Below are 42,218 nucleotides of genomic sequence, written 5' to 3' on the forward strand. Positions count from 1 at the left end.
AGCGCCGGGTGGCATGTGCGCAGTCGCAGCGCCGGTCGCCCAAGTGACCAAGGTGCTGGCCCACCACGCCGATGTGGTGATTGCCAACCTGAACGCGCCGGATCAGACGGTGATTTCTGGCGCCAAGGCCGCTGTGGAGGCGGCGGCCAAAGGGCTGGAACATGCCGGTTGTGCCGCGCGGATGCTGCCGGTCGGGGGGGCGTTTCATTCACCCTTGATGGTCGATGCAGCGGCCAGGTTTGCCGGAGCTTTTGACGCAGTTGCACTGAACGAGCCAAACTGCCCAGTGATATCGGCCCGTGGCGGCAAGCCATTTCCCCAAACGCCCGATGGCATCGCCCAGCAGTTCATCGCCCAAATTTGTGAACCAGTGGATTGGATCGCCCAAGTTGAGGCGCTGTACGATGCCGGTGCGCGCACTTTCGTCGAGGTTGGGCCAACGGGTGTGCTGAGCCATCTGACCGCCAAGCTTTTGAAAGGGCGCGGCGGGACACAAGAAGGCGCGCTAAGCAACGTTGAAATTGTCTCAATGGATGACGGGCGGGGTTTGCGCGGAATGCTGGTCGCTTTGGCGCGGCTTTGGGCAAAGGGATACGATATTGATGTCGCCGAACTTGCGCCGCGTTTGGGTGTGTCGCTTGCGGTGCTGACACAAGCGGCGGCGACCGCCGTGCCGAAATCGGCTTGGCTGGTGGATGGAATGCACATTCGGCCCGCCCACTCCGAGGTTGCCGCGCGTCCCGGGGGTTACGAGCTTCGGACGATCGACACTGTGCCGGTGCCGCGCCAAGAGCCTGCCACGCCCAGGTCAGAAACCACGCCCTCCGATACAAAAGGAGCTTTGATGAACTCAGCCAACGAAGACGGTCTGCTTACGGCTTACAGCGAGTATCAGGCCACGATGCGCCAATTCCTGCAAACGCAGGAGCAGGTGATGAATTTGCTGTTGACCGGTGCGCCGGGCGAAACGGTGGTGAATGCGCCCGTGTCCGCCCTGCCGGTCGCCGCCCCGCCGTTGCCAGAACCGGTGCCGGTCCCTGCCGCTGCCAGGGTAGAAACGGCACCAGTACCCCCGCCTGCCACAGCGGCCCCTTCGGAAGTTGCGTCCGCGCCCTTGGACCGCGCCGGTGTTGCCGCCTCTTTGTTGAAAATTGTTGCGGATCACACCGGATACCCCGATGACATGATTGCCTTTGACCTTGATGTAGAGGCAGAATTCGGGATTGAATCCATCAAACGGCTAGAGATCCTCGAACGGTTTATCGGGACATTGCCGCCCCATGCGGTCGATGCGTTTCGGTCAGATGCTGAAAGGGTGGCACGAGAACGCGTTCTGGACATTTGGGTTGATGCGGCAATGTCTGCCATCAGCACCGGGGAGGGCGCGCGCCCTTTTGACCAAGGGGCGTCGGCGGCGGAGGCGGATAACACCGCAACCACCACGGCGCCCCACAACGCAGATTGCCCACTTTATGTCATGGCCCCACGCGCGTGCACTTTACCAGAGGCGGTTGGGAAGACTGATCTCGGGCCATTGATTGTCTTGCGCGGACCGGAGGAGTTGACCGCCGCGGTCGTTGAGAAATTGACATCGACGGGCACTGAGCACCGCGTGTTGGATCCCGTCCCGGATGCGTTGCCGGAAGCCATTGCAGACGCCCGTGATGCACTTGGGCCTATCCGTGGTCTGATCCATCTGGCGGGCTGTGTGCAATCGGCCGACTGGTCCACGGCGACGGCTGAGGGGACCACAGCGCTGTACCGGGCGATTTCCGCCGCACTGCCTGATCTGACGAGCACAGCGGAAACACCAGCCCGGATATTTGCTCTGACGCGGCTGGGCGGACTGGGGGGCCGTACTGCGATGGAAGGGCTTCCGCCAGGCAACCTTGCGTGTTGCGCGGCTGGCGGTGTTCAGGGGCTGCTGAATTCTGTCACGCTAGAGCATCCGCAGATCGCCGTTCGCGCGATTGATCTTGCTGCGAGCATCCCTGACGTTGAGGCCGCAGGGATTTTGCTTCGCGAAATGAGTTTCCTGACGGGCCGCGTGGAGGTTGGGTATACAAGCGCGGGACGCGTCGTTCTGGATGTGGTCGAGTGCGAGCGTCAAACAGATCCCGAGCACGAACCGGCGCTTGGCAAAGATGCGGTCGTTGTGGCGACAGGCGGCGTGCGGGGTGTTACCGTTGCGGCGCTCAAGGCCATAGCGGCGCCCGGCGCCCGGATTATTGCGCTATCCCGGCGCGCCGAACCCGAGGCAGAGGACCCAGCATATGCAGATGCAAGCGACGCCAACGCACTGCGCCGCGTTCTGATCGAAGCGGCCCGTGCGCGGGGTGAAATGCCGCGTCCTCCCGAAGTGGAAACCCGGATCGAACGGATTTTGCGCGATCGGGCGGCGCGCGCCGGTTTGAATGATCTCAGGGCGCATGGCTTCACGGTCGATGTGCGTGCCGTCGATCTGGGAAACCGCGCCGCTGTGACCGAAGCAATGGACCAGATCCACACCGTGCACGCGCGCATCGACGGACTGGTGCATGGCGCTGGCATCATAGAGGACAAGCTGATCGCACAGAAGGCACCGGCCTCGTTTGACCGGGTTTTGGGCACTAAAACGGCTGCGCTTGATATCCTTTTGGCCCACCCGGCAGCGGCTGGATACAGTCATGTATTGTTCTTCAGTTCCATTGCCGGGCGCTTGGGCAATCGAGGGCAATCTGATTATGGCGCGGCAAACGAGGTGCTGAACCGTGCCGCACTTTGGCTCAAATCAACACGCCCGGATGTAACAGTCGCGTCCATTAACTGGGGCCCTTGGGCCGGGGCCGGTATGGCTTCGGAGGCTGTGAACGCGCAGTTTCGGGCCCGTGGCATCGAAGCAATTCCGCTGCAAGCGGGCGCTGCGACCGCCAATTGGGCACTGACGACGGAAAGCGCGCCGGTAGAGCTTATCGCAGGGCGGGGAAATTGGATGGAAAACTTGGGGGCCGAGTGCCCCGTCGACCGAACGTGACACCAAGAGGAAACGAAACCATGCACGCTGACACGTTGGAACAGGATTTCTCATCGGCCCCGATCGATACGGGGATCGGGGCGATTATAGAGGCACGCGGCCGTGCGCTTAACGACATCACACCAGAGCACGTGAGCGCGTTGCTACAGCACTATGGCGTGTTGCTTTTTCGGGGGTTTACCCATGACACTGATGGTTTTGTTGCGTTTTCAGATCAACTGACCGACGATTTTTCGAACTATCGTGGCGGCGGTTTGCGGTTTGCCATGCTGGACCGGGAAAAGGTTGGGGGCCACAACACGGTTTTGACGACCACAGGCCACAAAGCGAACTTCGGCATCCCCTTGCATGGTGAGATGTATTACATGAAAGAGCCGCCGCAATTGTTGTGGTTCTATGCCGATGTACCGCCTTTGGAAGGCGGGCAGACAACATTATGCGATGGCGCGGCGCTGTATCAGGCGCTGAAACCAGAGACGCAGGCATGGTTCCGCGACCATCAGATCAAGTATGTGCGGAACCTTGTCGAGGGCGACTGGCAAGCGACCTTCATGACCGACAATCTTGACGAAGCGCGGGCGTTTTGTGCCAGCAACGATCTGACCATGACGTATGACCCCGAGACTGGCACCGTCAGCGCAGAATTTACTTGCTCGGCGTTGCGCACCTATGAGCAGGAGACGCTTTTCATCAACAATGCGCTTTTTATTTACATGGGCGAAATGGCGTTCCGCTCGGGGTGGGCGGCCAAGAACCTGCCCGGATTGCGCAGCGCGGAATGCCCGATCGTGGTTCGTGCAGGCGATGGGAGCGAGTTGCCCAAATCTGTTATCGAAGATGTGCAGCAGACCTCTGCAAAGTTGACGCGCAAAATATACTGGCAACAAGGCGATATCGTCTTGATCAACAATCATCGCGTTCTCCATGGCCGAGCAGAGACGGACAGCGGCGAGCGTTCTATCCTGGTGCGTCTTGGCGGGCCGGCGTTTGCTCTTCCGAGGGCAGCATGAGCGTCGCCGCCCCCGTAAGAAGCAGGTTTTACAACACGCTGACAGGAACGGAGCCTTTGCTGTTCCATGCGCAAGGGTATCACGATTTCAAACCCGTTTGGCCTCGAATTCGCGCACATGTGTTTGGCGCAGCGCCAAGGCAAATCGGCCAGAGTGACAGGGTAACTGTTCTGACCTGCAACAACGGCCACGACGCCATGGGGCTGTTCGAGGACAGTTGTGCACACTTGGGTGTGCCGGTCGTTGTCGCCGGCCGTGAGTTCACTGAATGGTCGAACGCAGTCCATAAACCGCAGGCGATCCTGAATGCACTGGCCGACATCCGGACCCCGTGGGTGCTGCATGCGGACAGTCGCGATGCGATCCTTGCAGGCGACCCAGATCGGCTTGTGGATGACATGGCACGGGATTTTGCGGGGGCGGACATGGTGTTTGGCGGGTGTCAATTGAGCTGGCCAAACGCCGAAGACCTTTCCAGTTTTGAACTTGGTTTGCCGGGGTCCGAAAGCTCTGACTACAAACACCTGAACGGTGGGCTTTGGATCGCGAGAACGGATTTTGCCCGTGAGCTTTTCTCGGCCGTATTGGCGACAGAACCGCATCCTGCTGCGCCCGAGTCCGAGCAGGGCAAGCTCCGAAAACTTTTCCCCAACTACTACCCTCGCATCGTCATCGACTATGGCCTCAGGATGTTTCACAACGTCGGGTTTACCTTCGTTGACACCTACGATGAGCGTTCCAGTTGAAGGGCGTAGAGGCGGATACAAAGACGCTGCTGTATCGGGGTACTGATATTGATGGCGTTTCGATTGACCCCGACCGGCTTGAGGTTCGTGGCCGGTCGATCACCGATCTGATCGGGAACGTTCGTTTTTCGGAAATGACGCTTCTGGTATTGGGCGACACCAAAACTGATCCCGTTGCGCTGGATCATGCTCTGCTGGACAGAATGGAAGCCGTTGGTCCGGAGCATCCGGCGGCTTTGACTGCTCACGCAATATCTGCGGGCGGCGCAGGTATGCCCATTGCAGCCATGGCTGGCCTGTGTGCCACCACAGACGCAGATGCCGCCCCTTTGCGAACTGCGCTGCCCTCGTTGCCGAAAGATGCAGAATTCGGCTTGGCGGTTACCGCTGCCGTGCCCGGGGTGATTGCGGCGTGGCGCGCGGCCCGAGGCAAGACACGCCCATCAGTGGCCGGGGCCGGGTTTATACAACGGTCGTGCGGATTGAATGCAGAGACTGCGGATGTTGCGGCCTGCGATCTGAAAGTGATCGAAGATGTGATGGTTGGTTGGACGGGTGGATTTGGGCCGCTCCCGCCTTCAGTCATGATACCGCGCATTGCCATTGGCACCGGTGTTTCGGTTCAGCATGCCGTGGCGGCGGGGTTTGCCGCTGCTGGGCCGCTACATATCGGGGCGACAATGCAGGCGGTTGGCGTCCTTGCTGCGGCGCAGTCCGGTGATGGATCATCGACCGACAAGGACATCGCCTCCTTACTTGATCACATGCTGGCATCGGGTCAGATGGTTGGGGGCTTTGGCCATCCGTTGCTGAATACAGACCCGCGTCCGCCGCGCATTCGGTCCCGTGCCGAAGAGCTTGGGTCGGTGCATCCGATCTGGGGTGTCTATGACAAGGCGTGCGCGCATATGCAGGCAAAAGCGAACCTCAGGCCCAATGTCGATTTTGCTTGTGGTGCCGCGATGATCGCCGCTGGCATTCGCGATCCCGGTACCGCCGCCGGATTGGCGATGATGGCGCGCTCGGTCGGCATGACCGCGCATGTCCTTGAACGTAAGAACCGTCCTGCTTTTGGCGTCCGTCGCCAGACCGCGCGGGATCACCTAAACTCCTTTCCCACAGGGTGGCTATGATGTCAGAAAAGTTGCTCGCCAAGGGTTTGCGAAACCGCCAGAACGCAGCAGACTATGATCGATTTTCCGAGGCGGTTCTCGGGCCATGGGATGAACTGTTCCTTGACCGCTGCGAGGCGCTTCGCCCGGTTCAGACAGGCACTTTTGTCGATGTCGGCGCGGGCACCGGTGTGGTCCTTGATCGCCTGTCAAAGCGTGCGGCCTTTGCCGGGTGGACGATGATCGGGCTCGAATTGTACGACGACATGGTTATGGCCGGCAATGCCCGTTTTGCTGCGCAGTCCGTGCGGGCTGAAATGCGCCAAGGCGATGCGCAGGAGTTACCGCTGGCCGATGCAAGTGTTGATATGGTGGTCAGCCGTGCAACGATCCACCATATTCCCGACAAACGCACTGCATTGAAAGAGATGGCGCGCGTTTTGCGACCCGCCGGAATTGGTCTGATCCATGATGCACGTCGTGATATGCCCAAGGACCTGATGGATCGATTTAATGCGATGCGCGCAGAGGTTGGGTATTTGCCCACAACCCTGGAGGAAAAGCTCATCCCGCAAGAGATGGAAACGCTTTTGCATGAGGCAGGCTTAGCGTCGTGTTCGACGCTGGCATTTGGCAATGACGGCCTTGCTGCACTGGGGTTTGAGGTCGTGATCCGGGCCGCTTCGTGACAGTGTGGATCAAGCCGTCTTTGTCCTTGGGGCGCAATGCTCTGGTAAATACGTCTAAGGACGCGCTGTCGCAGCGCATTGCCGCTGCTTTACAAACAGGAAGCTTGCACTGCGAAAAGGGCGCGCTTGTATTCTTGCCCGCCCGTGAACCCGGTGCGCAACTGCTGGTGTTGCCGGATAGTGCGCCGGATCGTTTGCCCGAAGTCACTATCGCGATGGGGGACATTGAGCTTCCGCCTGTCGACACGCGGTCACCGCCCTTATGGCTGGAACGCCGCGCTGAAGGGGCCGACACAGGCGAAGCCCTTTGGGATCTATCTATCGCATTACACGACAGGCGCATCGGTCCCAATGTAATGTCCTGGGAGAACGCTCGCCCTTGGATCAGCGGGGCAGATAAGCGTGAAGCTGGATTGGTTTTGCCCGATGGCCGTTGGATCATCCTGCGAGATGATGCTGCGCGCGACCCGCAGCGACTGATCGACCCTCCGGTTGAGGTGATCACCCTTGCCGCGCAGGATCGGTCGGGGTTGCTTGATGCATTACTGGCTTGGCAACCGGGCGCACGCGGGATTGCGGCGACGTCGGAGCAACGGGTAAGGCTGGCGTTCTTGTATCGCAACGGCGATGACGCGGAGCGCACCAAGGCGCTTGCCCGTAAGGTGATTGTTACGGCAAAGGGACGTGTCACACACCCGGCGGGCCTGTTCTTCGACCCGGACGCTCGAAAAGACCCTGTTGCCTTTCTTTTTCCAGGTCAGGGATCGCAGTATCGCGGCATGCTGCGTGCGACACTGGCTGTTCATCCCGGCCTGCGCGACTGGTTTGATGCGCTGGATCGCTATAACCCGGCCAACTTATCGCCCCTTCCCAGCCGTCTCTTGCTGGAGGATTGGCCCGATGACAGTCCGGCTGCGCGATCATTTCACGGTTTGGCGGGCGGTGGCTATGCGGGTCTTGCGTCGGCCTTGGCGCATACGGATTTGCTGACAAGCATGGGTTTGCGACCCGATGCCATGTTGGGCCATTCGAACGGAGAGAATGCCGCGATGTTGGCCGCTGGGGTGATCCGAACGACCACGCGGCGCGGACAATTCTCGGTGCTGTCGCACATGTGCGGCCTCTTCTCGGAAGCGGATGACAGTTTTGGCGATGGTGCCGATTTGTCTGAACCGGGCGGGGGGGCGGGGTGCTTTGCCCTGGCCGTGCCATCGTCAATGGACCCGTCTGTGGTGGACACGTTGCTCGATGATACGGTTTTGATGATGATGGACAATTGCCCGAGCCAAAAAGTGGTCTGGGGCCCTGTCAAGGTGCTGGAACAGCGCCTGAAGACATTGCGAAAAGACGGGATTCTGGTTGTACGCTTGCCGCTGAGCGCGCCTTATCACACGCCTCATTTCCGCCCTATCGTGGACCGCTTCATCAAGGATTACGGGATGCTTGATCTCGGGGCAGGGCAGGTTCGATTGTACAGCGGGTTCACCGGCGCGCCTTTTCCGGAAACGCGCGATGAGATCATCGAAACTGCGACCCGGCAATGGAGCGAGCCTGTCCTGTTCCGAAAAGCGCTGAAACAAATGTATGCCGATGGCATCAGGGTTTTCGTTGATGTCGGTCCGGGGGGGCATCTTGCTGGGTTCGTGCGCGATACGATTGGGGATGCGCCGCATAATGCCTTGGCCATGGATACAGAGACCCGGTTGGATGGCACCACGATCTTGCGGACATTGGCCCAGATGTTCACGCTTGGCCAGTTGGACCGGATAGATTTTGGCCACCCGAACAAAGCGGCACCTGCGCGACGCGACCCGGCTCGTGTGACTGCTCCAGTTGCCGGTCTGACCTGTGAGAAATCGCCGAAGACGACTCCAGCCTTGGTGCAACCGATCGTTTCCGCGCTGCCAGACGATCCGCCTTTGCCTGCGGCGCAGTCACCAAAATCGGCCATGCTGTCTGCCATCGCAGCCGCGCATTTTGATCTTATGCGCGCCCAGCTCGCGCAAGAAACGCGGATCTTTTCGTCGCTCACGCAACAGTTAAGAGCGTCGGACGCTATGACCGATGCTGAACCGGCTCGTCCCGCGCCGACGGTGGAAATGACCCCTGCTGCGCTGCCGCACGAACCGCTGGCTCAATTCGGAGTGACGGATCTTGAAATTGACGGCGGCACGCTGTCGGCCTCCCTGTGTATGGACCCGACGCGCCAGAGCTTTTTGGCCGATCACGCCTTTTGCAAAGCTCGCTCGGTTGACCCGGTGCGCCACGGATTGCCGGTACTGCCCCTTATGATGTCCGCTGAAATTGCGGCGGCGGCGTCTTCACAGCTTGCTGGTTCCGGGTGGGTTGTCACCCAGATCGAAAATTTGCGCGGTTATCGCTGGATCGCGGCAGATAGCGGGCAGATTGACCTTCGCCTTGTGGTGCAATCACAAGCTGGTGCGGATGCAAATGCGCGCCGGTTCTCGGTCAAAATGGATCATTCCAATGCGCAAGATGACAGTGGTGGCGGTTTGGCCGTTACCTGCGAGGTTGTGTTGCAGCGCGCCTACCCTGCGCCGCCCGTGCCGCTTCCTGACGACATGGGCTCGCCGCCACGAAACCATCGCGACGGTAGTCCGGTGTGCACGGGCGAAGAGTTTGCCGACCGGCTGTTCCACGGCCCCAGTTTCACAAGCATTGGGGCCGTGTCGGGCTGGTCTGAAACAGGGATCGCCTTGTGTGTGACTGCGCCAACCGAGGACCGCTTCGTCATCCCGGGTTTGCGCGGACCGCGCGAGGTGCCGGGGCCGCTTCTCGATAGTGCAGGTCAAATCCTTGCTCTGCATCAAAAACACAAAACAACCAGCAGCTTCGGCGTTTTTCCCGTCTTTGTGCAGTCAATCAATTTCTACGGTCCCCGCCCGGTGGCGGGAACGCCTTTGCACGTCGTCACCCAACAATCGACCGTTGACGGAACGCTCATCGGAACACTGGACTACCGTTCGCAAGGGGGGCAGGTTCTGGTTCGCATGGACGGTCTGAAGATGGTGTTCATCCACTGGCCGCGCCGCTTCGAAACAAGCTTTTTCCGCGGTCGGCAAGAAGCCTCGTTGGTCGAGCAGCTTGCCGCGCCGGGCGGTGTCACTGTCAGAATGATCCGGGGGTTTGATCGCGGCTTTTTGACAACCAGCAATCGTATCTGGCTTCGCTCCTTGGCGATTGCCTGCCTTTCAGAAGGCGAACGCGACACGTTTCGCGCTCTTCCTCCACGTGGTCCGCGACAAGAAGAGTGGCTGATGGGCAGGATCGCGGTGAAAGAAGCCGGGTTGTGCACGCTCCCCGATCCGATGGCGGCCGATCTGATGGAACTGAGCGTTGCGCAAGATGCCTCGGGTCGGCCTTCACTTGTTCAGCCGGATGGAACGCGCGTTCACTGCTCGATCTCTCATTGCGCCGGAGCGGCCGTTGGCGCTGTCGCGCCGCCGGGTACGGCGGTGGGAATCGACGTTGAGCCTGTCGCAGCGCCAGATGACCCATTTCAAGGCAATACACTTGCGTTTCATCCCTCGGAGGGTGCGGTAATCGACCGGTTCGGGGCCAAAGCGGTGTGGTGCGCAAAGGAAGCTGCGGCCAAAGCCATTGGCACAGGATTGATGGGGGCGCCAACCCGTTTCAGGGCCCGGCTGCGCGGCGACCAGATTCAAATTGTGGTTGCGTCGGAGTCAATTTCAATTACACTTCTTGAGGTCGATACCTATCATGTTGCCCTGTGCAATATCCCTGAGGTGGAGGCTGTTCGCCTCGCTCAGAGGTTGACGCTTCTAAGTAAAACATCAGACGGAAGGGTCAGTGCACATGTCGAGCATTGCGACAATCACAACCAGTATCGCCAAGGTTCGGTCTGATCTCGATCCTGAGTGGCTTGAGCCCGATACACGGATGCGGGCCGACCTTGGGCTGACGTCGATCGACCTTTTGAATGTTCTGGCGCTGGTGACCCAATCAATTGGGAAAAAGATCATGTACGAGCCGCTTTTGTTGCCGGAAGGCAAGCCGAGGGCGGAACTGACCATTGGTGAACTTGCAGCCTTTGTCGATGACAACCTGGACGCCGCTGAACCCGACGTCGTAGCGATGTAGGAACCAGCCCAATGGCACTCTTTCGTCCTCGGTCCGCTCCCACGCGCTTACCGCTTTCACTGCGGATCGCAAAGGTGATCCAGCGGCCCTTGTCAAAGATTTCAAGGCATCCTGTGTTGAACGTCTTAGTCGGCTTTGTCTTGATGTTCATGGGAATTGATGAGTTCCTTCAAGAAACCCTTCCTGACTACAAAGGTTTTTTTGAGGTTCATCATGCGGTTATCCTGATCGGACTAACGATGGCACTAAAGGGCCTTATAGAAATGGGTGAGCGTTTGGAATTCGCGTTGGCTGAATATGAGGCGAAGACCGCGGCGCAAAACGACCAGAACAAAGCCTGAGGACCAAGATACACCCATGGAGTTTGTGACCGTCGTTCATCGTGCCATCCTGTCCAGCGGACGCTGGGTATATGTCTATGTGGCTTTGTCCAGTCTTGGAACACTCGGGGTGGCGATCTTGGTCAACACGGTGACGGATTATGATCCAGTCGCCGGGCCTGATTACGAATTGTTCGCCGCGTTCATTCTTGTGTGCGCGATAACTGTGGTGTCACGAGGTGAAACCACGCGGATCATGAACGCAGTTGGCGAAGGTATCGCCCACCATATGCGGATTCAATATGCGCGACTGCTCAAGGAAGCCGATCTCGTTCAGGTTGAAATGATTGGCCAAGAGAAGATTAAATCCACGCTCGCACGGAATGCGCAAATCCTTGCAGAAAGTCCCGCTGTTCTGACGCAAGGCGTGGCCTCAGCCGTGACATTCGTCCTTGCGACCATATACGTCGCAACCTTGTCGTTAATGGCGGCAGTTCTAGTGGTCGCCTTGACTGCGATTGTTGTGTTGGCAAGCCGGTTTCGAACGCAGAAGGCGCGCGAGGCCATGGCGGTTGGACAAGCGGCGGAGCGAAGGTTCTTTGACAGCTTTAACTCGCTTCTGGATGGTCTGCCAGAAGCACGCATGGACCGAAATCGCAGCGAGGATTTGTTCAAGAACTTCCTGACGGTCCGGGCGGTGTCTGCCCGTTCGGCGCGATTGCAGGCGTTGGATTCGATGATAGCTTTTGGCGTGCTTGTGTTTGCCAGTTTCTATCTTCTGCTTGGTTCGGTCACCTTCATAACGCCCCAATATGTCGATAGCGCCGCGACGGCGATGAAAATCGTTTACGTTTCCTCAGTGATCTGGCTGTTGATCGAAGGGCTTTTGCGGATCATGCCGACGATCCTGAGAGGTGACGCTGCCTTTACGGAGTTGCGCAAACTGGAAAGACAACTGAAAGACATCCAGCACACTGAAATCGTGCCAAGCCTGAGCTTGCCACCGTTTGAATCTTTGGCACTTAACCAACTGTCCTATACATACCCGACAGCAGAAGGCGGCTCTGACAGTTTCAGCATTGGACCTTGTGACCTGACACTATCGCGTGGCGAGATCGTTTTCATCGTGGGCGGAAATGGATCTGGTAAAACGACTTTGCTGCGCAATCTTTGTCGACTTTACGAACCGACATCCGGCGCTGTTTTTTGGAACGGCATGAAAATCACTGCGGCCAATGCTATCAGTTACCGCCAGCACATCTCGGCAATATTCGCGAGCTTTCATCTGTTCGATCGGCTTTACGGGCATCGCGACATCCCGAAAGAGGCGGTCGATAGCGCGCTGGACTATGTGGGACTGGGCGGCAAAACATCGTATGTTGATGGTAAATTCACGACGCTGAACCTGTCCACGGGCCAACGCAAACGTCTGGCGCTGGCGATAGCGATTTTAGAAGACCGTGATATCATGGTGTTTGATGAAATTGCGGCTGAACAGGACCCAGAGTTCCGTCGCCGCATTTATGAAGAGATCCTGCCAGATCTGAAGGCGAAAGGACATGCAGTGCTCGTGATATCTCATGACGAACGCTATTTCAGCCAAGCTGACAGGCTCTATTTCATGGAAGAAGGGCAGCTTTCGCTGAGGTCCGCATGAAAAGGAGACCCGAAGCTGACATCCTTGACCCCGACGACGATCGCCCAATTGATGAGGACATTCGAATTCCCTTCGTGCGGCGCGGTTTCTTCGTCTATCCAGTGGCAGTTATCGTCGTGGTTGGATTTCTTATCATGGCGCTGTCGCGGTCGATCTTCGTCTACGTCCTTCCCGGCGAAATCGGGGTGCGCTATGATCCGTTTCTTGGCGGCACACAGACGGACGTTTATGGCGAAGGTTTGGTGGTCAAGTTGCCTTGGGACCGCTTTTACACCTATGAAATTCGACTGCAGAACAGCCGCCACAACATGCGGGCGCTGTCGTCTGAAGGCATGTCCTTTGACATCGAAATTTCCGTGCTTTACCGCCCCAAAGCCGATGTGCTTGGTGAGCTACATCAAGAGTTGGGCCCCAATTACCGCGAGCGTGTGATTGAACCCATCGTGGTTTCGACGGTCCGCGAAGTTTTTTCGCGCCACACGTCTCATGCAGTGTATTCCACAGATTTCAGTATTTTTCAGGGCGAAATAGCGGCAAAACTCGATGATACTGCTGTTCGTGACTTGGTCGAGTTCACGTCTGTGCTGATCATGCGTTTGGAAATGCCCGACATCGTTCGACTTGCGATCAATCGCAAGCTTGAGCAGGAGCAGATCGCAGAATCCTACGACTTCATTCTGGCATCCCAACGGGCGGAAGCGGAAAGGAAGCGGATAGAGGCGATCGGCGTTCAGAATTTCTATTCCATTGTGGCGTCCTCGTTGAGCGAAGATGTCCTGACGTGGCAGGGTATCGAAGCGACTGTGAAATTGGCGAGTTCAGACAATGCCAAGATGGTGGTTATCGGATCGGGTGAGGGGCAATTGCCGATTATTCTGGGTGGAGAAATCGGTGCCTTGCCGCCCGGCCCGCCGCCACAGATCGTTCCTGTGCCTGAAGACACCGGGAACCTCGACTTTGACAGGCTTGCGCCATTGTTTCCTGATGCGAATCATACCTTGCGCGAATTGGCCCCGACCGGATTGGACATAACGGCCCCCACGGGGACCATATTTACTCCAGATCGCCCAAGCGACGGTGAAGTCAGAATGCCCGAAGATGGAAACTTGATTCCGCCATGGGCACTTGTGCCCAACGAAGCCGGTCTGCCGCGCCCGACGGAAGTAGAAAGGAATTGATCGAATGTGCCATTTCTATTCAATCCATGGTATAGTGAAATGAGTATCCGGGCCGCTGGACGTCCCAAAAAAAGAATCAGGATTGGGCGCAGGCTTCTTCTTGCCCCGCTTATTGCCGTTAATGCGCCATTTGCTTTGAGTCGTCTCATTGTGAAAGGCGGTTTCAGACTAGGTGAGAAGACAATCATGGCAGCCAGACCAAAAACCTCTACGACACCGGCGGACTCAGACGAGACCAAGGGAAATAAAGCGAACAGCGCGAGTGCTTCGCCAGCAGCCGACATGAAGGCGGCTCATCACGACGATGGAACAGTTATGATCACCGAAGAGACACGGCAGTTTCGGGCCGAAAGAATGGTCAAGGAACACATCGTCGCGTCGTTGGGATTGGGCCTGATACCCGTCCCGCTGGTGGATATCGCAACTGGCCTTGCGTCCAATGTGATGTTGGTAAAGCGACTTTGCACGCTTTACGATCAGCCCTTCAAGGCAGCGATTGCCAGAACAGCGGTCCTGTCGATAATGGGTGTTCTTGGCTCTGTTGGAGCGGCGGTTACAGTCGGGTTCAGTCTTGCAAAACTGATCCCCGGGATTGGCACAGCAGCGGGTACAGTCACACTGCCGATTGCGAATGGTGCAACGGCTTATGTTATTGGCAAGATGTTTATTGGACACTTCGAGATGGGCGGTACGCTGTTCGATTTCGATCCTCGGTCCAATGTGCCGCAAGTCCGCAGCGCATATGAAGAGGGGCGTGAACTGGCCGCTGAATTACTTGCGTCTCGCAGGAAGACGTCTGACGATACTGCGGCAGCTTCGGCCGATGCGGCAGCTTCGACTGCGTAGAGGTGCATAAACAAGCTAGGGTGACACAGTGATCTACATTCTTGCGGCGATTTACGTGTTGCTTTGCATCCCGGTAGCGGTCGTCGGTACCGGGTCGAGGCTTGGTTTTTTGGGAACCTTCTTGTTTTCACTATTGCTGACGCCGCTTTTGATGATCTTCTTCCTCATCATGCTCACACCGCGCAGGCGGCCAAGACGCAACTGAGGCTTTGTTCACGTTTCTTTTGGGTTGCACGTTGAAGATCGAAAAGTGGCCTCGAACCGCCCCGGGGGTTGCCGGAGGCTGATTGCAGTTAGTCACGCGGCTCGTTCCTCAGTTTCCATGGCCGCATAGAAATTGGCCGCCGCTTCTTTCGGCGGAATGTTCCCAATAAGCTCAAGCAGACGGCGGTTGTTGAGCCAGTCCACCTATTCGAGTGTTGCGTATTCCACTGCCTCGAAGTTGCGCCATAGTCCGCGGCGTTGAATGACCTCGGCTTTGAACAAACCGTTGATCGTCTCGACCAGGGCATTGTCATAACTGTATCCGACGCTGCCGACAGAGGGCTCGATACCAACTTCTCCCAACCGATCTGTGTATTTGATCGACAGGTATTGGCTGCCGCGGTCGGAGCGGTGAGCAAGCCCCATCGCCTTCATCTTGTCGGCGACATCTGTCGGGACGCCCGCCCGTTTGCCGCCGTCGACTTCTGCCTACTTGCCCCGCTCATTTAACGTATGCGCCGAACAGCCGATCTTTGCGGTGATCGACATGATCGCCTGTCAGCGGGAACTGTGCTGGCCCCGGTTGTCCAGCACCAATCGCACCGCACGCTCGCGGACCTCAGGAGGATATTTGTGTGTTGTCTTGCTCGTTGTGGCTTCATCCTATTCAGGAGTTGAAGCCTCCGGCAAACCCGGGGCGGTTCATGATGCTGACCGCGCAGGACGCAGGGAAGGTAGAATTAGGCACAGAAATGCGCGACGTGAGCCGCGCATTTCGTGAGGTTTGGCCGACAAAAGAGTCAGACTTTAGCGACGTTGCACATCAGTTCAGAAGAAACGACGGTAGCCAAAGCGACACTGCAGGAACATAGGTGACCAGCATCAGCGCCACGAAAATGGCAATGTAGAATGGCCAGATTGACTTCATGGCTTCTTCGATGCGTATCCGCCCCACGGCGCATCCGACGAAAAGACAGGTTCCGACAGGGGGTGTGCACAGGCCGATGCCGAGGTTGATCAGCAACATGATGCCGAACTGTGTGGGGTCCATTCCAAGACCTTTGGCGATGGGCAGAAAGATTGGTGTGCAGATCAGGATCAGCGCGGCCATGTCCATGATCATACCCAAAAGAAGCAGGATCACGTTGATCATCAAAAGAATGATGATCGGGTTGTCCGAAATCGAGACGAGCAGCCCCGACAGTTTTGCAGGCACTTGATACAGGGCCAACAGGTAGGCAAACGAACTGGCGAATGCGATCAGGATCATTACCATCGACGTCGTGCGAACCGCGCCGGTGACTGAGGTCTTGAAGGCTTCCCACGTCAGTGTCTTGTAATAGAACGTCGTGAGCAAAAGAGCATAGATTGCGCCAAAGGCACCAGATTCCGTCACGGTGAAGACGCCCGATAGCGTCCCGCCAACGATGATGACCGCAGTCATGAAACCCGGAATGGCATCGCGCGCAGTCTCTGCAACAACGCGCCAACCCGGGAACGGCTCGGACGGATAGTTGTGCTTGACTGACAAGATGTAGGCCGCAACAGCCAGACTGACGCACATCAATATGCCGGGCAGAACACCGGCAAGGAACAGACCAGAGACGGAAATACCACCACCAGCCGCAACAGCGAAGATGATCATGTTGTGGCTTGGTGGAATGACGATCCCGGCGATGGATGAGGTCACTGTGACGTTGACGGCAAAATCAGGGCGATAGCCACGCTCTTTCATCACGGGTACCAGCAGTGACCCAAGGGCTGAAATATCAGCGACCGCAGACCCTGAGATGCCGCCGAAAAGCATCGACGAGAAGATGTTGACCATCGCAAGGCCGCCCTTGAGGTGACCCACCAGTGCGGATGCAAGCTTCACTAGGCGCTTGGCGATCCCGCCATGCAGCATGATTTCGCCGGCGAAAATGAAGAACGGAATGGCCAGAAGCGAAAACACCGATACGCCGGATGTGGCGCGCTGGAATGTGATCAGCGCCGGAAAACCTTCGTACCAGAAGGCCGCGGCGGCGGCGATACCCATTGCAAAAGCTACAGGAGCGCCAATTACGACACCCGCTGCGAAAACGCCAAGAAGTAGAAGAAGTCCCAAGGTCAATTATCCTCGAACAGGGTATCGGGCGACCACGCGTCGAACCGGATGATGCGGGCGACGCCGCGTGTGCCAGAAAAAAGAACCATCAACGCGCCTAGGGAGGTGATTGCCGCCGTGCGCAGGGATTCTGGCACCTGCAGCATGGGCAGCATCGTATCCCAGCCAAAGCGCATTAAAGCGATACCAGCGACGAGCATTGCGATACCAAAGGCGGCCAGAGCAAAATCTGTAAAAATCATCAGGCATTTGCGTGTCGTGACAGGAAGCATGTCGCGAAAAAGAGTCACGCCAATATGCGTGTTTTCGTGCACGCCAACAGCGGCCCCAAGGAACGCGATATAGCAAATCAGAAGAAGTGCTAATTGTTCGACCCAAGTGGGGGTGGCGTTCAGGACGTAGCGGCCAAACACCAGCCATCCGAATGTCGAGATAAGAACAACAAGAGCGACAGAGGCCACTATGAGGCAAACCGTTCGGATGAGCCCGAGAGCCCGCCCAACCCGCTGCCCGTAGACAAGATCCGAGGTCATTGGCTGTCTTTCAAACGAAATGACGGGGACCGGAATAAACCGGTCCCCATTTTGAGATTACTCGGCGTTGCGGATCATGTTGACCAGATCGGCAAGGTCCGGGTTGCTTTCAAGGAAGGCGTCATAAACCGGGGTCATGGCTTCCTGGAATGGCGCTTTGTCGGCGATGGTGTTCACTTCGGTGCCGCCAGCCTTGACGATTTCAAGGCTTGCCGCTTCCCGCTCTGCCCAGAGTTCACGCTGGTAGTCGGCGCTTGCGCGGCCTGCTGCCATCACGATGTCCTGCTGCTCGGGCGTGAGCTTGTCCCAAGTCGCTTTGCTCATGACCAGCGCTTCTGGAATGATCAGGTGCTCGGACAAGGAATAGTACTTGGCCACTTCAAAGTGGTTGGTCGACTCGTAGGATGGTGGGTTGTTTTCTGCACCGTCCACGACACCTGTTTTCAGTGACTGATAGACTTCTGCAAAGGCCATCGGCGTTGCGTTGCCGTCCATTGCTTCGATCATTTTCACGAAGAGATCGTTGGACATGACGCGGACCTTAAGGCCTTCGACGTCTGCCGGTGTATTGATCGGGCGAACCGAATTATAGAAAGACCGTGCGCCTGCTGCATACCAGCCAAGAGCAATGATACCCTTTTCTTTCATGCCTTCGCCGATCGCGTCGCCAACGGCGCCATCCATCAAGCGGTACATCTCTGGTACGCTCGAAAAGATGAACGGAAGCGATACAACATTGGTTTCGGGTACGGATTGGCCCATCGGCCCAAGGCTGAAGACAGCAAAGTCGAGCGCGCCAAGACGCACTTGTTCAATTGCGTCGGGCTGCGAGCCCAGAACACCATTGTGGAAAACTTTGCCAGAAATTTCGCCGCCGGTTTTTTCGCTTACTTCGGCGATGAACGACTCCATGCCGGCGGACACAGGATAGTCCTCGACGTGGATGTTCCAGCCGCGCAGATCGGCTGCATGTGCACCAGACACAAGCCCTGCTGCCAATGCGGCAGCGGCCGTGAGAGTTGTAAATTTGAAATTGATAGTCATGCGTCCCCTCCAGGTTGCTTTGCGTGGCCTCGCCCTCCAAGCGACTCTGGCCTACGACGGGAGCATGCTTGTATTTTATCTGGGATACAAGATAAAAATAGGCCAACGCCCCAGTATGCTTCGCCGCGTTCAGTTTTCACAAGAAATGATCGGGAATTTCGACCGCGAAAGCGCGAAGCTATGCGTCGCCGTCTTCGAAATATGCCGAGCCGGTCTTGCGGATCGCGGCGATCGTTTCGTCCAGCCTGGTCAGATGGGCCATGCCCGCATCAACCGCAGCTTCGCCATCACCGGCCTTGAGGGCGTCAGCAATGTCTTGGTGATCGCTTATAAGTTGCGGCATGCGTTCTTCTTTTGAAAGGCCCAATGTGCACAGGCGATCGACCTTTTCCTTTTCAGCCCGAATAAGGTCAAACGCATAGGGCACACCGCCAATTTCACACACAGTCTTATGAAAATCATAGTCGAGCTCTGCAAAGGCTTTTTGGTCGCGTTCGGCCCATGCTTTACGCTGAAGCGCCAACTGCGCATCAAGTTGGAAGCCTTCCGCAGGGCCGCAGGCTTTGGCTGCTTTGCGCAAGGCGGCCGCTTCGATTGCGGCGCGTACGAAGCGGCTTTTCTCGATTGAGCTTGCCGAGAACTTCCGCACTTCGGTCGCTTTTTTGGGCCTCACCAAGATCAGGTCCATGGCCTCAAGTCGGCTGAATGCCTCGCGAACGGGTTGGCGGGAAACGCCAAAGCGGGCGGCAATGTCAGCTTCTGAAATGCGAGTGCCGGGCAGAAGGCGCATCAAGGTGATTTCGCGATAGAGAAATTCGACAATCATTGCGACGCTGCTTTGGCGGGTTTGGGGTGTGGCTGTTTCCGTCACTGTCCTGTCCTCTTCCGGCATGCTGCAGCTTTTCTTGTATCCGGCGAGATGCCGGTCGCCGCGGGGTGGCGGACTTAAAGATGGGCGCTAAGAACTAGTATATCAACTAGTATACATAAAGACTAGATGCGCCGACAACGATGTGTGGGAAGCCATCCTAAGGTCGCATGGGCACATGTGAATGCGACCGATTGCAACTCAATACCTGACGACTTGGATTTCACAAATATTTTTAAAGTGCACGTCTGTCGAGATATTCTTTGATCACTGCATCAGTTGGATAAGGGCAGCGTGCAGCAGGCCAGCGAATGGATGTGTTCGTGATGGTGATTTGGGCTGTGATGGTGACAAAACGGTCCGCTTAGCCACGGATAATCAGTATTTCCAAACCCGCATATGCGCCCATGAAAACGACCATCCTTTCGGGCATCAGCCCGAGTTTGTGCCTGATGTAGGGATGGTGGCTAACTCAGGCTCGAAAATCACAAATAAGTACAAATATGGTCGATGTGGAAAATTTTCTTCCAAGATTGAGCATACGCTGAAACGTCGTTTGGTCATGCGGTGGTGGTCCGCAGGGCGTGATGTGAGCAGGTTGATCCTTAGCTTGGCGAACCCTTCGACGAACCTACGCCTATTGGCTGCAATGATACAGGTCTGCCAGAGGCTCGCCTGAATGGCGAGCGGAGGCGGGGAATATTTGGATCGCCGCATTGACGAAGCAGTGCCTGATCGTGCGCCATGTCCCCGCACTGAAATTCGGTTGATCCGTTGCCCCATTGGCGGTGCTCGAAGCTTCGGGGTTTCCACTGGCCTTTTCAACGGTGGGTGGCGATACGGCGGCGGCGCTTGCTGCGGGATGCCCAGTGGTTGTCAAAGGTCACTCAGTGCAAGCCGGACGTCTGATGTGGTTGCCGAACCGATTGATGCTGCGATCACGAGTTGCAATCTGTATCCGAGCGTTTTTGGCCAAGTTCAGGGTGGAAACCGCGCCGTGGGGCAGGCCGTGGTCCAATCTCGCTGATCAGTACGGTCGGCTTCATCGGTTCAGTTACGGGTTGTGTTTCCCTGCTTGATCCATGCGCGGCGCGGTCAGAGCGGACCCCATTCTTTGGCGAGCTTGGCCCGCTAGGTCTTGTGTTTCTTATGGGTGCCAACCGGTTGGTTTCGTGGGCTCTGGGTTGACGGTTGCCAAGGTTGGTCGGTGTGTCGCCTCAGATATAGCCGGACAAGCCACGCCAACCGGCAATAACGGCTGACAAGCCCATGACGCCAATCGCAACCTGGCGATACTGGTCCCCATCCAACCTGTTGAACACTTCCGTTCCCACTTTTGTGCCAAGTGCCAGCGCCGGTATTGAGATGACGGTAAGGGCGAGGATTTGGGCGCTTACACCGCCTGCAATGATCAGGCCCGGTGTTGCGATCAAAGCGGTGACAAAGAAGAACAAGAACAGCGAAGCGCGGGTTTGTACCGCGCTGATGCCACTGCCTAGGTAAAATGCAACGGCGGGTGGCCCGGGCATTGCTGCCAACCCAGAGAACGCGCCAGAGGCAACGCCAGCAAACAGAGCAAGCCCATGGCGCGGGCGTGGTTCTGTTGGTTTGTACCGCAAAAGCAATGCGAGCCCGCCCAAAACGGCTGCTGCAATCAGAATCCTTGCCGCATCTGGGCTCAGCGCTGCCAGAGCAAAGATGCCAATTGGTGTTCCCAATAGCGATCCCAGACAAAGCCGCATCAAAGTGGGTTTGTGTACGTTACTGTGCATCGAAAAGATGTCGTGTACCCCGACAATCACCTGCATCAGAACGGCAAGCGTCACGGCTTGCAAAGGTGGCAAGACAAGCGACAAGATCGGCACAGCGGCCAGCGCGAAGCCAAATCCTGCTATCCCGCGCAGTAGGGCTGAAAAAAAGACTGCGCCAACAACAAGCGCCGTCAACGTGGTAAACATGTGGGGGTCTCCGCCAAACAGGGGGTCGCAATTGCCCTTATCCGATCAACCCGACGGTTGATTGTGCCAGTGGCAGCATTCTTATGGGTCCAGTTCAAGTGTCTTCAACGGGCCCTATATTTTTAACGGCCCTACGCAATTTCGCCCCGAAAATGCATACCCGGTATGATTGCACCGCATTCAGTCAATAACAGGCCGAGGCGTGAGAATTGACCATCGTCTCGGGTTGGACCAAGGGAAGCGCGGCTTTCAACCCGTCGCGCAGAAGGCCCAAAACACCCGCAGGCAGCACGACGTCGCGGTCTTTGCAGCCCTTTGCCTGAAAAATTCGAGTGATTTCTTGAGCGCTGTCGATATCGCCCACCTTCAGCCGCACAACTTCGTCGGCACGCATCCCGCAACCATAGGCCAGCGATAACATCACGCGGGGGCCTTCAGGCTGGGAGCCATAACCAAAATGCGCCCAAGTTCGTTTTTGCTCAGCACGGGTGGCCCCTTCACCGGCTCTCCAAGTCAGAAAATCTCGACCACCAATTCGTGCTGTCAAAGCGTCACCCAGAACAGAAATTTTCACCGCACATGGTATGGTTGCGCGCGCAAATGCTCGGCCCGTTCGCGACGTTCCGCGTGCGAGGGCGGAGGTCTGCGGTTCGATGTGCCAAGAGCGAAAGTAATCAACATTGCTTTTGAAGCTTCAACTGATCGCTTTCATAACGATTTCTTTCGACGGAAAAACACATCGGCTGCGTTAAAGATGTATTGCCTCAGCCAAGGATCCAATCATGAAGCTTGCTCTCAACGCACTGGCCGTACTGGCCACAACTGTACTTCCGCTTTCAGCTGAAACCCTCTCGGCAGATGTTTGGGCCGACAATTGGTTTGAGATGCGCATCGATGGCGTACAGGTTGCAGAAGACAGCGTATCAATCACCACAGAGCGGTCGTTTAATGCTGAAAGGTTCAGTTTTGAGGCCGAGCGCCCTTTTGTAATTGGTTTGGTCGCCAAGGATTTCAAAGAGAACGACACAGGGTTGGAGTATATTGGAACCTCGCGCCAACAAATGGGCGACGGCGGCGTGATTTTGCAGATTTTGGATGAGGCAGGGTCACCTGTCGCCGTCAGTGATGATGGCTGGCAGTGTCTTGTGATCCATACCGCACCGATCGACAAATCCTGTGAATCTGCGACTGATCCTGTCGCGGGCGAAGGAGTTTGCACGTTTGAAATGGCGGCTGAACCCGCAGGATGGGATACAGCCGATTTTGATGCCTCTGATTGGCCGCAAGCGGATGTCTATTCCGAACGCCAGGTCAGCCCCAAGGACGGCTACGACAAAATCAATTGGGTTGAGAGTGCTGAGTTGATTTGGGGTCCAGATCTGGAGCAAAGCAACACTGTTCTGTGCCGCCTGACGGTAGAATGACCATATGCGGGACCATCAAGCTATGCCCCTTTCCAGACCCATCGCGCTTGTTGCCTTTTCGATTGTGGTTGTTCCCACACACGCCAGCGCCCATGAAGATCAGTGCAACGTGGTTGCCGCCTCTGTCGCGGATGCGGGATTTACTGACGATGTCACTGTGACTTGCACCGACAGCCACGCAATTTTGACATCAGACACCTACCCAGACCACGACTTGATGACGGGGATTATCGGCACAAACGAACAGGTGCCCGTACCTGCAGAATACGCCGCGCCGATCATCTTGACGCCAACGCTGGGGACGACACCTTTGACGCGCGATGCGGCTTTGGGCGTTGCGGTGAACGGTGTGCCGATTTACGATTATACTGGTGGCGGCGAGATGTCTGAGGCCGATCTCGCGCACCACCAAGCGCAGCACGACACCTTGCAAACCAACCAGTTGGACGTGTGCGGCGGTCATGCGGGACGGGGCGATGATTACCACTATCACGCCAAGCCCGTTTGTATGATTGAGCAGATGGAAAACGCTGCTGACGCTGCGATCATTGGTTGGGCGTTCGACGGCTTCCCGATCTACGGCGATGCCAATCCTGACGGGACTGCGATCGCAGAGGGGACATTGGATGTCTGCAATGGTCAACCCGATGAAGTGTTTGGCTACCGATATCACACGTCACCCGGCTCCCCCTATATCGTTCAATGTCTCATGGGCGAAGTCCCTGATTTTGATGCCTTGCCACGTGTGCGCCCTTTGTCCGCTGCAACGGGAGGTGGAACGCAGCCAGGTCGCCCGCCACAAGGCGGGGTTGAGGGTCTTGTGTTTACGCAAAACGATGATGGCAGTCGCAGCATGGATTACACATATGAGGGTGAACCCTATTTCATCCGCTACGCACCTGCTAAGAATGAAGGCTGCTATTCATTCACAACTCAAACCGTTACAAACAAGGGTGAATTGATGGTCGGCGAGTTCTGTCGATGACGCGGTTGCACAAATCAAGGCGTACTGCAGCATTGGGCGTACTTCCGCAATTACCCCTGACGCGCAGGACAGGGCGGCTAAATGGCAGTTAGTGGCAGGTCCGTTTGTTGCAACGCACCAATCAGACTGTCACCCCTACACTTGCCTGCATCATGAATTGCGCTCCGATGGGTCGTGTGGCGGCGCCAATTGCTCGGGCCTTGCCGCCGATGCTGCCGCTTTCGATGCGCGGTTGGATCAGGCCGCGGGTGTCTTGGGTTACGACATAGCGGCGCACACGAGAAACGAGGTCATCCCGGATGCTTGCTGGAAAAGCACCGTCGATCAGGATTGCTTCGAAATCAATGACCGAACAGGTGGACAGAGCAGCCTTGGCCAGTTCTTGGGCTGTCTGCCCCAACCATGGGTCAACATAGCGCGACAAAGAATGCCAGCTATCAGGGTCTGTCCAAAGCTGTTGTGGATCAAGCTCGACCTCACGTAGGCGCAGCTCTAGTTGATGGATTGACGCCATATCGATCAGCTGCATGCTTTCGCCATTGGGCCCAATGCTGCGCAGTGATCCAAGTGCGCCAGCGTTTCCTTGGCGTCCTTCAAAGACCGAGTTGTTTAAAACGATCCCGCCACCAATGAATGCGCCGATAAAGAAATAGGCGTAGTCGCGGAACTCTTTTCCACGTCCGTATGTGTGTTCTGCTTGGCAGGCCGCAGTGGCATCGTTCAAGAGTAAAACAGGCAAACCTGTCCTTCGCTGAGCTTCTTCTTTTGGATCGATACCTTTCCAGGGCGAGGACGCCTCTGCCGTGCCAACTGATCTGTCGGGCCAGTTCCAAATTTCAAATGGGGCTGCGATTCCTATGCCGCAGATACGGCTGACGTGATCGGGCGGCATCGCTTCGGTAATGCTGTCAACGCCGTCTTCCAAGAAGTCAAAAATATCGCCCGGAATCGGCGATGGATAGGTCAGCTGCCGCTCTTCGCGCAGCTCCCCGGTTAAGTCGATAAGGACCAAATCGGCTGATCGGCGTCCAATCTTCAGCCCAAATGAGAACACGCCGTTTGAAGCCAACCTTATCGGGATAGACGGTTTGCCAACTTTCCCGCGAACAGGTTCGCCTCGTTCAACAATCCCCTCGTCCCCAAGGCGGCGAAGGATGCTGGACACAGTCGGCGGGGAAAGTTCTGCGAGACGTGACAAGTCGCTGCCCGGCATCGGTCCGTTGCGCTGAAGTAGCGAAAGAAGAAGACGCTCGTTATGATCGCGAACGCCTTTCTGGCTCAAGCCGGTGCTGATGGATCTGATGAGTCCGTCTTCCATAAGCATCACCTTAGCAGCCTAAAAACACAGGTAAACATATTAATAAGAAAACTTAACTAATTAATTGACAGCCGAGCAAGAATCGCGTTTCTTAGGGGAAGATGACGGGCGGTGGTCTGTCGTTTAACCGTCGGAGTGGAGGCTCTGACCTATCAAAAAGTCTGGGAGGACATCATGAAAAAGTTGCTCATCGGCACTGCGCTTGTCACCATTGCAACTGCTGGTTCGGCGTTGGCTGACGATCACGCCACGTCCGCGTGCCTGATCACCAAAACCGACACAAACCCGTTCTTCGTCAAGATGCGTGAAGGCGCGGCTGCGGCTGCCGAAGCGGCTGGAATAACACTTAATTCCTACGCAGGTCAGGTCGATGGCGACAACGAAGCACAGGTTGCTGCGATTGAAACCTGCATTGCAAATGGCGCGTCCGGCATTCTAATAACCGCATCCGACACTGCGGCCATCGTGCCATCCGTTGAACAAGCCCGCGAAGCTGGTCTGCTGGTGATCGCGCTGGACACGCCGCTCGATCCGATCGATGCAGCTGACGCGACATTCGCAACTGACAACTTTCTTGCTGGTGAGTTGATCGGACAGTGGGCTGCGGCCACCTTGGGTGACGACGCGGCCAACGCGAAGATCGCCATGCTTGATCTTGCGATCAGCCAGCCCACCGTTGGTGTTTTGCGCGACCAAGGCTTTCTGACGGGGTTCGGCATCGACACTGTTGATGTGAACAGGTGGGGCGACGAAACAGACGAGCGTATCATCTGTAACGAAGTGACAGCCGGTAACGAAGAGGGCGGTCGCACAGCGATGGAAAACTGCCTTGCCGTCGATCCAGAGATCAACGTGGTTTATACCATCAACGAGCCTGCTGCTGCGGGTGCCTATGAAGCGCTGGCTGCAATCGGCCGTGAAGATGACGTGCTGATCGTGTCTGTGGACGGCGGTTGCCCGGGTATTCAAAACGTTGCGGATGGCGTGATTGGCGCGACCAGCCAACAGTACCCATTGTTGATGGCGTCCCTCGGTATCGAAGCGATTGTTAAATACGCGGCTGACGGGACTCTGCCAGAAAACACACCGGGTAAAAATTTCCTGGATACGGGCGTGTCCCTTGTCACAGGTCAACCTGCAGATGGCGTTGAGTCGATCGACGTGGCTGAAGGCACAGACCGCTGCTGGGGCTAAATCCTGCGGTCTCGGTGTGATCACATCCTGACAGAACCAATGAGATGGGCGGCAAACTGCTGCCCGTTTCAAGCACGGCCTTACTAAGGCCGTTTTTAAAATTCGGTATTGGAGGGCGCAGATGACCGAAAGTCAAAGCTATGAAGACGTGGTCAAAGATAAGACAGAGACGCATTTCGCACAGTTCGAAGACGAGCGGAAAGGTCTGATCGGCAAGGTCCAGCACGCGCTTCATCTCAATCCAGCTCTTGTACCTCTGATCATTTTGGTGACGGCGATCGGGTTGTTCGGAATGATCCTTGGCCAGCGGTTCTTTTCTCCCGGCACACTGACGCTGATCCTCCAACAAGTGCAGATCGTCGGCGTTTTGGCAGCCGCGCAAACCCTCGTTATTCTGACGGCTGGAATTGACCTTTCTGTGGGCGCAATTGCGGTGCTATGCACGGTGATCATGGGGCAATTCACGTTTCGCTATGGGGTGCCTGCGGAACTGAGCCTACTGATCGGGCTCGCCTTTGGGGGCGGTATCGGGGCGATCAGCGGGTTCCTTGTGAGTCGCGTGAAAATCCCGCCTTTCATTGTGACCTTGGGCATGTGGCAGATTGTTCTAGCGTCCACCTATCTGTTTTCACGTAATGAAACCCTGCGCAGCAGTGATCTGCGCGCAGATGCGCCGGCGCTTTTGTTCTTGGGCAACAAAATTCAGATTGGCGGGGCGAATTTCACCTTTGGTGTCATCTTGATGATCCTGATCTTTGTCGCCCTTGCATATGCGTTGCGCGCGACGGCTTGGGGGCGCCATGTCTATGCTGTGGGCGATGACCCAGAGGCCGCGCAACTGGCCGGTGTGAACGTCCATAAAACCTTGATGTCGGTATATATAATGGCAGGTCTGATCTGTGCAGTGGCCGCGTGGGTGATGATCGGGCGATTCAGTTCGGTATCGCCATCGGCGTCGACCGGTGTGATCGGGAATATCCAGTCGATAACGGCGGTGGTTATTGGCGGCATATCCCTGTTCGGTGGTCGCGGATCGATTTTCGGTGCCTTCTTTGGTGCCTTGATTGTGGGTGTGTTTGAAATGGGCCTGCGTATGGCAGGGGCTGATCCGCAATGGACATTCCTGTTGATCGGCATGTTGATCATTGGCGCCGTGGCGCTTGACCAGTGGATTAGAAAGGTATCGTCATGACCCAGCAACAACCCATCCTTTCCGGCAAGAACCTTGTGAAACGCTATGGCAAGGTCACGGCTCTCGATCACTGCGATTTCGAATTGTATCCGGGAGAGATTTTGGCGGTGATCGGTGACAACGGGGCGGGGAAATCTTCGCTGATCAAGGCCTTGTCAGGTGCTGTGGTCCCTGATGCAGGCGAGGTCTATCTTGAGGGCAAGAAGGTCAATTTCAAATCCCCGATCGATGCGCGCCATGCCGGCATTGAAACGGTCTACCAGACGCTTGCCATGTCGCCAGCCCTGTCGATTGCAGACAATATGTTCATGGGCCGTGAAATCCGCAAATCGGGGTTCATGGGGAAGGTGCTGGGCCAACTTGATAAGAAGAAGATGGAGGCGTTCGCGCGTGATAAGCTGTCCGAGCTTGGGCTGATGACGATCCAGAACATCAACCAAGCGGTCGAGACGCTTTCAGGTGGTCAGCGCCAGGGTGTGGCCGTGGCACGTGCCGCTGCGTTCGGGTCCAGGGTGATTATCCTCGACGAACCGACCGCAGCCCTTGGCGTAAAAGAATCTCGCCGTGTCTTGGAACTGATCCTTGATGTGCGTTCACGCGGTACCCCGATCATTCTGATCAGCCACAACATGCCCCACGTATTCGAGGTTGCAGACCGTATCCACGTGCACCGACTTGGCAAACGACTGTGTGTGATCGATCCGAAAGACTACACCATGTCAGATGCTGTCGCATTCATGACGGGCGCAAAAGAGGCCCCAGCGTAGCGTCGTTCATAGAGTGTAACACCTGTACTCCCACGCGGAATGGCGCGCTGGTTGACGCCGTCGACGTTTGCCCAATTTGCAGGTTGATGGTGCGCGACAGGGTCTTGAGATGGCCGCTGTGCCTCTTGCAGGTGGTGCGTGCTAAAAGCGGGCGCTGATACCCAGAACCGGACCGCTCAGGGTCAAGGTCACGTCGCGCCCGTCCAAATCCTTGTCGATATCCATGTGGCTGTATCCAGCACGCAAGGCCCATGTTTCGTTAAAGCTGTATTCAACGGTCGCGGTGGCTTGCCAACTCATCTCAGATGCGTTTCCGATTCCAAAGCCGCCAATATCGGCCAAGGCTGACGCGCTCCATCGATCCGAGATCGGAAGCTGAACGCGGAAACCAACAAGCGGGTCGACCCACCGGTCACCGTCTGTAAACGAACGTGTCGGCAAGGTGTTTGCGTTCAGAGTGACGTCAAGATCAAGATCATAGGCGCGAAACCCGCCTGCGATGTCGACTTGCGCTGCCGCTGTCTCAGAAACCCGCCATGTGGCATAGCCTGACGCGATGGACAGGGTCGTCTCCACCGTGGCTGACCGAAAGGCTGCACCAAATGGCGTGTCCTTGGATGCGGTCAGGTTTGTGTGGTTGAGATCAAGAATAAATCCGAGCTTCTCAGACTGTGCTTCGAAGGCGCCAAAAAACGCCGCATCAAGCTTTTCAAGCACATCGGCGAAACTCAGCTCGGTTTCCAACGTGCCTTGCGCTGTTTCAATGGACGTATCGAGCCCGGCCATCCAACCATAAAGCGTCGCAGAGTAGGCCCAATCACCGGCATGCGCAAAAGTCGGAAGGCAAGCAGCCGCAACCAGCGCGATACGTCGCGTCTTTTGACGGTGTGTGTGCGGTTTACGGCGCATGGCATCCTCCCGATGGATTTGTTTACGCTACATCATCGTCCGAGAAGCGTGGCCAAGACAACAGGATGTCTAAAGATAGGGCAACTTGGTTTTGCATGCTGCCGAGGGCGTGCATCTTATGCAACACTCTGGTTCGTGGCGCCAATCTGTGGCTTAGTTGGCGGAAATGAACTGTTCACATGCCAACAGCATGAGAGGAGCCACCATGCAGACACGGCGAAATTTCATCACCACTGCCACAGCGCTGGCGACGACCGGACTTTGTGCGCCCGCTTTGGCGCAGTCGGGTCGCAGTCAGTGGGCATCGTGGGACGCGCAAGTAACCCCGTTTGGGTATGATCTGACGACATCCAATCCTTGGAATTTGCACCCGCGATTTTTGCCGGTTCGGGTCACGGCAAAACCGGGTTTGAAGGCAGGTGATATCCATGTGGATGCCGTAGCGCGATATCTTTACCATATCGAACCCGGCGGGACCGCGATGCGCTTTGGCGTCGCCATTGCACGCGGCGATCTTTACGAGCCGGGGACGTATACAATCCGCCGCAAGGCAAAATGGCCGCGTTGGACGCCAACACCCGACATGATCAAACGCGATCCGGCTGAATATGCGCAATTCGCCGACGGCATGGATGGCGGCCCGCGCAACCCTTTGGGGTCACGCGCGCTCTACCTCTATATCGGCGATCGGGACACGTATCTGCGTATACACGGAACGCCCTATCCCCGTTCGATCGGGGGTCGCGCCAGTTCAGGCTGTGTGCGTATGGCAATGCCGCACATAAACGCGCTCTATGACCAAATCAGCACGGGGGCGACGGCGTACCTGTATTCACCGAACCGGGTTGCGAGCACCTGAAGTGCTCTGTTTCACGGTTTAGGTTGCAACTTCGTCAGGCGCACGCGTGCAAATCGGTCGTCCATCGCGGCTGCGCAGCGGAAGCAGCGTTGCTTCGACGGGGCCGTCATGCAGATACCAATAGCAGCCGTCTTCGGGCAGCACTTTCACGGCCTGAAGGTTCTGATTGGGCGCGGCAAGGGCGATCACGCCTTCGGGTAGAGTTTCGATATACGCGACCTCGGTCGGGTCGGACGACGTGATAGGAACATCGCAAGCTGCAAGAGCCAACAGCAGGGCGGTCAGACAAACAAAGTGTGACTTCATCAAGAAAATACCTCGTCGCTCGAAAACGGCCCGCATCCGTGAACCTGATCGCACGATGAAACGAACCGGCCCCAAGGTCCAGCCGTTTCACAAACTTTCAACTATCTGAAGGGAACTCTAGAGATGCGCGGCGTCTGTTCTCTTTGCGAAGACAAGGCAGGAATTGATGCTGGGTGTGACGGCGCCGTGCGCGACAGAAGGCGCCGCCGTAATAGAGCCTTAGTGTTACGCGACGCGCAGCTCAGGTATCGCGGCCGGAGAAACAAAGGCGTTGTGCAGCGCGACAATCACTGGCTTCAGTGTTTTGCGTTCCAGAATGAACTGAACATCAACATTGCGCGGCCCTTGCGTTGCCCCGATAGCTTCCATGCCACCGGCGGCAATCGCCTGAAGTCCGCGGCTCAGCACAGAAAGACCCTGCATGTCCCGACCGATAACCGAAACGATGCTCATCGGACGGGAAGACACCTTTGCCGATGGATAAAGAGTCGACAGATCGGTCTCTACCTTGCGAACCACCTTTGCCGGTGCATCGACATAGTGGGTAATGGTGTTCGCATTCGACACTTTTGACACGATCCGCACATTGTACCGCGTGAGAATGTCTAGCACAGTGGCGTCATAGCCTTTCACACCAACCATGTCCTGTTCGAACATTTCAAGCGCGATGATGTCGAGCCCGGTGACGATCTCTACTGCCGGGGATTGGGTTGGCTGATCGTCGATCAGTGTTCCGGGGTCCTGCTGGTCGAAAGCATTGGTCACCCGCAATGGCACTTGCGCCTGCCGCAGAACACGTGCGGCTTTAGGGTGGATGGCTTCCATCCCCATATTGGCCAGTTGATCCGCCACATCGTAATTTGTGCGCCCGAGTTTGCGAACCTTGTCTGCGCCAACCAGTTTCGGATCGGCGGATGACAGGTGAAACTCTTTGTGAATTATCGCTTCGTCTGCCCCAAGAAGGGCCGCTAAACGCGAAAAGGTCACTTCGGAATAACCGCGATCAAATTCGCGCATCAAACCTTCGCGGCACTGTGCGTACCCTGTGACGATGGGCATTTCATTGGCGGCATCCAGACCATCCATCGCGGTCTTCAGGCGGTCTTCCAAGCTGAAGTCTGTCTGGTCCCGCCAGCCTGTCAGATCGACAAGTGTGGCGTTGACCCCGGCCCGTTGAAGCAAAAGCACGGCAACCAAAGCGGAGTGTGCTTCGCCAAGTCCCGACAGCAATTCCCGGATCTTTAGAAGATGGTCCGCAAGCCGGAAGTGCCCATAGGAACAAAGCCGCTCAAGGTCGCTCAGGCAGTTGCGCGCGCCGTTGATGCGCTCACGGACGAACGCTTCGGCTTCTTGCAGGTCGCTTGGATGAGACAGCAGGCGGTCGTGCTCGGCACACATGGCGCGTTCGACCTGTTGCAATGCGGCGTTCCAGTCTTGGCCTTCGGTCGATGTGTACAGGGCATATACACCGGCCTTTCCGGTCTTCTTGTGTTCAAGAAGGAGGTCGGTGATGCCGCCAAATGCGGACACGACGAACACCCGGCCATAAAGGTCGGTTTTGGCCCGATCACCAATGAACAAAGACTGCACAAGTTCATCAAGGCGGGACATGGATGTCCCGCCGATCTTTTCAACGGTCAGGCTCATGTCAGGCCGTCTCCTGTTCCTCAGCGGCGGCATATGATCCATCTGCTCGGTGAACCTCTGTTCCGGTTACCGGCGGATTGAAGCAGCACGCCATGACCAGTTCTTCTTCCGACCGTAATGTGTGCCTGTCATGCAGGTTCAGGGCATACATCACACCGGGGCGGATTTCATGGGTTTCACCCGTGGCCAAATCGGTGATCGACCCCTTGCCCGACATGCAATAGACGCTTTCGAAGTGGTTCTTGTATTCGAACGTATGCTCGGAACCGGCCTCAAGCGTGGTGATGTGAAACGAAAAGCCCATCTTGTCATCGGCAAGCAGCATGCGAACCGAAGTCCAGCGTGCATCCGAAACTTCACGCTCGGTGCCTTTGATCTTATGAAGGTCGCGTACGATCATTGGGATTACTCCGCTGCGATTTTGGTTGTTTCTGACAGAACTTCGCGGGCCGACTGGATCACGATTTCCAGACCTTCGCGCAGGACTTCGTGGGGCGTCGTCAGCGGCGCAAGGACCTTAACCACCTGATCGTTATTGCCGGAGGTTTCGATCACCAAGCCATGCTCGAACGCACGAGCGCAAATCGCTCCGGCCAATTCGCCGGTGCCCACATCGACCCCCAGCATCATTCCGCGCCCTTTGAGGTAAGCGCCGGGAACAAGATCAATCAGCTTTTGCAATTCGGCCGTCACAAGCGCTGATTTCTCAGCCAGGTCCAGTTGAAAGCGGTCATCGGCCCAGAACTTTTCGATCGCAATCCGTGCCGTGATGAACGCATGGGTATTGCCGCGGAATGTGCCGTTATGCTCTGCCGGGCCGAAAACGTCACTTTCAGGTCGGATCAGCGTCAATGCCAGCGGCAGCCCGAAGCCAGAAATGGACTTCGCCATGGTAATGATGTCGGGCATCACACCCATCTCGTCAAACGAGAAGAAGGTCCCTGTACGGCCGCAACCGGATTGGATGTCGTCCGCGATCAGCAAGGCCCCGTGCCGCTTGGCGATGTCAGCGATTTTGCGAACCCACTCAGGAGAGGCGGCGTTCAGCCCACCTTCGCCTTGTACGGGCTCGAACAGGATCGCCGCCGGCGCGTCAATGCCACCTGATCCATCGGACAGCATCTTGTCCAGCAAATCGGCGCTATCAAGCCCCGCTACATAGCCTTCGAAAGGGACGCGGGTAACGCCCGATGTGTCCATTCCGGCACCGCCCCGGTGGTAGCCATTCCCGGTCGCCGCAAGCGCGCCCATCGTCACGCCATGAAAGCCGTTGGTAAAAGCGATGATGTTTGTGCGCCCGGTCTTCTTGCGGGCGATTTTCATCGCGGCCTCGACTGCGTTGGCGCCTGTCGGGCCTGTAAACATAACTCGGTGATCCATGCCGCGAGGGCGCAGGATATGCCGCTCAAAGGCGGATAGGAAGTTGGCCTTTGCATCAGTGTGCAAATCCAGCGCATGAGCCAGGCCGTCACCCGCGATGTGATCGATCAACGCGGTCTTCATGTCAGGGTCGTTGTGGCCATAGTTCAGCGACGAACATCCAGCCAGAAAATCGATATAGCGGTTGCCCTCGGCGTCGAACATTTCCGATCCGCTTGCATGGGTGAAAAGGGCAGGGATGCCGCGGCAATAGGAACGCGCTTCGCTCTCGCGGCGCTTGAAAATGGCAATATCGGTCGTAGCCATGTCTTTGGGCATGGAGCGTCCTTTCAGTAAATCATGAAATAGGTTTGGCGGCGGCTTAAGCTGCGGCGCGCAGGTGGGTTACCGATCGTGGCAGTGTGATCGTGACCATGTGTTCGGTCGCGGCGGCGCCATCGAAGTGCAGTTCCCGCTCGAAATGCGGCTCGTCTGTTAACTCGCCACCAATGCTGCGGGCAAAGCTGCGGAACAGCGCCCAAGAGGCTTCGTTGGATTTCGTGATGGTCGTCTTGAGATGTGTCGCATCGCGACATTCTTTACGCGCAACCAGATGCGCCAGCATCTTGCGGCCAAGGCCCAGACCGCGCGCTTCCTGGCTGACGGCGACTTGCCAGACAAAGAAAGCGCTGGCGCCGGGTATCATGTGACCGGAAATCCAGCCAACGATGTGGCCATTCAGTTGAGCGACAACACAGGTGTCGCGGAAATGATCGGCTTGGATCAGATTGCAGTACATCGAATTTTCGTCCAGTGGCCCGCACTTGCGTACCAGATTCCAGATTTCCGCCCCGTCTTCCGCAGTTGGTTTGCGCAAAAAGGGCACCCGCGTGTCCGGGTCCATCGTGTCTTGCTCAATCAGATCCTTTGGCATCTTCGGCTCTCACATTGTTTCTTTGATCGTCAAATTACATGCGAAGATGAAATTTTCAACCCTGAGTCAGAAATTTGGCAAAAACCGACAAAAAAGGCCAAGAACAGCGCACATTTTCCCCGGCGGCGTCACGAATATGCTTTGGATGACAAAGTAATGTGAAATGTCCTTTGATTGTTGAAGGAGTCGCGCTTTGCGATTACGCTTGTTCAATGAACATGACAGGCCCCGACCGCATTGATGCCAGCCTTATCGCTCTGCGCCGTATTCTGCGCGCGACCGAGATCTATGCCCGTAAGTTGGCACAATCTGTTGGCCTGACGTCGTCGCAACTCAGGGTGCTGCAGATCGTTGCGGGCAAACCGGATGGAAGCGCCACCCCCAAAGAACTCGCGGTGCAGATGCGGTTGAGCCAAGGCACGATCACAACATTGGTCGATAAACTGGTGGCGCGCGGGCAGGTTGAGCGCGTTCGATCTGATGCCGACCGTCGTCAAACGAACGTGGTTTTGACGGATGCAGGGCGCGCCACTGTCGACAATGCGCCGGACGCGCTACAGCAACGCTATGTGGCGTCGTTCGACGCGCTGGAAGATTGGGAGCAGGCGCAGCTTGTCGCGTCGCTGGAGCGCGTGGCGGCGATGCTTGATGCCGGCGAGATCGACGCATCGCCGGTGTTGACCATGGGTGATATCCATTCGGGATAGCCCTTGTGCTCACGTCTGCAAAATCGGCGGCCTTGCACCCCAATTTCAATATACGGCGTACGGGCTGTGTCGGTTCGATCCCGCACGTTGCCGTGGCGAAACGAAGTTACTTTCCAGATTGGGCATGGCGGCGTATTTTGATTGGAAGCCGATGATTGAGGTCGGCCAATTCACGATCGAAATGCGATGCGCCAAGGCGCGACCAACGACGGTAAATTCCATGCCGATGTTTTTCGCAAGAATGATAAGACTGGATGACAGCGGCACGACACTTTTCCGAAGCGAGGACCACCTGTGAAATTTGAATCGTCTGTTTTGGCATTCTTACTTGCCGGGTTGCTGGCAGTTGCTGCCTTTGCGCAAGACCTTCCGCCTGATGCGGCGGCGGGTAGTTTGAAAGGGCGCCCTTATTCGCCTTATGCTGATCGCGGATTTCCCACGCAGGTGTTTTTTGGCGACACACACGTCCACTCGGCACTGTCGGCGGACGCGGGTGGGGGCGGCACCACCCTGATGCCGCGCGACATGTACCGCTTTGCGCGCGGTGAGCAGGTAACGTCAAACACCGGCCAACCCGTCAAGTTATCTCGTCCATTCGATTTTTATATGCTGACCGAGCATACGGATGGCATGGGGGTGATCACCGATATCATTCGTGGCGCGCCGAACATTATGTCAGACCCGGACGGGAAGCGGTTTCACGATGCCTTTGCCAAGGGCGGCGACGACGCAAAAGAGGCGTCTATCGAACTGATTGCCAAATTCAGCCAAGGCACGCTGAGCCAGGCCTTGCTGTATCAGCCCGGCACCTCAGGGTATGACAACACATGGCGTGACCTTGTGCAGGCCGCCGAAGAGTTCAACACGCCCCATGTTTTCACCGCGATGATCGCGTATGAATGGACGTCGTTGGTGGCGGGCGACAACCTGCACCGCAATGTCATTTTCCGGGACGGCCCAGAACGGGCGTTGCAAGTTGTTCCATTCCTCATGAGTCCACCCGCCGGAAGTGCGGACCCACGTGATCTTTGGAAGTGGATGCAGGCCTATGAGGACAAAACCGGCGGCGATGTGCTGGCCATCCCGCACAATCCGAACCTGTCCAATGGCCGTATGTTTGCGCCCAATGACACGTTCCGCGACGGTGAAGCCTTTGATGTCGAGTATCTCAAGACTCGCCAGACGTGGGAAAGGTTGCTTGAAATTCAGCAAACCAAGGGTGATAGCGAAACTCATTTGCTGATCTCGCCCACCGATGAATTCGCAGATTACGAAACATGGGATTGGGCGAACCTTGATGTTTCGGCTGCCAATGCCGACGCCATGATCCCCTATGAATATGCGCGCGGTATCCTGAAAGAAGGGATCCGGTTTGAGGCAGAGCAGGGCGTGAACCCCTATAAGCTGGGGTTTGTCGGCGGGTCCGACATTCACACAGGCCTGACCACCGGTGACGACGCCAATTTCTTCGGTGCTTTCACTTGGATGGAACCGTCTGCGACCCGAGCCACGACGGTGGCAAAGGGCAATGTTGCATTGGATATCTCTTATAAAGGTTGGCAATACGCCACGCCCGGCCCGACGGCCGTATGGGCGACGGAAAATACCCGCGCGGGCATTTTCGATGCGATGGAACGGCGCGAGGTGTATTCCACCACGGGTCCGCGGATCACTGTGCGGTTCTTTGGCGGATCTTTTGCACCAGAGGATGTGCACACCCGCGAATTGGCGCGGGTCGGCTACACCAAGGGTGTTCCGATGGGCAGCGACCTGATCGCACCTGAAGACGGGACAGCGCCGAGTTTTCTGGTTTATGCATTGCGCGACCCGATCGGCGCAAACCTTGATCGGGTTCAGATCATCAAGGGTTGGGTGGACCCCGCTACTGGCGACACACGCGAGCAGGTTTACGATGTGGTTTGGTCGGACGGGCGTGAGCCGGGCGCAGACGGTAAATTGCCCGATGTTGGAAATACGGTTGATCTGACGATCCCAAGCTGGACCAATGACATCGGCGCGCCAGAGCTTGGAACAGTCTGGACCGATCCTGACTTTGATCCCAATGTACATGCGTTTTACTATGCCCGTGTGATCGAAATCCCGACACCGCGCTGGACCGCTTATGACGCTGTGCGGTTCGGGGTGGACATGCCGAGCGAGGTCAAGATGATTACTCGGGAACGGGCTTACACGTCGCCGATCTGGTTCACACCAAGCACGGATTGATGCTCATGCGCGCCTTATTCTCTGCCGCTCTGATTGCTCTACCTGTTGCGGTGAGTGCGGACCCGAACCCGCTCCGCAATGCCTATTTTGGCGAAACGCATATGCACACCGCCCTGTCGCTTGACGCATACATCGGCGGGACGCGGCTGATGCCGGCCGACAGCTTGGCCTATGCGCGCGGAGAGCCTGTAACGCTGCCCGATGGCTCGGTGGCGCAACATAAGCGCCCGCTCGATTTCGCGGCGGTCACGGATCATTCCGAATATATCGGCGAGATGTATTCGGCCATTTATGAGGATGCGCCTGGTTACGACAACGATGAGTTGGAAGAACTGCGGACTATGAGCGATCTGGAGCAGCGCCAAGAGTGGTTTTTTAAGTACGTGGTCTCGTCAAATCGATCCACGACACCGCAGCACCCGCCGTTCTATGCCGGGCCGTCCACGACAAAAAGCGCGTGGGATATTATCGTGACCGCGGCGAATGATGCGAACGATCCGGGTGTGTTTACGGCCATGATCGGGTTTGAATGGTCTGGTGCACCCAATGGCGCGAACCTGCACCGCAATGTTCTGTTCCGCGATGACAACGTGCCGGATACAGTTCCGTCCTATATCGAGTTGAACCAAGAGGAACGCTTGTGGGATTGGATGCGTGTTCAGGAAGCCGAGGGCCGTCACCTTTTGGCGATCCCGCATAATTCCAATGCGTCCAAAGGCCGGATGTTTCCGGATGTCGACAGTTTTGGCGCGGCTTTGGATTTGGACTATGCACGCACCCGACAGCATTTCGAGCCGCTGATCGAGATGATGCAGGTTAAGGGAAACTCGGAAGTGCACCGCAAGTTCTGGGCGGCGGACGAGTTTGCAGGATTTGAAAACGCGGACTCGATCCAGAAAAACTCAGCACGCATTTTCAAGCAGCGCGACTTTGTGCGCGGGGGGCTGAAGGTCGGTCTGCAAAAGCAGTCTGAGCTGGGCGTAAATCCGTTCAAGTACGGCTTCATGGGCGGCACAGACAACCATAACGGGTTGATGTCAGCTGTGGCTGAAGACGAATTCATCGGCGCACATGGCCCTGAAGATGGCAGCGTTGAACGGCGCCGGACGGGGGATGTTCTGGGGTGGATCGACGGAAAGGACCTGTCCATCGGATCGATCGGTGGTGTCTGGGCGACAGAGAACACCCGCGCTGCGATTTTCGACGCCATGAAGCGCCGCGAGACCTTCGCCACTTCTGGTCCACGGATTAAGATCCGCATGTTCGGGGGGCCGGATTTATCTGCTCCTGCCGATCCTGTTGCAATGGCAGAGCAGGGGTATCTTTTGGGAACACCGATGGGGGGTGATTTGCGCCCAACCGTCATCGCCCCGACCTTCACCGTTTATGCCGAGAAAGATCCGGACGGCGCGAACCTTGATCGGATCCAGATCATAAAGGGTTGGGTCGACGAGAACGGCGATCCCAATGAAAAGGTCATTGATGTCGTCTGGTCTGGGGACCGTGCGATTGATCTGTCGACTGGCAAGCTCCCACCGGTGGGCAACACCGTTGACCTGACCACCGCGCTTTTTACAAATGATATCGGAACATCAACCCTGATGGGGTCGTGGACTGACGAGGATTTCGACCCCCAGGAAGTTGCGTTTTACTACGCTCGGGCGTTGGAAATTCCAACGCCGCGTTGGACGACCTATGATGCTGTGCGCAATGATCTGCCGCTGCTCGAAGATGTCCCGGCGACCATTCAAGAGCGCGCATGGGGCTCCCCGCTTTGGTATAGTCCTGCGGGGTAGTAGTTGTTTTTCGGGATGTGTTTGTTCAGCCAACACGGCGCGGCGGGCACGAGGCCCCGATGTAGCGTGCAGCCTAGTCTTCGGCCGGCTTCAATTTGCAGTATTGTACCGCAGTGACATGGCAACGTGGATCGTGCGCCATACGATTTGCAGCGTCTTGTGGTCTTGGGTGTTTGAACGGCTGGCCGCATTTTGAATTTAGCCGCAAGGTAGGGTTGGATCGCCCGGTTCAGCCCGGACGATCCGGCGTTCGATTTAGAGGTTTGGCAGGGGGGGCAGTTCCTGACCAAGCCACTTTTCGGAAAGCTCGTTCAACTGTCCACCAAGGGTTTTGTGAAGGATGAACGTGTTGGTCCAGAACAACAGATCAAGGTTGCCCTTTTTAACGCCGATGAACGCCGGGGATTCCTTCAAGATGAACTTGGTTTCGATATCCATCTCGGCGTTTGCATCGCTGATCGCTGCCGCAAGCGTGTTGCCGCTGACAAGGACGTCCACCTGACCGGATTCGTACGCGGCGCGCGTTGCCGCGTTGTCGCCAAAGCGCACAATCTCGGTTGTTTCCGGTGCGAGCTCTGTCAGTTTGCGCGTTTCGCGTGATGGCGGGCACTGATTTCAGCTGATTGTGGGCACTGATTTCGCGGGAAGGCGGGCGCGGATTTCACGCGATCGCGGGCACTGATTTCACGTGATCATGGGCAGGACTGGTCGACGAACTGAAGATACTCCCCCTCCGTATCAACAGGAGGGATGGAATGCCGACAGGACGTTTGACCATGCGCCGGATACGGGACGTATTGCGATTGAAGTTTGCCCAAGGGCTGAGCGAGCGGTCGATTGCCGCGTCGCTCGGGCTTGGGAAGGGAAGTGTGGGCACCTATCTGCGGCGGGCTCGCGACGCGGGCCTGAGGTGGCCGCTTCCCGATGGGTTGGACGACGACAGCCTTGAACTGTTGCTGTTCCCGTCCTCGCCGAGCGTGCCGGATCCGGATCGCCCTGTTCCGGACTGGGCCGCGATGGACAAGGAGCTGCGCAAGCGCAGTGTCACCAGGATGCTGTTGTGGGAGGAATACCGGGCGCAGCATCCGGGCGGGTTCGGATACACGTGGTTCTGTACGCATTTCGACGCCTGGAAGGGGCGTGTCCGCCCAAGTATGCGGCAGACACATGCGGGCGGTGAGAAGGTGTTTGTCGATTACGCGGGCGACACGATCGACATTGTCGATCCAGAAACTGGCGAAGTGCATGCGGCGAAGCTGTTCGTCGCCACCATGGGGGCGTCCAGTTACACCTACGTCGAAGCTGTTGCCTCGGAAGGGCTGGAAGACTGGATCGGTGCCCATACCCGGATGTTCGCCTATCTGGGCGGCGTGCCCAAGGCGGTGGTCCCGGATAACCTCAAATCCGCTGTCATCAAACCCGACCGCTACGATCCCGGGTTGAACCGGACCTATGCCGAGATGGCAGAGCATTACAGCACCGCGATTCTGCCCGCGCGTGTGCGCAAGCCCAAAGACAAAGCCAAGGTCGAAGTGGCGGTGCAGGTGGCACAACGCTGGATCCTCGCGCGGTTGCGCAATCACAGGTTCTTCTCCCTCGCCGAACTGAACGCCGCGATCCGGCCTCTGCTGGACGATCTGAACACCCGGGTCATGCGCGATTACGGTGCAAGCCGCGCCGATCTGTTCGCCACGCTGGACCGCCCGAGCCTGCAACCGCTGCCCGCCGATCCCTATGTCTTTGCCAGATGGAAGCGAGCCCGTGTTGCACCCGACTACCATGTCGAGGTTGACCGGTGCTGGTATTCGGTACCCTTCAGCTTGATCCGGCAGGAGGTCGACGTCCGCGCAACCCATTCCACGGTCGAAGTTTTCCACCGTGGCAAACGCATCGCCAGCCATGTCCGCAACCCTGGGCGGCGCAGCCACGTCACGGTGCCCGATCACATGCCGTCATCGCACCGCCGCCATGCGGAATGGACCCCGGCGCGCGTTCTGGCCAGCGCTGAGAAGCTTGGGCCCTCGGTCGCCGCGTTTTGTCAGATCGTCATGGAAGACAGACCGCACCCCGAGCAGGGCTTCCGCACCTGCATGGGCGTGCTGTCGCTGGCCAAAAGCTATGAACCTGACCGCCTTGATGCCGCCTGTCGCCGGGGCGTCGCCATCAAGGCGCGGTCGGTATCCTCAATCCGGTCAATCCTGAAGAACGGGCTCGATCAGGCGTTCCTGGAACCAGACGCTGACGAGCTGCCGCTGCAGCACCCCAACATACGCGGCCAGAAGTATTACCACTGAAAAGGAGACATCCCATGCTGACACATCCCACATCCGACCGGCTGGAGGCCCTTGGCTTCACCGGCATGGCCAAGGCGCTCGACGAACAGCGTCGCGCCTCCGCCATGTTCGAAAGCCTCAGCTTCGAAGAGCGACTTGGATTGCTGGTCGATCGAGAGGCGGCAGAACGTGATGCCAAGAAGCTGGCCACGCGGCTGCGGTTTGCCGCGCTCCGCCATGCGGCTTGCGTGGAAGACATCGACATGCGCAGTCCGCGCGGCATCGACACATCCGTCATGGCGCACCTCATCGACAGCGGCTGGATCGACCGGCATGAAAATCTGCTCATTACCGGCCCGACCGGGCTTGGGAAAAGTTGGATCGCCTGCGCGCTTGGCCACAAGGCGTGCCGCGACGACCGCCGCGTGATGTATCACCGTGTGCCCCGGCTCTTTCAGGCGCTGGCCATCGCCAGGGGCGACGGGCGCCACGCCCGTGTCCTGAAATCCATCGAACGAACCGAGCTGCTGATCCTCGACGACTGGGGTCTATCGGTGCTGACCGCCACCGAACGCCGTGACCTCCTGGAAATCCTCGAGGACCGCCAGGGCCGCGGCTCCACCATCGTCACCAGCCAGTTGCCCGTCGATCAATGGCACGAGGCCATCGGCGACCCAACCCTTGCCGATGCTATTCTCGACCGGCTGGTTCACAACGCCCACCGCCTCGCCCTATCCGGAGAAAGCATGCGAAGAAAGATGAGCATCACAAAACCGCTTGACCCAACCGATCAGGCCTGACTCAATGCACCTAGTCGACCAGCCTGCCCACGACCGTGAAATGGCTGCCCACGATGGCCTGAAACGCGTGCCCGAGATCGCGTGAAATCACTGCCCAAGTTCCGCGAAATACGCA

At 57.2% G+C, this 42,218-nt stretch carries 37 protein-coding genes and 2 pseudogenes; 23 read left to right on the top strand and 16 right to left on the bottom strand.

Annotation, left to right across the window (positions count from 1 at the left end; translation table 11 throughout):
* The 11 genes from E2L05_RS13605 to E2L05_RS13655 form a co-directional block, all read left to right on the top strand.
* Positions 1-3,013, top strand: a 3,013-nt coding sequence (locus E2L05_RS13605) for an SDR family NAD(P)-dependent oxidoreductase (protein WP_133343454.1), incomplete at its 5' end; no start/stop codon positions are given.
* 20 nt (positions 3,014-3,033) lie between these two features.
* Positions 3,034-4,023: a TauD/TfdA family dioxygenase gene (locus E2L05_RS13610; protein WP_133343455.1), complete on the top strand. Its 990-nt coding sequence runs from the start codon at positions 3,034-3,036 to the stop codon at positions 4,021-4,023.
* Positions 4,020-4,769, top strand: a complete 750-nt coding sequence (locus E2L05_RS13615; RefSeq protein ID WP_133343456.1) for a glycosyltransferase domain-containing protein — start codon at positions 4,020-4,022, stop codon at positions 4,767-4,769. The genes E2L05_RS13610 and E2L05_RS13615 overlap by 4 nt, the downstream gene beginning before the upstream one ends.
* The gene (locus E2L05_RS13620; RefSeq protein WP_133343457.1) at positions 4,766-5,902 is read left to right on the top strand and encodes a citrate/2-methylcitrate synthase; all 1,137 of its coding nucleotides are present in this window, start codon (positions 4,766-4,768) and stop codon (positions 5,900-5,902) included. Before E2L05_RS13615 ends, E2L05_RS13620 begins: the two co-directional genes overlap by 4 nt.
* Positions 5,902-6,570 (top strand): class I SAM-dependent methyltransferase, encoded by a 669-nt coding sequence (locus E2L05_RS13625; protein WP_165971768.1) that lies wholly within the window; start codon positions 5,902-5,904, stop codon positions 6,568-6,570. Before E2L05_RS13620 ends, E2L05_RS13625 begins: the two co-directional genes overlap by 1 nt.
* The gene (locus E2L05_RS13630) at positions 6,567-10,457 is read left to right on the top strand and encodes a type I polyketide synthase (RefSeq protein ID WP_133343459.1); all 3,891 of its coding nucleotides are present in this window, start codon (positions 6,567-6,569) and stop codon (positions 10,455-10,457) included. Before E2L05_RS13625 ends, E2L05_RS13630 begins: the two co-directional genes overlap by 4 nt.
* Entirely contained in the window at positions 10,408-10,692 is a 285-nt protein-coding gene (locus E2L05_RS13635; protein WP_133343460.1) for a hypothetical protein, read from the top strand. Before E2L05_RS13630 ends, E2L05_RS13635 begins: the two co-directional genes overlap by 50 nt.
* A gap of 74 nt (positions 10,693-10,766) precedes the next feature.
* On the top strand, positions 10,767-11,033 hold the full coding sequence (locus E2L05_RS13640; RefSeq protein ID WP_133343461.1) for a hypothetical protein: 267 nt from the start codon (positions 10,767-10,769) through the stop codon (positions 11,031-11,033).
* 16 nt (positions 11,034-11,049) lie between these two features.
* Positions 11,050-12,669 (top strand): ATP-binding cassette domain-containing protein, encoded by a 1,620-nt coding sequence (locus tag E2L05_RS13645; protein ID WP_165971769.1) that lies wholly within the window; start codon positions 11,050-11,052, stop codon positions 12,667-12,669.
* Entirely contained in the window at positions 12,666-13,847 is a 1,182-nt protein-coding gene (locus tag E2L05_RS13650; protein ID WP_133343463.1) for a prohibitin family protein, read from the top strand. Before E2L05_RS13645 ends, E2L05_RS13650 begins: the two co-directional genes overlap by 4 nt.
* Positions 13,848-14,033: 186 nt before the next feature.
* Positions 14,034-14,693, top strand: coding sequence for a YcjF family protein (locus E2L05_RS13655; RefSeq protein WP_165971770.1), 660 nt, complete (start codon positions 14,034-14,036; stop codon positions 14,691-14,693).
* Positions 14,694-14,990: 297 nt separating this feature from the next.
* Here the strand turns inward: E2L05_RS13655 and E2L05_RS21115 are convergent.
* From E2L05_RS21115 to E2L05_RS13680, 5 genes and pseudogenes are all read right to left on the bottom strand, one after another.
* Positions 14,991-15,320 (bottom strand): annotated as a pseudogene (locus tag E2L05_RS21115) (integrase core domain-containing protein); the annotation flags it as partial.
* A gap of 400 nt (positions 15,321-15,720) precedes the next feature.
* Positions 15,721-17,004, bottom strand: coding sequence for a TRAP transporter large permease (locus E2L05_RS13665; RefSeq protein ID WP_133343465.1), 1,284 nt, complete (start codon positions 17,002-17,004; stop codon positions 15,721-15,723).
* Positions 17,005-17,006: 2 nt separating this feature from the next.
* Positions 17,007-17,537 (bottom strand): TRAP transporter small permease, encoded by a 531-nt coding sequence (locus E2L05_RS13670; RefSeq protein ID WP_133343466.1) that lies wholly within the window; start codon positions 17,535-17,537, stop codon positions 17,007-17,009.
* Positions 17,538-17,594: 57 nt separating this feature from the next.
* Complete coding sequence (locus E2L05_RS13675) at positions 17,595-18,581, bottom strand: TRAP transporter substrate-binding protein (protein WP_133343467.1); 987 nt, start codon at positions 18,579-18,581, stop codon at positions 17,595-17,597.
* 178 nt (positions 18,582-18,759) lie between these two features.
* Entirely contained in the window at positions 18,760-19,452 is a 693-nt protein-coding gene (locus tag E2L05_RS13680; RefSeq protein WP_243721979.1) for a GntR family transcriptional regulator, read from the bottom strand.
* 630 nt (positions 19,453-20,082) lie between these two features.
* On the opposite strand from E2L05_RS13680, the pseudogene E2L05_RS21120 reads away from it, so the two are divergent.
* Positions 20,083-20,601 (top strand): annotated as a pseudogene (locus E2L05_RS21120) (aldehyde dehydrogenase family protein); the annotation flags it as partial.
* Positions 20,602-20,666: 65 nt separating this feature from the next.
* On the opposite strand, the gene E2L05_RS13685 reads toward E2L05_RS21120, so the two are convergent.
* A complete protein-coding gene (locus tag E2L05_RS13685) occupies positions 20,667-21,407 on the bottom strand; it encodes a sulfite exporter TauE/SafE family protein (protein WP_133343469.1) in 741 nt (246 codons plus the stop codon).
* A 184-nt stretch (positions 21,408-21,591) separates the two neighbouring features.
* A complete protein-coding gene (locus E2L05_RS21125) occupies positions 21,592-21,828 on the bottom strand; it encodes a tyrosine-type recombinase/integrase (RefSeq protein ID WP_243721980.1) in 237 nt (78 codons plus the stop codon).
* A gap of 361 nt (positions 21,829-22,189) precedes the next feature.
* Here E2L05_RS21125 and E2L05_RS13695 point away from each other — a divergent pair, with 361 nt between their 5' ends.
* Positions 22,190-22,831, top strand: a complete 642-nt coding sequence (locus E2L05_RS13695) for a PEBP family protein (RefSeq protein WP_133343470.1) — start codon at positions 22,190-22,192, stop codon at positions 22,829-22,831.
* 22 nt (positions 22,832-22,853) lie between these two features.
* Complete coding sequence (locus tag E2L05_RS13700) at positions 22,854-23,816, top strand: YHYH protein (RefSeq protein ID WP_243721981.1); 963 nt, start codon at positions 22,854-22,856, stop codon at positions 23,814-23,816.
* A gap of 121 nt (positions 23,817-23,937) precedes the next feature.
* Here E2L05_RS13700 and E2L05_RS13705 read toward each other — a convergent pair whose 3' ends face one another.
* Entirely contained in the window at positions 23,938-25,134 is a 1,197-nt protein-coding gene (locus E2L05_RS13705; protein WP_133343472.1) for an ROK family transcriptional regulator, read from the bottom strand.
* A gap of 174 nt (positions 25,135-25,308) precedes the next feature.
* Between E2L05_RS13705 and E2L05_RS13710 the strand changes: the two genes are divergently transcribed.
* The 3 genes from E2L05_RS13710 to E2L05_RS13720 all read left to right on the top strand — a co-directional run bounded on the left by E2L05_RS13710 (position 25,309) and on the right by E2L05_RS13720 (position 28,287).
* A complete protein-coding gene (locus tag E2L05_RS13710; RefSeq protein ID WP_133343473.1) occupies positions 25,309-26,328 on the top strand; it encodes a substrate-binding domain-containing protein in 1,020 nt (339 codons plus the stop codon).
* Positions 26,329-26,449: 121 nt separating this feature from the next.
* Positions 26,450-27,520, top strand: a complete 1,071-nt coding sequence (locus tag E2L05_RS13715) for an ABC transporter permease (protein WP_133343474.1) — start codon at positions 26,450-26,452, stop codon at positions 27,518-27,520.
* Positions 27,517-28,287 (top strand): ATP-binding cassette domain-containing protein, encoded by a 771-nt coding sequence (locus E2L05_RS13720; protein ID WP_133343475.1) that lies wholly within the window; start codon positions 27,517-27,519, stop codon positions 28,285-28,287. The genes E2L05_RS13715 and E2L05_RS13720 overlap by 4 nt, the downstream gene beginning before the upstream one ends.
* A 141-nt stretch (positions 28,288-28,428) precedes the next feature.
* Here the strand turns inward: E2L05_RS13720 and E2L05_RS13725 are convergent, their stop codons facing one another.
* Positions 28,429-29,196, bottom strand: coding sequence for a hypothetical protein (locus tag E2L05_RS13725; protein WP_133343476.1), 768 nt, complete (start codon positions 29,194-29,196; stop codon positions 28,429-28,431).
* 205 nt (positions 29,197-29,401) lie between these two features.
* On the opposite strand from E2L05_RS13725, the gene E2L05_RS13730 reads away from it, so the two are divergent.
* Positions 29,402-30,055 (top strand): L,D-transpeptidase, encoded by a 654-nt coding sequence (locus tag E2L05_RS13730; RefSeq protein WP_133343477.1) that lies wholly within the window; start codon positions 29,402-29,404, stop codon positions 30,053-30,055.
* 18 nt (positions 30,056-30,073) lie between these two features.
* Here the strand turns inward: E2L05_RS13730 and E2L05_RS13735 are convergent, their stop codons facing one another.
* From E2L05_RS13735 to ectA, 5 genes are all read right to left on the bottom strand, one after another.
* A complete protein-coding gene (locus E2L05_RS13735) occupies positions 30,074-30,361 on the bottom strand; it encodes a hypothetical protein (protein WP_133343478.1) in 288 nt (95 codons plus the stop codon).
* Positions 30,362-30,586: 225 nt separating this feature from the next.
* Complete coding sequence (locus tag E2L05_RS13740; RefSeq protein WP_133343479.1) at positions 30,587-32,008, bottom strand: aspartate kinase; 1,422 nt, start codon at positions 32,006-32,008, stop codon at positions 30,587-30,589.
* Position 32,009: 1 nt separating this feature from the next.
* Positions 32,010-32,408, bottom strand: a complete 399-nt coding sequence (locus tag E2L05_RS13745) for an ectoine synthase (protein ID WP_133343480.1) — start codon at positions 32,406-32,408, stop codon at positions 32,010-32,012.
* A 5-nt stretch (positions 32,409-32,413) separates the two neighbouring features.
* Positions 32,414-33,706 (bottom strand): diaminobutyrate--2-oxoglutarate transaminase, encoded by a 1,293-nt coding sequence (gene ectB, locus E2L05_RS13750; RefSeq protein ID WP_133343481.1) that lies wholly within the window; start codon positions 33,704-33,706, stop codon positions 32,414-32,416.
* Between the two features lie 43 nt (positions 33,707-33,749).
* Complete coding sequence (ectA, locus tag E2L05_RS13755; RefSeq protein WP_133343482.1) at positions 33,750-34,301, bottom strand: diaminobutyrate acetyltransferase; 552 nt, start codon at positions 34,299-34,301, stop codon at positions 33,750-33,752.
* A 212-nt stretch (positions 34,302-34,513) separates the two neighbouring features.
* Here ectA and E2L05_RS13760 point away from each other — a divergent pair, with 212 nt between their 5' ends.
* Positions 34,514-35,008 carry a MarR family winged helix-turn-helix transcriptional regulator gene (locus tag E2L05_RS13760; RefSeq protein WP_133343483.1) on the top strand — a complete coding sequence of 165 codons (495 nt, stop codon included), beginning with the start codon at positions 34,514-34,516 and terminating at the stop codon, positions 35,006-35,008.
* Between the two features lie 45 nt (positions 35,009-35,053).
* On the opposite strand, the gene E2L05_RS13765 is transcribed toward E2L05_RS13760, so the two are convergent.
* Positions 35,054-35,275: a hypothetical protein gene (locus tag E2L05_RS13765; RefSeq protein WP_133343484.1), complete on the bottom strand. Its 222-nt coding sequence runs from the start codon at positions 35,273-35,275 to the stop codon at positions 35,054-35,056.
* Between the two features lie 27 nt (positions 35,276-35,302).
* Here E2L05_RS13765 and E2L05_RS13770 point away from each other — a divergent pair, with 27 nt between their 5' ends.
* Together E2L05_RS13770 and E2L05_RS13775 are read left to right on the top strand one after the other, a co-directional pair.
* Positions 35,303-37,234 (top strand): DUF3604 domain-containing protein, encoded by a 1,932-nt coding sequence (locus tag E2L05_RS13770; protein ID WP_208016260.1) that lies wholly within the window; start codon positions 35,303-35,305, stop codon positions 37,232-37,234.
* Positions 37,235-37,239: 5 nt separating this feature from the next.
* On the top strand, positions 37,240-39,030 hold the full coding sequence (locus E2L05_RS13775) for a DUF3604 domain-containing protein (RefSeq protein ID WP_165971771.1): 1,791 nt from the start codon (positions 37,240-37,242) through the stop codon (positions 39,028-39,030).
* Positions 39,031-39,285: 255 nt separating this feature from the next.
* Here the strand turns inward: E2L05_RS13775 and E2L05_RS13780 are convergent, their stop codons facing one another.
* Complete coding sequence (locus E2L05_RS13780) at positions 39,286-39,579, bottom strand: transporter substrate-binding domain-containing protein (protein ID WP_243721982.1); 294 nt, start codon at positions 39,577-39,579, stop codon at positions 39,286-39,288.
* A 206-nt stretch (positions 39,580-39,785) separates the two neighbouring features.
* Here E2L05_RS13780 and istA point away from each other — a divergent pair, with 206 nt between their 5' ends.
* Both istA and istB read left to right on the top strand, forming a co-directional pair.
* On the top strand, positions 39,786-41,324 hold the full coding sequence (gene istA / locus E2L05_RS13785) for an IS21 family transposase (protein ID WP_133343487.1): 1,539 nt from the start codon (positions 39,786-39,788) through the stop codon (positions 41,322-41,324).
* 14 nt (positions 41,325-41,338) lie between these two features.
* Positions 41,339-42,103: an IS21-like element helper ATPase IstB gene (gene istB, locus E2L05_RS13790; RefSeq protein ID WP_133343488.1), complete on the top strand. Its 765-nt coding sequence runs from the start codon at positions 41,339-41,341 to the stop codon at positions 42,101-42,103.
* Positions 42,104-42,218 lie beyond the last annotated feature (115 nt).

Source organism: Meridianimarinicoccus aquatilis, from assembly GCF_004358675.1.
GTDB lineage: Bacteria > Pseudomonadota > Alphaproteobacteria > Rhodobacterales > Rhodobacteraceae > Meridianimarinicoccus > Meridianimarinicoccus aquatilis.

Bases quoted from the DNA above. Each gene is read 5' to 3' on its own strand.
- istA (WP_133343487.1), top strand. From the start codon at position 39,786: ATGCCGACAGGACGTTTGACCATGCGCCGGATACGGGACGTATTGCGA.
- ectA (WP_133343482.1), bottom strand. From the start codon at position 34,301: ATGCCAAAGGATCTGATTGAGCAAGACACGATGGACCCGGACACGCGG.
- istB (WP_133343488.1), top strand. From the start codon at position 41,339: ATGCTGACACATCCCACATCCGACCGGCTGGAGGCCCTTGGCTTCACC.
- E2L05_RS13730 (WP_133343477.1), top strand. From the start codon at position 29,402: ATGCAGACACGGCGAAATTTCATCACCACTGCCACAGCGCTGGCGACG.
- E2L05_RS13675 (WP_133343467.1), bottom strand. From the start codon at position 18,581: ATGACTATCAATTTCAAATTTACAACTCTCACGGCCGCTGCCGCATTG.
- E2L05_RS13745 (WP_133343480.1), bottom strand. From the start codon at position 32,408: ATGATCGTACGCGACCTTCATAAGATCAAAGGCACCGAGCGTGAAGTT.
- E2L05_RS13760 (WP_133343483.1), top strand. From the start codon at position 34,514: ATGAACATGACAGGCCCCGACCGCATTGATGCCAGCCTTATCGCTCTG.
- E2L05_RS13670 (WP_133343466.1), bottom strand. From the start codon at position 17,537: ATGACCTCGGATCTTGTCTACGGGCAGCGGGTTGGGCGGGCTCTCGGG.
- E2L05_RS13775 (WP_165971771.1), top strand. From the start codon at position 37,240: ATGCGCGCCTTATTCTCTGCCGCTCTGATTGCTCTACCTGTTGCGGTG.
- E2L05_RS13720 (WP_133343475.1), top strand. From the start codon at position 27,517: ATGACCCAGCAACAACCCATCCTTTCCGGCAAGAACCTTGTGAAACGC.
- E2L05_RS13715 (WP_133343474.1), top strand. From the start codon at position 26,450: ATGACCGAAAGTCAAAGCTATGAAGACGTGGTCAAAGATAAGACAGAG.
- E2L05_RS13635 (WP_133343460.1), top strand. From the start codon at position 10,408: ATGTCGAGCATTGCGACAATCACAACCAGTATCGCCAAGGTTCGGTCT.
- E2L05_RS13655 (WP_165971770.1), top strand. From the start codon at position 14,034: ATGGCAGCCAGACCAAAAACCTCTACGACACCGGCGGACTCAGACGAG.
- E2L05_RS13700 (WP_243721981.1), top strand. From the start codon at position 22,854: ATGCCCCTTTCCAGACCCATCGCGCTTGTTGCCTTTTCGATTGTGGTT.
- E2L05_RS13740 (WP_133343479.1), bottom strand. From the start codon at position 32,008: ATGAGCCTGACCGTTGAAAAGATCGGCGGGACATCCATGTCCCGCCTT.
- E2L05_RS13650 (WP_133343463.1), top strand. From the start codon at position 12,666: ATGAAAAGGAGACCCGAAGCTGACATCCTTGACCCCGACGACGATCGC.
- E2L05_RS13725 (WP_133343476.1), bottom strand. From the start codon at position 29,196: ATGCGCCGTAAACCGCACACACACCGTCAAAAGACGCGACGTATCGCG.
- E2L05_RS13695 (WP_133343470.1), top strand. From the start codon at position 22,190: ATGAAGCTTGCTCTCAACGCACTGGCCGTACTGGCCACAACTGTACTT.
- E2L05_RS13615 (WP_133343456.1), top strand. From the start codon at position 4,020: ATGAGCGTCGCCGCCCCCGTAAGAAGCAGGTTTTACAACACGCTGACA.
- E2L05_RS21125 (WP_243721980.1), bottom strand. From the start codon at position 21,828: ATGTTATCGCTGGCCTATGGTTGCGGGATGCGTGCCGACGAAGTTGTG.
- E2L05_RS13685 (WP_133343469.1), bottom strand. From the start codon at position 21,407: ATGTTTACCACGTTGACGGCGCTTGTTGTTGGCGCAGTCTTTTTTTCA.
- E2L05_RS13705 (WP_133343472.1), bottom strand. From the start codon at position 25,134: ATGGAAGACGGACTCATCAGATCCATCAGCACCGGCTTGAGCCAGAAA.
- E2L05_RS13610 (WP_133343455.1), top strand. From the start codon at position 3,034: ATGCACGCTGACACGTTGGAACAGGATTTCTCATCGGCCCCGATCGAT.
- E2L05_RS13710 (WP_133343473.1), top strand. From the start codon at position 25,309: ATGAAAAAGTTGCTCATCGGCACTGCGCTTGTCACCATTGCAACTGCT.
- E2L05_RS13645 (WP_165971769.1), top strand. From the start codon at position 11,050: ATGGAGTTTGTGACCGTCGTTCATCGTGCCATCCTGTCCAGCGGACGC.
- E2L05_RS13735 (WP_133343478.1), bottom strand. From the start codon at position 30,361: ATGAAGTCACACTTTGTTTGTCTGACCGCCCTGCTGTTGGCTCTTGCA.
- E2L05_RS13625 (WP_165971768.1), top strand. From the start codon at position 5,902: ATGTCAGAAAAGTTGCTCGCCAAGGGTTTGCGAAACCGCCAGAACGCA.
- ectB (WP_133343481.1), bottom strand. From the start codon at position 33,706: ATGCCCAAAGACATGGCTACGACCGATATTGCCATTTTCAAGCGCCGC.